We start from the raw sequence: 55164 nt of genomic DNA, 5'->3' as shown, positions 1-55164 counted from the left end.
GCAGGAAGGAAACAGTGCGGCCGGCGGATGAAAAGAAGAAGGAGATAAATGATAAGGAGAAGACATGTGGTTTTGGACGGCGAGGCCGCCGCCACGGCAAAGAGCGCCGCCGCGGCGGGATAGACGGCTTGTCCTTTCATGCTCCCCCTCCGCCGCCGGAAAGCAAGGCGAACACATCCGTTTTCAGCGGCACTTGCACAAGCCGGACGCCAGCTTGAGCAAACAGCTCCAAGGCGTACGGGTGGTTTTTGTAGTCTTGGGCGTAATAGACAGCGCGAATGCCGCTTTGAATGATCGCCTTGCAACAATGCAAGCACGGAAAATGGGTGACATACATCTCGGCCCCCTCGGTCGGGACGCCGAACTTGGCGCATTGCAAAATGGCATTCATTTCCGCATGGATCGTCCGTACACAATGGCCGTCAATAACGTAGCACCCTTCATCGGTGCAATGGGCGCCCCCGGCGATCGAGCCGTTGTACCCGCCGGCGATGATGCGCTTATCGCGCACAATCGTCGCCCCGACCGCCAGCCTTGTGCACGTGCTGCGCAGCGCCAACAGATGGCTTTGCGCCATAAAGTATTGATCCCATGTGATGCGTTCCATTCTACGTCCCTCCGCTCGTTTCCATACTTTTAGTCTACCCGCCGCCGCCTGCCCCCGTCAACGCCGAAAAACGTCCGCAGCAGCCCTGATCCGCCCATAAACGAGAAGCATTGCGCTCCCCCGCCTCGTTTACGGCACAAGCAAATACGGTTTCAATTTCTCCAGCGTTTTTTCGCCAATTCCGGTTACATTCAACAAATCTTCCACCCGCTGGAACGGCCCGTGTTCTTCGCGATAGGCGATGATCGCTTTTGCCTTCGCCGGTCCGATGCCGGGAAGCTGCATCAACTCCTCTTCCGTCGCCGTATTGACCGCCACTTGCGGCCCGTCCCGAGCTCCATCGCTTGGAGACTTGCCGACGGCATCTGACGCTGGTGCGGCCTCGTCTTTTGCCGGCACGTAAATCATCATCTCATCGCGCACTTTTGCCGCCAGATTGATTTTCGTTTCATCCGCCTCGTCCGTCAATCCGCCGGCTAGGGCGATAACATCGCGAACGCGGGCGTCCGCCGCCACTTCGTACACTCCTGGCTTCGCGACCGCCCCTTTCACATCCACCACAGCGGTTTTGGGCGCCTCGTCCTTTTTTTCTTCCGGCCGGGCGGCATCCGTTTCAGCCGCCGCCGGCAAGACGACTTGCTCCTTTTCATCCGTCGGATGACGAAACACCCATAACCCCGCCGCCGCGGCAAACAACAAGAGCACCCCCGCTTTCCCATAACGTTTTCCAAGCTCCTGCACATGCTCCCACATACGATCCCATCCTTTCCATCTCCAGTCATAAACCGAGCCTTTTTCTCATACATATCGAAAAAGAGAGTTCCGGTGAACCAAAACCGGGAGGGGGGACAATGCATGAACATCGGCGTTATCGGCACGGGGAATATGGGCACCATCTTAATCGAAGCGTTCCTCGACTCCGGCGCCGTGAAAGCGGATCAGCTCGTCATAACGAACCGTACGCTTGCGAAAGCGTTCGCGATACAACGCGCGCATCCCGGCATTGCAGTGGTTGCCGATGCGGCTGAAGTCATCAAACAATCCAGCCTCGTCTTTTTATGCGTCAAACCGCTCGACATCCACCCATTATTGCAGCAACTGGCCCCGCACTGGACAAACGAACACTACCTCGTATCGATCACAAGCCCGATCAGCGTCGAACAGCTTGAAGCAGCCGTCCCTTGCCAAATCGTGCGCGCCATTCCGAGCATTGCAAACCGGGCGCTCTCCGGCAGCATCCTTGTCACCTTCGGCTCGCGCTGCTCAGCCGCCTGCCGGCAAACGATCGATGATCTTCTCCGGCGCATCGCCTCGCCGGTGTACATCGACGAGGCCATCACCCGCGTCGCTTCCGACATCTCAAGCTGCGGTCCAGCGTTTTTCAGCTATTTGCTTCAGCGCTTCATCGACGCCGCAGCGGCCAAAACCGCCATCACGAAGGAACAGGCGACGATGCTGGCGACCGATATGATCATCGGCCTTGGGGAACTGCTCAAGCGGAATCTGTACACATTGCCAACGTTGCAGGAAAAAGTATGCGTCAAAGGCGGCATTACCGGGGAAGGAATCGCTGTGCTGGAACAACGAATGAACGGCGTCTTTGAAGAAGTGCTGGCGAAAACACATGAGAAGTTTAAAGAAGATGTGGAGAAGGTGAAGCAACAGTTTCCTTGATTGATTTTCATTTGACAAGCAGCAGCGAAAATCCTGCTTCGTTCGACAAAAAAATGGACCCCAGCTTGTACGGCTGGGGTTTTCATATTTACGGATTTTTCGTTGGATTCCATCGTCGTTCAACCTTTTAGCTGTTGCTTGTTTTTATCTATATTGTTTCGATCCTCATTCGGCTATTGAGCCGGGCACAAGATTTCTTCCAATTACGTTTGGTTGACATTACACTCGTTTCAATCCTCAGCCAGCTATTAAGCCGGATGCAAAACGATAGAGCATTTTCCCTGCATGATTTTATGTTTCAACCAAAATCTCCCTAAATCTTCCTCATCCACGTTTCTTTTTATGATTTATGATTTCTCGCTCTTCGCCCCTCACCGCTTCCGCGCGACGAAAAACAACCGCTCCGCCGTCTCGGTCGGGGGCGCATCGGTGAAATCGGCGGTCACTTCAAGCACCTCGAAGCCAGCGGATTCGAGCCATCGCTCATAGACGGCGCGCTCGAACGTACGCTGTTCGTGCCATTCGTCGAAACGTTCGTATAGATCGCCGCGGCGGACGAAAAAGGTTAATTCATGCCCGACGCTGTGCGGCCAATCAAGCGGATGGCACATCCATATGTAGCTGAGGTCGTCATCCTGGTCCGCAAACACGGCGTCGCGGAACAGGACGTCCATTTTGTAGACCGAATGGACATCAAACAAAAGCAGCCCGCCGCCGCCAAGGGCGCGGGAGACGGCGGCGAACGTCCGCTTCACATCCTCTTCATCCGTTAAATAGTTGAGAGCATCGCAAAACAGGAAGGCGCCATCCAGATCAGAAAACCCGTCGAGCTCCGCCATGTTTTGCTCGAAAAACGGCACCTCCACTCCCTCCGCTTCGGCTTTCGCCTGGGCGACGGCGAGCATATGTTCAGAGAGATCAACGCCGGATACTTGCCATCCGGCCTTGGCAAGGCGGATGGCAAGCTCTCCCGTCCCGCAGCCGATGTCAATGACCCGTCTCCCCGGCCGTTTGGTGTATTGGGCGAATGCCCGTTCAACAAACGATTGCCATGCGTCATACGGCGCCTCAGCCATGAGCGCATCATACCAGTCGGCGAAGCGGCCGTACGTCATGGCTGCAACACAGCCGCGACGTCTTCCGTCGGGGCGTCCCCCCAGAGCCGTTCGAGGTTGTAATACTCGCGCTCCTCTTTGGCAAAAACATGCACAACGATGTCGCCCAAGTCGACAAGCACCCATTTCGCCTCATGGAATCCTTCAACCCGCTTCACCACTAGGCCGTGTTCTTCCGCTTGGTCTTGAATTTCGCGGGCGATGGCCTGCACTTGTTTGTCCGAATTGCCATGGCAAATGACAAAATAATCGGCGACAAGCGAAATGCCTTTCATGTTCAAGACGACAATTTGTTCCGCCTTTTTATCATCCGCCGCGCGGACGACAAGCTGCAACGCCTCTTGTTCCGTCACCGTTTTGCTTCCCCCTTCACTTCACGCATGAGTGAATTGTACGCATGAATCGTATCTGGATAAATGAGCTGGCGCTTCTCAAGCAAAAACGCGATCGTATTTTTCACCGCCTGCAAAAGCGCCCGGTTGAGGTCTTCTTCCGCCAAGCGCCGTACGTCGTCGACGCCGGGGAAGCGGCGCCCTGGTTCAATATAGTCGGCCAAATAAATAATTTTTTCAAGCACCGTCATTCCCGCCCTCCCGGACGTATGGTAGCGAATGGCATCCAGCACCTCCGGATCGTCGATGCCGACTTCTGTCTGCACCAAATAGGCGCCAACGGGCGCATGCCATAGCTCACTGTTGTAAGCAAGCAAATCGTTGGGCATATTTTGCGCCAAAATGATTTGTTTCATTTCCTCGACCGGACGGAATTTGGCATAGTCGTGGAAAATCGCCGCCAGTTCCGCCTTTTTCGCGTCGGCGCCGTATTGCCTGGCGAGCTTAACAGCGGTCTCGACAACGCCAAGCGTATGCTCGTAGCGCTGCTCTGTCAGCTGTTGTTTCACGATCAGTAACGCCTGTTCTCGCTCCATATAGCCCCTTCTCCTCAATATAAAGTCTAACGCCTTCCGGCACAAGATAGCGAATCGTCTGCCCGTTCCGCACCCGCTCGCGGATGAGCGAGGAAGAAACGGCAAACTGCGGCGCCTCAACTTCGATGACCGGATACGGCGTTTCCATGGAAAACCCCGGCCGCTTGACGCCAACAAACGTCACCAACTCGATGAGCTCATCGATGCGGTGCCAATGGGGCAAATATTCGACCATATCGGCGCCGATGATGAAATAAAACTCGTCATTGGGATGCATCGCGACAAGCTGCCGGATCGTATCGTACGTATACGAAGGCCCTTCCCGCTCGAGTTCGATCGTCTCAATATGAAAGCGCGGATGGCCAGCCACTGCCAACTCGAGCATGCGCAGCCGGTCTTCGCTTTTGGTCACTTGTTCGTGCTGCTTATGGGGAGGAAGGCGGTTGGGCAGAAACCAAATTTCTGACAACTGAAGGGCGTCAAGCACTTCATTCGCCATGAGCAAATGACCGTAATGAGGCGGATCAAACGTGCCGCCGAAAATCCCGATTTTTCCCATCTTCTTTCCTCCCGCCGCCTGCCGTGGCTGCTCCCATTGTCAATCAGGCAGAACGATTTGTTTATGCTCCTTCGATTCTTTGTATAAGACGATCGTATTGCCGATCACTTGCACGACTTCCGCCCCCGTTCCAGCCGCGAGCTGCTCGGCGACGGTGCAGCGGTCTTCTTCACAGTTTTGCAAAACGCTCACTTTCAACAGCTCGCGCGCTTCGAGCGCCGCCGCAATTTGTTCGGTCATCGCTTCCGTCACGCCGCCTTTGCCGACTTGGAAAATCGGTTTCAAATGATGGGCTTGAGCGCGCAAAAACCGTTTTTGCTTTCCCGTTAGCATATGTTACCTCCTTAACGCTTCGATGACAAGCTGTTTCATCCGGTTGACATCCGGCCATTGGCCGGTCCACTTTTCGAACGCTAGCGCCCCTTGGTATACGAGCATGCCGACGCCGTTTTGCACACGGGCGCCGCGGGCTTTCGCTTCTTTCAGCCATTTTGTTTCCAGTGGATTGTAAATAATATCGGAAACGATCACCCCTGGGCGCAGCCGTTCAAGAGAAAGCGGCTGCACCTCGACACGCGGATGCATGCCGACAGAAGTGGTATTGATGATAATATCGTATTCGGCCAGCCGCGTTTCGGCCTCGGCGAGTGAAAAATACGCCGAGCGGCGCTCGTCCCCTTCGCGGACGAGCCGCTCCGCTTTTTCCACCGTCCGGTTGGCCATATCGATGCGCTCGGCTGCCGTCGACAGCAACGAAAAGTAAATGCCGCGCGCCCCGCCGCCAGCGCCGATCACCAAAATCCGCTTGCCGTCCAAGGTGATGTTCATTTCCTCTTCCAACGCTTGGACATAACCGAGCCCGTCTGTATTATAGCCGACGAGCCGGCCGTCGTTGTTGATGATCGTATTGACCGCCCCGATGCGGCGCGCATGTTCGTCCACTTCGTCCAAAAACGGAATGACCGCCAGTTTGTGCGGAATCGTCACGTTCACCCCGGCGATGCCGAGCGCCCGCACGCCAGCGATCGCCGCACCGACTTGCCCCGGTTCGACGGAAAACAAATGATAGCGCGCCGGAATGCCCAAACGGGCGAATGCATCATTATGCATGAGCGGCGACAGCGAGTGCTCGACGGGAAACCCAATCAACCCGTATACCTTTTCCACGTTTCTCCCCTCCCGCTTTCCATTAAATCAACGATTGACGGATAAATACGTCGACCCCTTTTGGAGCATGGACGACGAGCTGGGCACCCGGGTCGTTGCACGTCACCCAGCCGAGTCCGGAAAAAACGATGTCCGTCTTCCGCTCTTTGACAGACAGCGAGCGCGGCACAAGCGGCGGAAATTCAGCGGCATAGCGTTTGTTTGGCGGCGACAGCAAATCGCCAAGCTGATTGGCATAAAGGGAGTCGGCTTTTTCCAACTTCGTCCGATGAACCGTCAACTCATTGGCCATGTAGCAGACGAACGAGCGGCGCCCGCCTTTGATGTAATCGAGGCGGGCCAAGCCTCCGAAAAAGAGCGTCTGCCCTTCGTTGAGCTGATAAACGCGCGGATGGATTTCCCGCTTCGGCGTAATGATCTTCAAATCGCGCGCATCAACAAAGTGCGCCATTTGGTGATGGTTGATGATCCCCGGCGTATCATACAGCGTCGCTCCACCCTCAAGCGGAATTTCGATCATATCGAGTGTCGTCCCCGGGAAATATGACGTGGTAATCACATTCCCTTTGCCGGTCGCCTCTTCAATGATCCGATTGATGAACGTCGACTTGCCGACATTCGTGCAGCCGACGACGTAGACATCGCCGCCCTCACGGTAGCGATTGATCGCTTCCATCACCTTCGCCATGCCAATTCCTTTCGCTGCGCTGACAAGGCAGACGTCAACCGGACGCAGCCCGAGCTCTTCCGCCATGCGGCGCATCCAGCGCAGCAGCTTCGGGTATTTGACCGACCTCGGCAATAAATCCGCCTTGTTGCCGACAAGCAAAATCGGATTCTCGGCCGCAAACCGCGGCAAGCCAGGAATCCAGCTGCCGTTGAAATCGAAAATGTCGACGATGTTGACGACAAGCGCCTTCGATTCCCCGATGCGGTGCAGCATGTTTAAAAAATCGCTGTCATCAAGCGGCACGTCTTGCACTTCGTTGTAATGTTTCAAGCGGAAGCAGCGCTGGCAAATGATTTCTTCCTCGTCTTTTTCGAGCACGCTTTTCGGCGCATAGCCCGCCTTTTTCGGATCGTCAAACTGAATGGCCGCTCCGCAGCCGATGCAACGCAGTTGTGGCTCCACGATCATTCCTCCCAGTAAATCATCCCTTTTTTGCGCATCACCTTTAAAATTCTCCGCTCCATTTTTCGATTGAAACGCGTCCATAATCCGTCCGTCTGGGCGACCGGGACGACTAAAATCGTGTTCAGTCCGAGCCGGTTGCCCCCAAGCACATCAGTCAGCAACTGATCGCCGATGACGACGACTTCCTCTTTCTTAAGCTCCATCATCTTTAATGCCTGCAAAAACGCGCGTGTCAGCGGTTTGCGCGCTTCAAAGATGAACGGGATGCCAAGCGGCTCAGCAAACGACTGCACGCGTTGTTTATTATTATTCGATACGATGACGACCTTAATGCCCGCCTGCTTCATCGCATCAAACCATGCGGCCAGCTCCGGGGTGGCGCTCGGCCGATCCCATTCAACGAGCGTATTGTCCAGATCGGTGATGATCCCTTTGACCCCTTTTTGTTTCAGCTCATCCGGAGTAATGTCGATCACACGCTTGGCAAACTGGCTTGGCAAAAAGTAGTGAAGCATGCCGGACACCCGCCTTTCCATTTGCTTTTCCCATCATAGCGAATTTGATCGTTTGTTTCAAAACAAAGTTTGCCAATGATAAACAGAAAAAATTTTCGACAAATTTTGCATCTCTCCATCTTGTGGATAACTGTTGCCCACATTATACACAAGCTGGCCATCACACTTCCTACTCTTTATAAACATGTTTTCCACATGTTATCCACCGCTTCCTGTGGATAACAGAACGGTTGTTCTCTTTCACAAGTCATGGTACATTGTAAGTAACCTACCATTATATGTATGACATGTTTGGCATATTCCATCCAAAAAAGGAGGACGCCCCCGATGAAACATTTGTCCGACGAGCTGTTGATCGAGTCGTACTTCAAGGCGAAAGAACTCAACCTCAGCCCGGAATTCATCGAGTTGATTGAAAAAGAAATCCAGCGCCGTTCATTGACCCACAAAATTAAGCTGTCCTCATAAGCGAAGGCCTTCGGGCTTTTTTTGTTTCGGAAAGCCTTAGCGCTCATGCGCCTCGCACCAATAGCCGAGCCGCTCGCCGACTTTGATCGGCATGGGCGCAACAATGCGCGGGTCAGGGGCGAAACTTCCGCGTTCAAACAGCAAGACGACCGTTGAACCGAACGAAAAATACGCCATTTCCTCTCCTTTTACAAGCTGCTCACCCTCATGGGTCAATTCAATGCTGTTGACGAACATGGCGCCGATTTTCACGATCGCCAAGCGCTTGCCGCCGGCTGTGACCTCGGTGATGAGGCGGTAATTTTTCTCGAGCGGCCGACGCCCATATTTTAAGCCAAGACGGTTGACCGGATACGACTTGCGGCCGAGCGCCCACTGCTTTTCGATCACTCCAGATATTGGGCTGTGGATGCGGTGATAATGACTCGGGCTTAAATACAGAATAAAAAAGAACCCGTTCACATACGGTTGTGCCGCTTCAACGCTGCCGAGCATTTCTGCAATGGAATACGGCTTTCCCTTGACGATCATTTCGCAGTTTTCTCGAATCGTGCCCATGTCTTCAATGACGGCGTCGACCGGGCTGACGACCGTATGCTCATCAGCGTCGACCGGCCTCACCCCAGCCTTCAGCCGGCGGACGAACAGTTGCTGCAACGTCTTATAATTTTTTAAGCTTTTTTCCATTTCGTCTTGGTTAATATGATAAATTTTTGCATACGATGATATCAATAGCCCGCTGAGTCGCGATTTGGCAAACGAAGCGAGCAGCTTTGAAGAAAGCGAGTGATTGGTCAGCTCGATGAACAAACGATAAAGCCATTTTCGCAAGCACGTTCCCTCCAATAGCGCAACATCGCCATTCGTTACTACCTTCCATATTACCGCCAAAATGAGTATAATGGTAGTAGAATTTTCTTTTGGCGTTTTCTGTTGGAAAAGGAGTGGGGAAACTTGTTCTTATCGGACTATTTAGATTATACGTTAAAAAAGCTGAAAGCAAACGTGGCAAACATTTTGACGATGACAAACCTGTCGCTTGGCGGCTTTTCCGTCCTGGCTACGCTGAAAGGGCAGCTTCATATGAGCGTGCTGCTCGTTTTTTTAGCAGCGTTTGTCGATCGCTTTGACGGCGCTGTGGCGCGCAAGATGAACATTGAATCCGAACTTGGCAAGCAGCTCGATTCGATGAGCGACATCGTCTCCTTCGGCGTCGCTCCCGCCTTGCTGATGTACCAAGGCTTGTTCCATGAGTTCGGCGCGCCCGGCGCGGTATTCACCGTTTTGTACATCGCTTGCGGCGCCTTCCGCCTCGCTCGCTTCAACATCACAGAAAACAACGGCTACTTTGCGGGGCTGCCGATCACCGCCGCCGGGGTGCTGATGACGCTCGGCTATTTAGCCATCCCGTACTTCCCGCCGCAATCGTTTATGTTTTTGGCGCTCATTTTATCGTTTTTAATGGTCGGCACGTTTAAACTGAAAAAAATATGATGATCATCGGAGCTGCCCTTTCCGTCATCCTAATGGAGCGGGCGGCTTTTTGCGTCTCATGTCACACCTTTTTCCCTTTTCAACCTCCTATATTCAGTATATGATAAATATGGTTTCTTCATAAAAACGCCCAATGGCGTAGATCGTTCGTATGGAAAAAGCGGGGGGATTCATTTGGACAAAACATCGGTCATCGGCATCATCCTTGGTGTCATTGCCGTCGGGCTGGGCATGTACTTTAAGGGCGTTTCGCCTGCTGTATTGATCAATCCGGCCGCCATCCTCATCATTCTCGTCGGGACGGCGGCAGCGGTCGTCATCGCCTTTCCGACGCACGAAATTAAAAAAGTGCCAAAGCTTTTCAAAGTCATTTTCACGGAATCAACGACGCCGACGGTCGAACAACTGATTCCGCTGTTCGTCGATTGGGCGAATATCGCCCGCCGCGAAGGGCTGCTGGCGCTCGAGGCGAAATTGGACGACATTGACGACCCGTTTTTGCGCAACGGACTCAGCATGGCAATCGATGGGCAAACGCAAGAGTTCATCCGGGATGTCATGACAGAGGAAATCGTCGCCATGGAAGAGCGCCACGAAGCGAATGCCGCGATTTTTTCCCAAGCAGGCACGTACGCGCCGACGCTCGGGGTGCTTGGGGCCGTCATCGGCCTGATTGCCGCCCTTGGCAATATGGAAAACATCGCCGAGCTCGGCAAGGCGATCAGCGCCGCTTTTGTCGCCACGATGCTCGGCATTTTCACCGGCTATGTGCTTTGGCATCCGTTTGCCAACAAACTGCGGCGGAAATCGAAGGAAGAGGCGCGCGTGCGCTACATCATGATTGAAGGGGTGCTGTCCATTTTGGAAGGACAAGCCCCGCGCATGATCGAACAAAAACTCGCCTCATACTTGCCGGAAAACGAGCGGCGCCAAGCGCTGGTGCAAGGGGAAACGGCCAATGGCTAAGAAAAAAAAGAACAAGCATGACGACCATATGAGCGAGGCATGGCTGATTCCGTACGCGGATTTATTGACGCTATTGCTCGCCCTATTCATCGTCTTGTTTGCGAGCAGCCAAATCGACCAAAAGAAGTTTCAAGAAATTGCGCGCGCCTTTAGCACCGCCTTTGCCGGCGGAACGGGTGTTCTTGACTTTCAAAGCCCGATCGAGCCGATCACTCCACCGGCCCAAGACGAAGAAGGACGGCATCAAGCAAAGCAGCCTTCCCCAGCCGTAAACGGAAAGGAAAAAGAAGAATTAGGGCAAATCAAAGCGAAAATCGACAGCTACATCCACGACAACAAGCTGACGGGAAAACTGCAGACTTCCTTGACGGACGAAGGGCTCGCGATTACCATTTTGGATGATATTTTATTCGACTCCGGCAGCGCCGAAGTGCGCATGAAAGACCGGCGTCTTGCGGCGGAAATCTCCGCTTTGCTCGTCATGAACCCGCCGCGCAATATCATCATCAGCGGCCATACGGACAACGTGCCGATCCATAATGAGAAATTTGCTTCCAACTGGGAGCTGAGCGTCATGCGCGCCGTCAATTTCATGAAAGTGCTGCTTGAAAACAAGCAACTCGATCCGCGCTATTTCAGCGCCAAAGGGTATGGCGAATACAAGCCCATCGCCTCCAACGCCACCGCTGCCGGGCGGATGAAAAACCGGCGTGTCGAAATTTTAATTTTGCCGCGCACCGACGTCAATGATTCGTCCACATCCACTCAGTGACCGCCGCGCCTTCAGCGGGCGGTTTTCTTTAGCCGTCGCTTTGCCAAAACTCTCTTTTCCATGTCCAAACAGAAAAACCGGCGGTTCGCCGGTTTTTCCTCCTTCGTCCGCAAAGACCTTTATTCGAAAAAATCAAAGCTTGATCGTCCATTTAATGACTCCGGCTTTGGCAAGCGCCTCAACCAAAATGACAACGACCGGCCCGACGAACAACCCGATAAAGCCAAGCAGCTGAAACCCCAGATAGACGCTGACGAGCGCGGCGAGCGGGGAAATGCCCAAATTGGTGGAAAACACTTTCGGCTCAATGATCCGGCGCACGACGGTGATGACGACAAACAGCACGATGAGCCCGATGCCAAGCGTATTGTTGCCGTTCGCCATGCTGATGAGCCCCCACGGAACAAGCACGGAACCCGTTCCTAAAATCGGCAAAATATCAACGACGACGATGACCAGCGCCATCAACGCCGCATAGTCGACCCCCAACACGAAAAGGCCAGCCAGCGCGAGGAAAAACGTAATTAAACTAAGCAAAAACTGCGCTTTTAAAAAGCCGATCCCCGCTTTGCTCAGCTGGGCGACGACCATCCCAAGCCGCTGTTCGGTCCGTTCGGACAAATAGCGGCGCATGCCTTGCTTCAGCTGCGGCAAATCGAGGCAAATGAGAAACAGTGCGATCAAATACACTAAAAAATGAATCAAAAACGCCGGAATGGCGGCAATATAATGGACGAGCGACTGCGTCAAGTTGGTCGCAAACGACAAAAGCATTTGCTCGACGGTATTGACGCCGCGTTCAAGCGAATCGATGATTTCCTGCGGAATGGAGCTGGAATACGACTGCCACGTTTGAATGAGGCGGTCGAGCACTTTCGTCGCTTCGTTTAGCACATAAGGCAGTTTTTGCGAGAGCGCCATCACTTGTTGCACAAAAATCACGACTAGAAAGTAAAGGGAAAGCCCAAGAATGATGATGAACAATGAAAAAATCACCGTGACGGCGTGCGCGCGCTTCAGCTTATAGTTTTCTTGCAATCGGCGGATGGACGGCTCGAGCAAAAGCGCGGTCGCAAGTGCGAAAAGAAGAGGCACGCTGTATGGCACAAGCCATAGCCCCACAGCGAATAGCAACGCAATGATAATCCAACGTTTCACGTTCGTCCCTCATTTTTCATAAAAATTTAGCCAAAAGATGGTTCATGTATAAATATAGCCGACAGCATGCGGACGGGCAACTATTTCATGCGCTCGTTTTCATCTGCAGCGCGGCGTCGTCGTTGCCAAACGATGTAAATCGCCGCCACCGCCACCGCCGCTGCAATAGCCGGTCGGACGTATGGCGCCGCCATCTCGTCAATTTGCCGCCATCGTTGGCCAAGCTGCTCTCCCAACCAAATAAACAAGATGGACCATGGGATGATGGCCAACACCGTGTAAATCGTAAACGGCAACCACTTCATCCGCGCAATGCCGGCGGGGATCGAAATCGCATGGCGGACAACGGGGATAAACCGGGCGCTGAAAATGACGCCGGGGCCAAATTTCGCAAACCAGCGTTCCGCCACATCCAAATGTTTTTTCTGGATCAATACATATTTCCCATACTGATCTAGAAACGGCCGTCCGCCATAGTAGCCCATCCAATACAAAAACAACTGCGCCACCGTGCCGCCTATTGTCCCAGCTGCCACGGCCCCAGCAAATGAGACATCCCCCCGCGCTACCAAATAACCGGCATAAGCCAACACGATCTCGCTGGGGATCACTTCCACCATCAAGGCGAGAGCGATGCCGACATAGCCTAAACTGGTCAAAAAGGAAAACATCGATTGAATGACTTCGTGCACCGTTTTTCCTCCTTGTCTTTCGCTTCCTTGTCCATTTTTTCATTATACTATACGTTCCTTGCCAACAAAACGGGAAAAGCGGCTGATCATTCAGCCGCTTTCACGAGTGTCGATGATCATCTATATAGATGCAATTTAAAGCTTTAACATTTTTCGTCTTTGCCGGTCATTGCATCCGACTGTCGAGTGACCGAACAGCGCCGCTTCCAGACCCATGAATGGGTCTGTGAAGCGGCATTGTTCGGTCTTCCGTCACGCTAAGGCGTGACGGAGGCAAGCCACACGCTTGCCTTCGACAGTCGAAAATGGGCAAACCACTTTTCTGTCAAGGATATGTTAAACTTCTTTGTTGCATCTATATANGCAAGCCACACGCTTGCCTTCGACAGTCGAAAATGGGCAAACCACTTTTCTGTCAAGGATATGTTAAACTTCTTTGTTGCATCTATATACATAGTTATTATTGGTTAATCAACACATCTGAGCCACTTTTCTCTTAGGCGCTTTGCTGCTGCAGCTCAGCGATGTATTGTTTTCCTTGTTCTTCGTTATATTGCCCTTCCCATTTCGACATCACAACCGCCGCCAGCGAGTTGCCGATGACGTTGACCACTGTGCGCGCCATGTCCAAAAGGCGGTCGATGCCGGCGATAAACGCCAATCCTTCAACTGGAATGCCAACCGTGCCAAGCGTCGCCAATAAGACGACAAACGATACGCCTGGGACACCGGCAATCCCTTTGGACGTCACCATTAAAACGAGCACAAGCGAGATTTGCTGCGAAATCGGCATGTCGATGCCGTACAGTTGAGCGATAAAGACAGCCGCCAGCGCCTGATAGAGCGTTGACCCATCCAAGTTGAACGAATAGCCGGTCGGAACGACAAAGGATGTTACAGCCTTTGAACAACCGAATTTCTCCATTTTTTCCATAACCTTAGGCAACACGGTTTCCGAGCTCGACGTGCTATAGGCAAGCACTAATTCATCCTTTAAGATTTTTATAATATGGAAAATATTTGTACCTACCAATTTGGCCACAGCGCCAAGCACCACCAACACGAAGAACGCCATGACCGCATAAACGAGCACAACAAGCTTGCTGAGCGGAAGGAGCGAAGCGACGCCGAATTTCGACACCGTCACGCCGATCAAGGCGAAAACGCCAAACGGCGCAAACTTCATCACTTGGTTCGTCACATAAAACATCGCTTCCGCTGTGCCTTGGAAAAAGCGAAGCACCGGTTTCCCTTTTTCACCGATCGCGGCTACGCCCAACCCGAACATCACCGAGAAGAAGATGATCGGCAGCATATTCCCGGTCGACAGCGCTTCAAACACGTTTTTCGGCACGATGTTGACAAATGTTTCAACCATCGAATGGTGCTGCACTTCGTTCGTCGTATCGACATACGACTGGATATCCGTTTTCTCAAGCGACTTCATATTGACGCCGACGCCTGGTTGGAAAATGTTCGCTGCCAAGAGGCCGACGATAATGGCAATCGTCGTAATGATCTCAAAATAAAGGATCGTTTTGCCGCCCAACTTTCCGAGCTTTTTCACATCACCGACGTTGGCGACGCCGACAATCAAGCTCGAGACGACGATCGGGATGACGATCATCTTAATTAAACGGAGAAAAACATCTCCGATCGGCTGCAAATACGTCGCTACTTTAGGGCTTCCGTAAAAAATGGCCCCAACCATAATCCCGAGAATAAGGCCGATGAAAATTTGCCATGCCAAGCCGATCTTGCGCATGATGCTTTTTCGCCTCCTTTAGACAAATTTAGACAAAAGACGACAAAATTATTTTACTTTTAAAAATAAAATCTGTCAATATTTTTGATTGAAATCGCTTCATCAAAGGATATAAATGAAAGAATTCAGTTTTTTAAAATAATTTCTATTCTTCCACTACTGAAAAAGCGGGTCGCTGCACCAGCAACCCGCTTTTGTTATGACCGCCGTTTTTCTTTTTCCTGCCGATAAAACTCGTGAAACATTTTCATTAATGCCCGTTTTTCAATGCGCGAGACATAGCTTCTCGAGATGCCGAGCTCTTTGGCGATTTCACGCTGCGTTTTTTCCCGCTGCCGACCGAGGCCAAAGCGATTGATGATCACCTCTTTTTCCCGCTCATCAAGCACGCTGATATATTGTTTGACTTGTTCGAGCTCCATGTTCAAGTGGATTTCATCGACGATGTCTTCGCCTTCGGCTTTTAAAATATCAAGCAGGCTGATTTCGTTTCCTTCTTTGTCCTGGCCGATTGGCTCATGCAACGAGACGTCTTTGCGCGTTTTTTTTAATGAACGCAGGTGCATCAGAATTTCGTTTTTTATGTCATTAGTGTGCGGAAATAAATAGAAATCAAAACAAAACAATTTCAATATCATCTTTGTCAAGTACACGAATTTCTTTTATCACTTTGCGTACTATTGCCTGTTTCGTCTCAAAGCTTAATTCATCTTTATGCCGCGTGAAAAAGTCCATCGCTTCACGTAATATATGCTCGCTAGGTTTTTTATCTTGCAGTGCCCTTAATTGTTGTTCCAACTGAGTGTATTGCTCCGTTAAATCCTTTTCCCGCTGTTGTAGATGGCGGATTTCTTGTTTGATTTCCTCTAAGTCAATCTCATCATCGGACATTGCCACAAGACTTAATAATCTTTTACGCCCTTTCCTTGCCCGCTCAATTTCTTTTTCCAGCCTGTCGAGCTCTGCTTTTTCAAAGTTGCCATCTGTTCTCTCAGGCTGGAAATCGCTTAACCGATCGGGATTGTTGAATATGTCCATTAAATGAGACCATACAACTTTTTCAATTTCGTCCGCTCTAACAGTCATCCCGCAGCCCCTGTGCTTAGCGCCTGCTGTGTTCTTTATGTCCGTATACTCGCGATAATACTTCCCCCAATTCTTCGTATATCTCCCTGTCATCGTATTGCCGCACTGGGAGCAGCGCAATAAGCCGGACAGCAAGTATTTATGCTTGGTCGTTTTGGCATAACGGCGCCTGGACTGCTCTAACAGCATTTGCGCTCGCTTGAACTGTTCTTCCGTCACGATCGCAGGCACATCGACATAAATCCATTCCTCTTTTGGGCGCAGTGTCATGGGCACTTTCTGATCCTTGCGATATCGGTTTGCAATCATTCCTTCCGTATTCCACCGGTTTTGCGGCCTTTTCCCCATATACGTTTCATTCATCAGGATTTGCCGCACCACTTGACGATGCCAGACCGTTTTGCCTGTTTTCGTTTTCACTTTTTTCTCTGTTAGATAATGAGCAATCCCATTGATCCCTTTAAACCGATCCTGGCGGATAAAACTGTCAAAAATAAACCGGACAATTTCTGCTTCTTCTTCGTTTATCACAAGTTGGCCCGTTTGTTTATCATAATCGTAGCCATATATCTTATCATCTTTGACAATCTTACCTTCTTTGGCTTTTCTCAGCCTCCCAGCCATTGTACGCTCCCGGATCTTCGCTTTCTCAAACTCGGCAATGGCTCCCCTAAGTGAAAAAAACAGCTTGCCTTCGGGCGTATTTTCGTACTCTCCGTTCACAAAAATGAGTTCAACGTTATTTTTGCGCAGCTCATCGTCAAGGAGCAACTGATGCATAAGATTTCGCGCTAAGCGATCGGGATCGTAAACGATAACGGCCTCAATAAGCCCTTTCCTTACATCATCCCGCAGCTTTTCAAGCCCTGGGCGCTCTAAAAATTCCCCGGAGTAGCCTTCATCCGTATATATCAGCACTTGGTCTGTTCCTGCTTTTTTCTTGGCCTCATCAATCTGGTGGGCGATCGAATACCCCTTTTGAGCTGATTCCTCCGTCGATACTCTTGCGTAGATCGCCTTCATCTTTTTGGGCTAGCTCCTTTCTTACCATGTATATCTTTATTAAATAATGATAACAGTCCTTAATTGACTTGTCAGTATGCTCCCCATATATGATGCGTACACGCATGCGCATACCCCCTTGCTGAAGGATATGCGCTCATCGTTTGTACACATGACCCATAAAAAAACAGATAACATGTCCACGCATGCTATCTGCTGCCAGTTCTGATTTCATGTATATGCTCTTTTGTTGCTATTCTTTCGTTCATTATTGCTTTCATCAAATGCTTCGTCTCTCCTAAAAATTCGCCGATAAACAGTCCAGTTAGTAAGCACGTTGCAAACATGCCTTGCATGACATACGGGAACAAGTACGGGACAATGATATAGCTAAGCGCTATGCCGCATAAGGCCGTAGCCAGGCTTAGCCAAAAATCCGGTTGTTTAAATAGTTTCAGCATATGCATGCCGCCCTCCTTCTAATCGAGCAGCTATATTTTCAAACGCCTGCAAAATATCGCTGGCATCAATCTTCTCACGCCCGGCCTCCTGCTTAATAATCGTGGTGTACGAATATATGAATGACGCCAGCATTTCTTTCTGTTCATCTGAAAAATCTATATCACACAGCTTCTTAGTATCATCGACAACACGTCCAAGCAAGTCAATGATCGAATCGTAACAAGCAAGCTGTCTTTTTGCCTCAGACAAACTATAATTTCGTTTCAATGCCTTTTTGATTTCTTTACGCATTATCCCCATATGAATCAATAACATGCCTACTTCCGTATTCGTCAATTGCATCTTCATGATTTCTCTCCTTTTCTGATTTCGTCGATATATTCCCTCAACTTGCGATGTTCAGACTCTGTCAGCTCATTAGGACGCATCATAAAAAAGGAGTTTCGCCCAATCCTAATGCGCCTATCAGCAAACTGTTTCACTCGTTCCCAGTGCATACATACAGATGGAAGCAAAATATACCCCATTCGGTTGACAATGTCCTGCGCGATTTCAAGTTGCTTAAAGAAATAAAATTTTTGCGTGATTTTCGCGAATTTCACGACTGGAATAGACGGAAAATGATACAACAATGTACGCGGATCTTTTTCTTTATAGTGCTGCGGCACCAGTGAGTAGTTCACGGGCAGCCCTCCTTACGCTTTGGCGTGATTTCTCATGTATTTCCTCAAGCGTTTGGAAAAATTCGTTTCCTTCCCGCTCAGTGGAGGGGAGAGGGAAGCCCAGCACCATCGTGTCCGTATCATAGAGCCCTAGCTTAAATATCTTCTTCGCCTTCCACATCGGGAGAAATTGCCGATGCATAAACTCGCCCGTTTGATAATCCGTAAAGTGGATTGCAAAGCCGCGATCACCAATTTTTCTGACATTAATCAGAACCTCGACGATCTGCCGGATGCGACTGTCAACGTTGTTTATGCTTGGAGAACAATATATTTGCACACTTTTCATCTTTCTCGTGAACATCATGACTTCCGTTGCAATCGTCGCGCCGTATTTCGACCATTTGCGGTTTGAAAACGCCATTTGCGCTTCGTCCCAGCAACAAATGCTGCCTTGCGCTTCTGCTACCTTATACCAGTCTGTATAGTGTTCAAGAGGAATCGAATCTTTCAAGCCGTAGTTTGAAAAAAGTTGAATATCACCGCCACGCTCACGCACTTTTTCTCGCCAATGATGCGCCAAAAGCGACATCATCAACGTTTTCCCAGCTCCTAACGGCCCTTGTATGAAGAAATGATGTGCCATTACCGTTTTCCTCCCTTCTCAACGCCATTCGGCGCGACAATGACCGGCTTTGGTGGCTTCGGAATCAATGCTTCGATCGTATCAATGTAGTATTGTGGATCAGCAACAAGCACCTTGCCTTGCATGATAAAGTTGATAATTTCACGATACGGATCACTATTTCCGTGCAAGTATTCATTCCTCGAAAGACTTTCGAGCAACAAAATCGCTTTAATTTGCCATTCTTGCAGTTCCTGCGCTTTTGTCGTCATTTCTTCGAGAACTTGTTTGACGTCTGATATGTGCTGCACTTGCGGGAACAAATCATCAGATATAACGCTTTGTAGCTTTTCGGCATTGCTTTGCATTATGCTCCCCCTCCGCAGCTGGAAATGCCAATAATGATAAACGCAAAGAACACAAGCCCGAATAAAAGGATTTTTGTCATATCAAGTTGGCTTGGTGGCTCTGGCGGACGATATGACGTGATTTGCCGTAGCACCATACTTTTTTCTAGATCTGCCAATCGTTGTGTTTCCTGTACCGACCGCGACGGCGCGCGATAGAAAAAGTGTCGTCCCTCAGGTCCAGTCGTAATCTCACAGTCATGTATTGGCACTTTATATTTGCCTGTCACATACACTGCACCGTCGCGAATTTCGTCAATACGCTGTATATCACTCGTTTTTTGTTCGTCGTCAAACACAATCAATATGTCGTTTGTTTCTGGAAAAAACTCGTCCTTTTCCTTTTTCTTTAGCAATCCCATTTAAATTACCGCCCTTCTCTGTTGTTTCTTCAAGGTTTTTCTATTTGAAAACTGAACGATTTTCCACCCTAAAAAGGCAACAACACCAATTCCGGACGCCGCCCCAGCACCAAGCGTAAACATATAGATAAATGCATCTACCACCACTTTACACCCTCTTTCAAACTATAATAGAGACGCATGACTGATCGGAAAATCAGCAGCGATCCTAAGATCACAACGGATGCCAACGCTGACGACACGACAAGTTGCCAAGCTGTCGGCATGTCGCCAAACACGGCGAGATATTTGCCGACATTTAAACCTTGAGCGGTTATTTGCCCAACTGCGCGTAGCTTTTCTATACCCATATCTAAAAATGTGATTGGGGGATTAAAAATTTTATCAATGAAACTGTGTATGGCCTCTTTAATGTTCACTATCAATCTCCCCCTACTCTGATCGACGACAGCAGCTTGATCGCTGCCACAGCCGTAAACATCCACAAAATAAAAAGCAATATATAGGCGATTGGCTCCAACTTCAAAGGCTGCATAGCCGCAAAAATCTTGCCTAACATTTCAGAATAGCCGTTTCCACTTCCGCCGCGCGGAACATATACAAGGCTGGCAAGCGTCTTTGCAAAGCCGACAAACAGCGAAACAATCATTTTCGCCAGCTCGAAAAACAGCAAAAACAGCTTTACAGCTAGAACGCCGATTTTATACAAAAAGTACAGCAGCCCGTCAATCAACGCGTAAATGACTTCAAAAAACCCGGCGATTAAATCAATAAGCCCTTGAAACAGCTTTTTTAACAGCCGCCCTATCCACTTTATGACTGACCATATGACATCAAAGAGCTTACCAAACGCATCGCCGAGTATGCCTGCTAATACTAACGGCATAAAAATCATCGTTATCACCTGCGAATCAGACTATATAACAGCCCAATCAGTTTTTCACCGAACATTGCTACTGCGAAAATAAATAGGATGGGCGTAATATATGGCATGTATCGTTGAAACACGATATCAATGACCTCCTGTACGATATTGACATTCATGATTTCATACGCCCTCCTTTTACTAAAATCGTTTTTCGCAAAAAAGCAATAAATGGCCTCCAAAAAATGAATACAAACAACACTAAGATCAGCGGAGCCGCCCAGGAGAGAATGTTTGCAACAGTTTTCATGAAATCATCGAATGTTATAGGGAATTCAATTTTCTTCCCTACTGCTGGCACCTGTACAGCCTGTCCTTCTGTGCCAAATTCTCCGACCGGCACTAATTTTGCGTCATATCCTCCAAAGAAGTCCGCCTTCAGATCTTCTTTTTTAATCATTACTCGCTGTGATGCTGCATCAACTACTGTATAACTCTTTCCACCGATCAGCACTTTCACTGATCCTTTTGTAGGGCTTGTCCATGTGACGACATAGTCGCCGTTTTCATTTTGCGTTGTCGCCACGCCAGTTAAGACCGGAACAGGCTCGGACGGTGTTGTCGTTTCAATCGTTACCCCTTGCGACTCATTTCCCTCTGTATTGACCGATGTCACCTTATACGAATACGTCGTGTCTGGTGTGACGGTCAAGTCCGTCCAGTACGTTCCGTTTGTTTCAAACATCGGCGTATAGCCATCCGATGTCGTAGCGGCGGAAACAGCTGTCGCGCCAAAAAGTTGATCCCAGAACGATTGTTGTTCTATCTTTTTTCGATATATCTTCACATGCGAGAAAAACTCGCTATCTGGAAGTTTCCAGGATAACTTCACACGGTCGTATTTTGCGTCGGCTTGCAGGTCAGTGATATCTTCTATCGGTATTGTTGTCTTTGCGGTTGCTGTCTGTCCTGACGATGAATATCCTCCATTGTATTTCGAAACAATTTTTACTGTGTAGGATGTGTTTGGACTCAGATCAGTAAATGTATACGTCGTTGTGTTTTTATCCAAAGATGTGATGAGTTTTTCGTTTAAATAAAGATCATTGCCGATAAATCCTAAGCCGTCAGGATCATCTGGATTTATCCATTTTGCAAAAATCGAATAGGGAGAGGGAGATAAAATCAAGTTCGCAACATCGGGCGGCGGTGGAGTTTTTACCGATGTTGTTATCCCCTCTGATTCATTGTTACTCGTATCGAACGTCGTTATTCTAATATTATATGTGGTATTAGGTTTTAATTCGGTTAATCTATAAGATGTTGTGGTACTCCCCAAAGTTTTCACTAAAACCCCATTTACATACAATCTAGTTCCTGTGTAATCACTATCAGTAGGTTTATTAAAGGTAAGCAAAATCGTTGTAGTAGATGACGTTGTGACTAGATTTGTCACTTCATGTGGTGGTGTTTTGTCAATTGGCACCGTCATTTCAACCTCATAAACCAGCAGCGGAAAGTAATCTGCGTAAGATGTAGAATAGACTGTGACTTCTGTAGCCTTGTCCGGAATAGCAAAATCATACGCAATTAAACTAGTTGTATAAATTTTAATATTACCACTATCCCAAACTACTCCTTGAGAATTAGAAAACACAATTCTATATGATCCCAAATATTGGTTTACTGGATAGTTAGTAGTTCTGAGATGTATTTTCATTGAATTCGAACCAGAAGGAATTAGATATTTGATATATCCATTCCCCCCCAAATTAGTATATGAAGTCAGATTACTATCAACAGAATTTTGGGGGTTATATCCCGCTACAGGGCTGACAGAATTAATAACGACAGGAGAGACGTAACCGCTCGTTACAGCCGCAAAAGCAGAATTCAAAAAAGAAAATGAAATAAAAAATATACAAACTATAAAAGTTATTCTTACCCGCATTGTTTAATCACTACCTCCCCCCACTCCCATCCGGATCATCAGGGTGTTTTTTGTAGTATTTTGATCCTTGTATGCCGTCGTCTTGGCTTGGTATTGGCGCGTTTCCGCCATTGTCGCCTGGGCTTGGCGGTGTGTCGTTGTTTTGGTTTGGTATTGGCGCGTTGCCGGTGTCCGGTGTCCCGTCTTGGTCTTTTGGAATAGGCATTGGCTGATCATCCGGCTGTTGTGGATGTCCCGCGTCCCATCCCCCTGCGTCAGTGTTCCCCGGCTCCGGCATCTTGTCCGGCAATGGTGGCAATGTGTCCAGTGGATTCACGATGTCAAATCCGCCTGAGTCATCGTTCCGAAACAGAATTTCCGGAGCTTGATTTTCGATATTTTGTTTCGTGAATCCTGACGTATCAAGCCCCGAATCGGGCATGCTTGGCACTTTGTCCTCGATGCCGTGTGTGTCCACCCCTGGGAGATCTGGCGGCTCTGCCGGCGGCGTTGGTGCTGTTCCAAGCATGACCTCCATATCAGCAATCAACCGCGGCACAATCGTATCACGAAAAATGGCCGCGACTTGGTTCCAGTTCGGCGCTGGAGGGATGGCATCTCTAATTTCATTGAGCTTCCTCATATACTCACTCCATCCAGGACAATTGAATAGGTCGCAACCAATACAGTTGTTTCCTGCCGAATCAGCCCCCATAAAAACCACATGCCGCGATAAATCATTATCAGACCATGCCTCTAACGCATGAAATTCTCCTACTGATGCCCGAATCCTAAACCCTTTTGCTCCTGGAGGAAAGTTATATTCAGAAAATCCAGCTAAGGCTGATGATCCCAATAAATTACCCGTCTCATCAAACCATTGCAGTGCACCTTGTCCGGATCCTTGAATTTTTACCCTTGTCCAGTTGTCGTCATGATATATACTGTCTGCCCAAAGGATTGCATCGCCGCTTTGGGATCCAAAATATCCATAGATACATTCACCGTTTGAACATACCGCATCAGCTGCATACAATCGATCGGGCAAGATCATCGCATATGCAACTGCTATGGCTAAAATCACCAATGTCATTTTTTTAACCATATAATATATCCCACGCCCCCTATGTTAAAAAGGGGGATAGTGACATCCCCCTTTTTTGGCTCATTACTTAGCCGTGGCGCGTCCAAAAATAGACTTGATAAAAGAAATGATTTTCGGTGCGAACCCAAGCGCCAAGGCAAGCAACACAAACGGACCCACCCAAGAAATGAGGCTGTTGACACTGCCGATTAAATCTGAAACCGAAAACGGCAACGTCAGCCCAGAAAGATCAATAGCGGCACCTAAAGCAGGCATGAATGATTCCTCCTTGATTTAATAAGATTTATTTCACTAGCAATGCTAGTTGAAACCTAATACCGTCGTATTTCATAATCATCAGTCTCATCCTGTCTGTTGATCTCGTTTTCATTGGCAAAACTTTTTTTAATGACCGGGATCAACAGCGATATAGCACCGGCCGCTGCCATGATCATAATGGCAGGTGCCGCATAAAACAAAATCCATTTGACGTAATACCAAAACTCATCCAACCTCGCTGGCGTAAAAAACGTCTGAAACTGCGGCATCTTATCACGACCTCGATCTGATCGCCACGATCACGCCATGCAACAGCATCCCGACGGCGACAATGGCGACGACAAGCATGACGAAGGGAGCAACGGTTTTCAATAAAAATCCGAAAACACCCCAAAAAAACGACCAATCGAACACATTCCCGATACTGGACATTTTCTCCCTCCTTATCTCATCGTCTGATAAATCGCCGTCGCCACGAAACAGAATGTCAAAAAAATCGCCCAGGATGCTAACGCAGTGATGACATCGCCGTTACCAAATACAACCTTAAAGGCATAGGCAACCAGCGTTCCTGTGGTTACCATCGCTGTTTCGCCCCTTTCAGAGCTGACACCAAAAACATGGTGACGGGGTGCAACAACAAGCACGATCCGATGATGATGAGGTAGGCACCTAAGATATCTTTAGAAGTGGCAAAAATAAGGCTGTACATTATCCTACCTCCTCATAAATCGCTCTAGCACCATAAAAATCAACATAGCCGCCAATATAACGGAAATGACGACATCGCCAAGGGTGATCTCGTGAATGACCACAATATTTCCTTCTTTTGTTTCGATGACGGTATGTTCACGCATCTCAACATATCCGATGTTCGATGTTTGGTCATTCATTAATTTTTCACCCCCATCTTAAATGTACAAGCCCGTTTTGCTCTTTCATATCACCAAAAAATTTTGGTCATATCAATGCAGAAACCGGGCAAAGCTGTCTTCGCCCGGCCAACAAGACTTTCATAAAAATTCGTCTTTAATTTCCCAGTACAGATTAAAGATTAGAAATCTCGTCGTTCATTTTTATAGATATATAATATCTTTAAAACCTTACACGTTTACGATAAAGTTCCTACCCGTTTTTGTTTTCCCGGTTTCAAGCGTCGTAATCCAGTCACTTAAATCTTGTTCTGAACATCCAAGTTCTTTTAATTCTTGTGGAAATTCGCGAAATTTTCTTTTCCACCTCCGCATCTTCTTCAACGCCTGCCTAGCCTCCCCAAAAGCATATACTCGCCGTTCACGTCTCGTTGAATATTCCTGCCCTCTGTCATACACGCACAGATAAATATATCTCTTTCCATTTGATTTCACCTGGGACAAATACATTTTTCACACCTCCATCACCGGACTAGATAGTAGATGAATACTCCCATGATAATCAGAAACAAACCAGAGAAGACTACTGTATCCAATAAGTCTCTTACTTTACTATTCATCGATCCCACATTCCTTTTCTTCACATTGAGAATATATCCCGCAATGGCATTTTAGTTTTGGAATTACCTCGATGCTCCAAATTTCAAATCCGCACTGTTCGCAAAAAAAACGAAACATTCTTCATTTCCCCCTTTTTCCTTTAAGCCAATGATGAGTCAATTCTGACAATGCATCTAATAAACGCCGCTCAACAGTTTTACTGTTCCCTGCATCCTGTAGCTGCTCAATTCGTTTTCCCTTAACTTCCTCGATCGAGCGTAAGCATAATTTAAAAGCAGTCATATTGCTCCCCTTTCTTTATAGAGAATATATATTTGCTCGCCCATCTTGTCTTTTTATCCATTCTATGAAACCAACAGCTTCGGCCAATGCATGATGAAAAGGAACGCGATTAGCTAAAACTTTTATTCGATACGGACGGGGATCGCCGTGAATGTAGCTTCCTCGCCAAACGATAGCTTTATTTCCTTCCCTCTCAATAAACAAGTACGATCCTTTCCCATATCGGAACTCGTAAAGCTCTCCATAAGCATATATTAGAAAACCATATCGCCGAGCTTGTTCATTTTCTTCCAACCGTCTTTTGATTTCCTCCTTGTGCTGCTGGATTTGTTTTTTTAAATCCATTGGCAAGCTCCCGTCTTTATAAAGCAAGCTGATTTTGTTGTTTTTTACTTTTATTTCAATATTTAGATTTTCTAATCTGTAAAAAATGTTATACAACATATAACCCCTCCTTATCAGTTACTTAGTTACTTCAAGTTACTTAAAAAGGGGTATTTTCCGTAATTCACACCATAGAGAATATTCCCTAAAAACGGGTAACTCATGGTAACTAAGTAACTATATTTCTTCCTCAACTAAGTTACTAGTTACCTCAAGTTGCTTATTTTTCGGTATTTCCTCAAAAATACCGCCTATAGGCGATTTACCGGAATTTGAGTAACTGGAGGTAACTTTATAACTTTCAGCGGAAAGACCGATGCCGAAAAAGAATGTTTTGTTTCCGGTGGATTTCCGTTTTTCAAATCCGCGCAGCACCAATCTCGCAGAAAACTTTTGCTTTTTCAACGGGATTTCACTGTTTTCCTCGCACCAGCTGATATATTCCTTATACAACTCGTTCAGCTGGACTTTTGCTCCTGGATGGATCACACAACAATCATTCAAAAAATTGCTGAGCAGATCCATTTCCTCTTTATATTCATCCGTCGCGTTTTTCACTTCGTCCGGCTCGCCTAAACCTTCTTTTTGCCATTTCAAGCATCCTTCAACAGCCCAACGCAAAATGCCTGGAAGCTCATTCAGCAATTTTTCAGGTAGATGCTTGTCTACCTGTTCTTTTGGGATCGTATACGTGAATGGCACAAGACGAATACGTCGCCATATCCCTTCATCATCACCTTTGATGATTGGCTTATGATTTGTCGTGAAGAAAATCTTGAATTCAGGCACAAATTCGAAAAATTCCTTGCGTAGGAAACGGGCTGTGATCGGTTCACCTCCCGTCAGCTGCTTGATGAGCGATTCACTGAGGCGCTGGCCGTCTTCGCTCTCAACGGCTGATACAAAACGTGCTCCATGCAGTCGGGCAATATCGTTATTGATCCCTGAATCGTTCATTTTCGCGGTAAATGTATTAGAATTAGTTTGTTTAGCATAATCGCCTAATAGTGCCTTCACCGTGTTTATAAATGTCGATTTTCCGTTCCTCCCAGTTCCCCAAAGGAAGAACACAACTTGCTCACTTATATCGCCGGTCAATGCGTAACCAATCGCTTTTTGCAGGAAGTTGATAATATCAAGCTTCACATCGTCCCCGTCACGAAAAATTGACTCAAGAAAGGCGATCCATGTTGGGCATTTTGCGTTCGGATCGTATGGAATATGTGTGTTTTTCGTCATCATATATTTGCGATCATGTGGCAGCAGCTCACCTGTCCGTAAATCCACCACGCCATTTGCGCAATTCAGCAAAAATTTATCCTTGTTCAGCTCATCCTGACTGATCGGAAGCATTGCTTCTGCTCTTGCAATCGAGTTTAAAAACACCGAGCTTTTTTCACTCGCTTTTGCCCAGCGCAACAATTCATTGCGCGCGTCATTATTTTCCTCTTGCGCTGCTTCCACATACATTTCGCGAAACGTTCGAATTGCAATGCGTTCAATCTGCTTTTTCTTGTCCTCTACCCATGTTTTTCCATCCCAGATGAGCCATTCCTCAAATTCGACGCAATAGCGCAAGTTTTGACCGTTCCGCGCGACAAGTCGTTCGGCGTTGCCCATTTCCGTTAGGTTGAACTTTTTCCCTTCTTTTCGCGATGGAGAAGGCATCGGTAGCGGCGCAAAATAGTCCGTTCCACTTGGTTCATGTTTCAATGCACTATTTAATGTGTTTGCAAATTCACGCTGGTCTAATGGAGGAAGAAAAAAATAGCGATTTAGGAAGCTGGCTATTTCATGGACTTGCTCTTGTGTGTAGCCAAATTCAACGAGCCGGCAGCAATGGGCATATAGCGCGTTGTTCCGTCCCCCCTCGTGCATCGGAATCGGAAACGGGCGTTGCGCTTTATCAATCTTTTTTAATCGCTCAAAATAGATCGGCATCGGCGAAAGTTCCCCGTCTGCAATATGTACCCATTGGCGTCCGCCTGTATTTTCGCTTGGAAGAACGACTTGCCCGCGCCCGGAGAGACGATAGTCACCGACAAAGCCGCCAGCCATGAGCACTGTCGCGTCTTGTCCTTTGATTTTCCCTGTCGAACGAAAGAAAAATTGAAAACCTCGTATTGTGCGAATCGCATGAAATTTATATCCTTCCCGCAAAAGCCCCTTTAAAATTAGCTCCCCTTCTGTCTGTTCATCGATGTCAATTACGTCATAGCCATCGGGAATGACAAGCCCTGTCCAGCCTTTTTGCCGCAGCCAGGATCGAATCTCTCCTTCTGTCATGCCTGGTCGATTTAGATCTTGCCAGCCTTTCATGCACGGCCGTTTCGCAACACTGTATGCCTTTTGCGGATCAGATTCATTGTTCATCCGTGAATAGCCAACTAGCCGGATAATCTTGAGGGGCTTTTTCGCTGATGGAAAAAGCCTCTCAAGACTCATTTGAAAGTCAAGTGCTGCCTGCATACTGTGATCCTCACTTTTTCGGGAATGTATATTTCACTTGATCAGTCCAAACATCGTAAAACACTACCATGGTGTGTCCGTTTTCATCGCGTATCAGCTTTCCAGCTGGAAACACGGAAAAATCTTCGACTTGGATAGCGGTCATATCAAACGCCTCCTCGATCCACTGCATTACAATTGGAACATATTTTTGCATTGGATCGGCCTTTTGTTTTGTCAGCATTTCGGAGTCCCCCTTTTTGATTTTTCTTCGCTATGTTATATTTTTAATAGGCATATTTTTTAGAGCAGTGAGCGTTAGGGCGCTTGCTACTTTTTTTATGACGCTTTTTCATCAGCGCTCCGTCTTTCTTGCACTTTTTTATATTCATCGGGCAAAACTTGAGCCAAATATGCATACACATCTTTCTCCACTTGGCTGAACATTGGTCCCTTTATGATCGTTACTTTCATCCAAGTTTCCCCCTTACCACCCTTATAGCCCTATGTTTCGAGCTTTTTTCATCTCGATTTCTTGCAACTTATCCAGCACAGACTCAAACGATTTAATGACTTGACGTGCAGTTTTGTAATCTTTTGTCATGACTGCATCGAGCATATGATCAATGCATCCAATTGCTCTGTTAAAGTGTTCTTTTTCCTCAACAATCAGCGAAATTTTTACTCTCACTCTTTCACTCCTTTTCAATACAATGGATGTATAGGCATGAAATTATGCAGTCGCAATACACGAAACGTGACATTCATTTTCAAAAAAATATGTCCAGTCGAAGGAAAGAACGTTGGCGATTCGCTTTGCCACTTCCACGCTGGGATTTCTTTGACCATTTTCAATCATGGCATAAGTGCTTCTCGAGATCCCAGCTAATTCAGCGAGTTCTTTTTGAGTCATCTTTTTGCTTAGACGCATATTTTTAAGCCATTTCCTCATTAAGTTATCACCTCCTTCAAAGTCACAAAACGCGTATCGTTAACCAAAGTATATGTCACAATTCGTGTAATGTCAATATAAAAATACACTATTTGTGTAAATTATTTTTTTGTCACTTTTTGTGACTATAATTAAATCTAAGGAGGATGTTAACAATGGTCGATTTAGGGAATCGTTTACAGGAACTTAGAAGTAAATTGAATATGCGACAAGAAGATGTAGCAAAAAAGATTGGCGTAGGCCGTACTACCTATGCAATGTATGAACAGGGAAAAAGAGAACCTGACTATGAAACGCTTCTCAAGCTTGCCGATCTATTTGAGGTTTCAACAGATTATTTACTGACCGGAAAAACAGTTGAATCTAAAAAACCAACAAATCTCTTCTTTTTCGACACCGAAGGATTAACCGAAGAAGAAATCAATGAAATAAAAAAACATATTGAGTACGTAAAATGGAGAGCCCAACAGGAAAGGAAAAGTCATGAATAAACGAGATAGACAAACGCTGGCAAGATTAGGCGGATTCACTTTTTTGGTTTTCATTTTTCTTATCCGTTCAAAGTTTAACAATCCATATGTTTTCTTAGGACTTTTGATTTTTGGAACAGCCTTTGTTGTCACTCTAATTGAATCATTAATCCCTGTCAAATCTTCAGCAAGGAAAAGACAATCCCCGCAGAAAAAAATATCGGAGTCCAAGAAAGTCACTAAACCGGCAACTGGAAAATACGGCGTTCGTTCGGATCACGTTATTTTGCAAACACCACTTGAGCATTTATCAGGGCTGGAATTCGAGCAACTTGTGTATTTGTACTTAAAATCAACCGGCTGGCAGCCGATCAAAACACCTGAGGCAAAAGACGGGGGCGTCGATATCGTTGTCACTAATAAGGTAGACGGTCTTAAGATAGCGGTACAAGTGAAGCACTACTATCGTTCCAAAAGCCAGGTGACGGTTAAGGATATACGTGAACTTGACAGCGCCAAGAAGAACCACGGCTGTATCGGAACATGGTTCATTACATCTGGAACATTTACAAATGCCGCACTTGTGGAAGCCGACATGCGAAAAATGCAAACATCGGACATCACATATGTTGAAACCAAAATTTTGCCCTGGAGAGAACGTGCTAAAAAGCATCAAAAAAGCCACTCCTAGAGAGAGTGGCTTTCGGAATTAAAATAAACACTTCATCTTTCTCCTATCCCCGTAACTTCTCTTCTCTCCCACTTTCCCTCGATTATACCATATTCTTCTTGCAAATAAGAACATACGTTTCTATAATTAAAGATAAATGATATAACAGGATATAACAGAGGTTGAGGGAAAAATGAACTATTTATATAAGCCTGGAGATCTGGAAATGCATATATCAACCGTTTATCAACAGCACGGCATCTTGTATCCGTATCAGCTCGATGAACAATATTTAGCGGATGTCTTTGACATTTCTATCGTGTACGCATCAAGATCATTCGGCTATTGGGATGATTGCCGCATTATTGGGCTGCATAAAGACTTGCGCTTTGATTCTGCTAAACGTCGTGAAGTGTTTTTCCACGAGCTTGGGCACTTATTGTTGCACGTGGGGGATCAGCTGAACATGTCCAAGTCATTTCGAGATTACCAAGAAATCCAGGCGAACCGGTTTATGCTATTCGCGGCAATTCCTTATCACATGCTTACATACATTGACTTATCAGCCAAACGAGATTTTATATTATGCGAGATGCAGGACGTGTTTAAAATGCCAGTTGATGTATGCGCATCTCGTTTAGATTACATTGACAACAAAATATTGCAGATCTGCGCGGAAAATTCGTTATATTACAAATTGTAATTTATTTCCGCACACTAAAGACATTAGAATTTCGTTCTCGATACATCGAGCCGCATACGTTGCCAGCTTCGTTCCTTTGCCCGGCGAATAGCTTTCAATCGCCTTGATCAAGCCGATCGTGCCAATGGAGATTAAATCCTCGACCTCTTCTCCCGTATTTTCAAACTTTTTCACAATGTGGGCAACAAGGCGCAAGTTGTGTTCGATGAGCCGGTTGCGGGCTTGCTCGTCGCCTTTTGCCATCAGCGCCAAATACTTTTCCTCTTCTTGAGCGCTTAACGGCTGGGGAAACGCATTGTTTTTAATATACGAGACAAGAAACGTCAGCTCTTTCAACAGAAACGTAAACGCCGTGAAAATGCCGGACATGCTCTCACCCCCGCCTGCTGTCATCGGCGGAAACCGCCTATCGTTATGTATATGCAGGGGCGATGTTGTCCGTGTCTTTACGACAAAAATAGACCGGCCCGAAATGAGCCGGCAATGACCTGACCAATCAAAAACGATTGATGCCAACGTTCTGCTGATGCGGTCCGCCTGCTTATCCCCCTCCCGATGCAGAAGAACCGCCGTGCTTACGCTCTTGCCTCAACGCTGACTTCCGCGGCGACAACAAGCGCAATCGACGCGGTAATGATGATCGACATGACAATGGCGAACATCCCCGTTCCCTCCTTGACCTTCTCTTCTAGATTTTATTTTACCAAAGAAGACAAGGAGCGCTTCCGCCACATTTTGAACAATTCGTGAAATTCGACCGTCAACAACAGCACGCGGAGCACCGATATCCCCCCTTTAGCCTGAGTCAAGTCGAGTCTCCCGTCTGTTTCATCCACATCACAAGCCATACTGGTACAATTGACATGAATCTTCTCCCCTTTCATCTCCATTGTTTTAAAACAACCGTTGATGAGCGGAACATTTGCGGTCAAGCAACTCCTCCTCAGCTGCACGCGCGAACCGCTCCTCTTCGATGTTCCGTTGCCGCGGCTTTCTCCGCTCAATCGTGATCGTGATAAAAAACAAATGGATCGTCATACCCCCTCACCTCCTTTCCATGCAAAAAAACCGCAGAAGGAAGGCGTTTCTGCGGCTAAGCGTACAAAAAGGCCGCAGAAAGCGAGACTACTCCCCTTCTGCGGCCTGATCGCTGTTTTTCGTCATCGGTGCACGTTCATTCCCGGTCGGCGGAAGGTCGAATAGCCGTTTGATAGAATGGATGCGTTACTGTTGTCCACATCATCATTGTCATTGTCTTCGACCTCCCTTTGGAAATGATGCTACGTAGGCAATTATATCCAAAATTATTTCCATTGTAAACCGTTTTTTTGCAAAATAGGCAAAAAGCTTGCTTTCCCTTGAACGCCAGCATGGTGGCTAAACAAAAACCCGCCTTTCGGCCAAAAGGCAGGTTTACGGTTCGAACCGCTTTTCTTCTTCCTCAAGACGGCGGGCATAGCGGGCGGCTTGGCGCAAACAGGAAAGCGACGCGGTAAAACAGACGGCGACTGCCAATAGGGCGAACGGCTTTTTCGCTGTCTCAACCGCTCCTGGGATGATCGTTCCGAAATAGAGAAACGCTCCAAACGCGAACAAGACGAGGCTGTATGTTTTAAAGTCGCCCGCCTTGGCCCGCAGCTCGTTTCGTTGCTGCTCGTTCAAGCCCGATCCCTCCTCTCCCCTTTCACTGTATCATACATGGACAGAAGGGGGGAGCGGCAATTTCAGCCAAGCGCCTTCGCCAAATCGTCAAGCAGATCGTTGACATCTTCAAGCCCGACCGACAAACGGATCAGGCCATCGGTAATGCTGAGCTGTTCGCGCCGTTCCTTCGGGATCGAGGCGTGCGTCATTTTCCCTGGCAACGAAATTAAACTTTCGACCGCCCCTAAGCTTTCGGCAAGCGTAAAGTAGCGCACGCGCGACAGCACTTTCTCGGCGCGCTCCAAGCTGCCGACATCAAACGAAATCATGCCGCCAAATCCGCGCATTTGCTTTTTCGCCAACTCGTGGTTCGGATGATCCGGAAGACCTGGATAATGGACGCGCTTGACCGCCTTGTGTTCAGCCAAAAAAACAGCGATTTGGCGCGCATTTTCTTCATGTTCCTCCATCCGCACGGCGAGCGTTTTCATCCCGCGCATCAATAGCCATGAATCTTGCGGCCCGAGCACGCCGCCGGTTGAATTTTGCACGTAATGGAGCCGCTCGGCAAGCTCCGGCGTGCGGACAACCGCCAACCCAGCGACGACGTCGCTATGGCCGCCTAAATATTTCGTCGCGCTATGGATGACGATATCGGCGCCAAGCTCAAGCGGCGTCTGAAAGTACGGAGTGGAAAACGTGTTATCGACGATCAATAGCAGCCCATGCGCACGGGCAATGGCGGCGGCGGCTTGCAAGTCAGTGATTTTCAACAGCGGGTTCGTCGGCGTTTCAATATAGATGGCTTTCGTATTCGGCCGGATGTGCGCCTCGATGTTGGCGACATCGCTCGTATCGACGAACGTCGCCTCAAGCCCGAACCGATTCAGCACGTTCGTCATGACGCGATACGTGCCGCCGTACACATCGTCAGTGAGCACTAGATGGTCGCCGCTTTGAAACAACATCATGACGGCCGTAATTGCCGCCATACCGGAAGCGAACGCAAAGCCGGCTTCGCCGCCCTCGAGATCAGCGATCAGCTTCTCAAGCGCCGCGCGCGTCGGGTTGCCGGTGCGCGAGTATTCAAACCCTTTATGCTTTCCAACTTCTTCTTGCTTATACGTACTCACTTGATAAATCGGGACCGACACCGCTCCAGTATGCGGATCCCCCGGAATGCCGCCATGAATGAGCATTGTTTTCCGCCTCATCGTTACCTCCCACCTTCATAAATGTGTTTGCTTAAATAGCGTTCGCTCCCGTCCGGAAAAATGACGACGATATTCGTCCCTGGCTTTGCCTTCTCTGCTTCCATCAAGGCGGCATGAAACGCGGCGCCGGACGAACTGCCGACCAAAAGCCCCTCCTGTCTCGCGAGTTCGCTGACGCGCCGGAACGCGTCATCGTCCGCGATCGTGTAGATGGCATCAAAATAATCCGGATCCATAAACGGCGGCAAAAACTCCATGCCGATCCCTTCCGTCCGATGCGGACCCGGCTTGCCGCCGCCTAAAATCGAGCCTTCCGGTTCCACGATGACCGTTTTAATGGCCGGGTTTTTTTCTTTTAAAAACGTCGCTGTCCCCATAAACGTGCCGCCGGAGCCGGCGCCGGCGACAAAAATGTCGATCTGTCCGTCCAAATCGTCCCACAGCTCCGGACCGAGCGTCTTGTAATACGTCCTTGGATTGGCCGGGTTTTGGAACTGCTGGGGGCAATAGGCGCCTGGAATCGTGCGGGCGAGCTCCTCCGCTTTGCGGATTGCTCCTTCCATTCCCTCTTCAGTCGGTGTATGAACGATTTGCGCCCCGAGCGCCTTCATCAGCTGTTGTTTTTCGATGCTGAATTTTTCCGGCACACAAAAAATGATGTTCACGTTTTTGCCGATCGCCGCCAGCGCCAGACCGATGCCGGTGTTGCCGGCCGTCGGCTCGATGATCGTGCCCCCCTCTTTCAGTTTTCCTGATGCAAACGCCTCGCGCAACAGCTCTTGTCCGAGCCGGTCTTTAATGCTTCCGCCAGGATTGAAGTATTCAAGCTTGGCGAACAGCCGAACGCCTTCCGGGAGGGGGAAGCGCGTAATTTCGACAACCGGCGTATGGCCGATCAACTCATGGATGCTTTTTGCTACGCGCATACAAGTCACTCCGTTTCTTCACGCTCAGTTTAGCAGCAAAACGGCGGTGTTCTGTTGTCTATATATATAGATGCAATTTAAAGCTTTAACATTTTTCGTTTTTGCCGATCATTTCATCCGACTGTCGAGTGACCGAACAACACCGCTTAAAGACCCATTCATGGGTCTTTAAGCGAGTCGTTGTTCGGTCTTTCGTCACGCCTTAGCGTGACGGAGGCAAGCCATAGGCTTGCCTTCGACAGTCGAGAAAATAGACAAGCTGCTTTTTCGCTGCATCTTAATAGCGCTTCTGTTTCATAACGGAAAGCATCGACAAGACAAGTTCAGCCGAATGTTTCGCCGCCGTCTCCAAAAACTGTTCAAACGACACGTCCGACTCCTCACCAGCAATATCAGACAACGCCCGGATGATGACAAACGGCGTTCCAAATTGCACGCACACTTGGGCGATCGCCGCCGCTTCCATTTCGACGGCGCACAATTCCGGAAACTGACCGCGCACAAATTCGACTCGCTTTGGATCGTTCATAAACGAATCGCCGGTGGCGATCAAGCCGGTCACTGCCTGCAGGCCATCAAGCCGCGCCGCCGCCTGCTTGGCCGCCTCAACAAGCGCCTCATCCGCCCGGTAGCGCGCCGGCAGGCCAGGCACTTGCCCGTAAGCGTAGCCGAACGCGGTCACATCGACGTCATGATGGACGACTTCCTTGGAAATGACAAGATCTCCGACACGAAGCGAAGGCAAAAATCCGCCGGCCGAACCGGTATTGATCACGAAATCAGGGCGAAAGCGGTCAAGCAGAAGCGTCGTTCCCATGGCGGCGTTCACTTTGCCGATCCCGGATTTCAACAACACCGCCTCCACGCCGTCAAGGCGCCCTTTGGAAAATTCGCACCCGGCGATGACCGTTTCCTCGCGCCCTTCCATGCGCGAACGTAAAATCGCCACTTCCTCTTCCATGGCTCCAATAATGGCTGCTTTCATCGTTCTCCCTCTTTCTATGTCGTTTGTTTCACCGCCTCCATCACCCAGACGAACGCGTTTTGTTGCGCAAAGGAGGCGGAAAAGCCATGCTTGGAAAACAGTGATGCCAATACGTCAAGCGTCGTATAATATTCGCGTTCCAAATCGTCGGCCAAATCGTGGAAGCCGCGCGCTCGGGCTTCCTCAATCGCCTGGCGGAACGCCTCTTTGTCGCGAAACGCCGTATCGGCAAACACTATTTTACCACCCGGATGGAGCAATTGACTATATTTGGCCAGCGCTTCGTCTTTTTCCGCATCCGTCAAATGATGAAACGCATACGTGCTGGCGATCGTGTCGATCGGCTCCGGCGGTGTCGGAAATTGCAAAAAATCGCCGTCCAGAATGACCGCTCGCCCGCTGAGCTTTTCCGCCGCTTTTTTCCTCATCGGCGCCGATGGCTCGATCCCGTACACCTGCTTGCCGCGCTCAAGCAGCTTTTTCGTCAAGTTGCCTGTGCCGACGCCAAACTCGAGCACGACTTGGCCGGCTTTGTCGGCGACCGTGCTTAAAATGCGGTCATAACCGGCAAACACGTCTCGATATTGCTCATCGTATCCTTCGACCGATCGGTCATACGATTCCGCCCATTGCTCAAACAAGTCAAGAAACTCTCTGCCCATATGGTCACACCCCAAAAAAAGTTTATAATTCCTATAAATATAGTATGTTTTTTCGTATTGCCTGCTCTTACTGTAGCATATGTTTTTCCCTTGTTCAACGATCATGTTCGTTCGTATTGTTCCCCCTTGTACTCCAGTGGATGAGGGCGGGAAAATTTGCTACACTGACAATGGAAAGGAGGAAGAACGATGCCGAACATTTCTCTTGATTTGATCGAGGACAAAATCGAATTTTTTGAAGCGGACGACTTGCGGACGCTCGAGAAAAAAATCAACGAACAAATTGAACATAACAAGGCGCTCTTGCTTTCCGTCCATCATGTATCCCATCAAATGCACGTCATGGAAAACGGAAAGCGGTGGTACAGCGCAGTCGTTCATTTCAAAGCGAAAAAATAACAGGCGCCCTTCGTTTTTGGGCGCCTGTGTATTTTTCCGCCGCTAATGAACCGCCATTGTTTCACTGATGCCGCCAAAGTTTCGAATATCTCCGCTTCCCCTCATCATGCCGCTTATGGCTTTTGCTTCAACTTTTGCACTTTCGTCGGCTTCCAGCCTTCGTTCGTCACCCATTCAATGTACACTTTGTAATGGGCGGTTTGATCTTTCGTCGAAATCGTCGCGACTGCTTTGTTCGGCCCGTTGTTGCCGATGAACCAAACGATCATCTCCTCCGGGGCGATGCCGGTCGCATAGCTGACGGCATCGAGCATTTCCTTCCAGTCGACCGAATCTTTCTTAAACACCGTTTCATGCGGCTCCGTTTGCGTCGTACCGATCGGCTGCCATGCCGGGTTGACGATTTCTTTTTCAACGTTGGACCCCGGCGGGCCCGGCGTTTCTGTCATGCCCGCTTCGCTCGTTTCATCGGTGGAAGCAGCATCTTCTTCCTCGGCGGGCGTTTCGGCTTCCGCCGGCGCCGCCGCTTCGCCTGTTTCCACTTCCACCCGCTTCGCATTGGCCGCTTCTGTTTTGGCTTCGCGATCAACCGCCTTCTCGCTCGGTTGATCGCCAAACAGCAAGTTCCCGCCGACAATCAAAATGAGCAGCACGACAACGGCAATGGCTCCATTGAGCCAACGGTTGATTCTCCGCCGCTTGGCGCGGGCGGCAAAGCGTGTCCCCATTTGCGCCACCGTCTCCTCTCCCTTCTTTGGATGATGTTCGTGCTGGAAACATGGATTCCCCTTACATTTGGTTCGTCACTTCACTTCATTTTTGGCGTGGTCATAAGCATAAAGCGCCTCGACTGCGGCGGCGAACACATCATTCGTCGAGGCCCGCCCGCTCGGGCAGTCGAGCTCAACGACAGCGAGGGCGTATTTCGGGCGGTCGGCTGGAAAATAGCCAGCAAACCATTTATTAATGAATTCAGCACCGCCGTCCATTTTTCCTGTCTCCGCCGTCCCGGATTTGCCGGCGACCGGATACGGCAGCGAACGGAAGCGGCGGCCGGTGCCATCCTCTTTGGTGACAACGCTGCGCAAAAGCCGCTGCAGCTCTTCGGCCGTCTGCGGCGCGATCGGCGCCATGTCTGAAGCCGGTTGAGGCGGAAACGAAAAGAGGGTCGCACCGTTTTTATACAGCACTTTGTCAACGGCCCGCACCTGAAGCGCTTCGCCGCCGCGGGCGATGGTCGCCATCATGTTGGCGACGCCAAGCGGCGAGACGCGTACATTTTTTTGCCCGATCGCCGTTTGCGCCACCGCAAGCGGCACCCTCTTGTCGCGCGGATCATGCCAAATCGTTCCTTTCTGCTCCTCCGGGAACTGACGGAAATGCTCTTCATGGTACACCGCCCCTTCCCAGCCGGCCGTCGGATACAGCCCAAGCTTTCTCGCATACGTTTCAAACGCATCGGGATCGTGCTCGATCAACTGCTTGCCGAGCGTGGCGAAAGCATTGTTGCAACTGACGGCAAAGCTGTCCGCTAAATCAAGCATGCCGTAATCATGCTCCTCATCGCGGGTTTTGCCGTCAATTTTTCGGCTGCAGTCAAACGTTGTCTCAAGCGAGGCGAGCCCCTCATCAAGCGCCGCGGCCGCAATGACTGTTTTAAAAATCGAGCCAGGGATTTGCGGCAACACTATTTGGTTTTCCGCCCCGCGGTTTTTGTACGGATCACGCGGGTCCATGTTTGGGCGGCTGACCATGGCGAGCACACTGTTTGTGTCAATATCCAGCAAAACGAGACCGCCTTTTTTCAACCCGTATCGGTCAACGATCTGCTCCATCTCTTGCTGCAAGTCACGGTCAAGCGTCGTTTGCACGGTGACGGGATAAAACGGGTTGCCCGTATCGCTGTATTTGACATCGAGCCCAAACAGCGGCCGCCCTTCGGCGTCAAGGTGATAAAGCAGCTTCGTTTCGCCGTCGGCGAGCAAAAACTCATCAAACGCCTTCTCAAGTCCTTGAATGCCCACTTCGGTCTTTGGCGGCAGCGGCCGTTTTGGATAACGCTTCTTGATGAGCTCCTGATCTGGGCGGGTGAAGCCAAGCAAATGCGGAGCGTACACCACCTCAAGAGAGTATTGTTTATTGACAGCTAAGACGCCCGGAATGCGCAAATCGTTAATTTGCTTCATTTGCTGGGCGCTCAAGGCGAGCGGCTCTCCATCCTTCTCTAAGACGAACGGACCGTCCGCCTGCTCAAGCTGGCGGCGGATCTCTTCTTTAGAGACGCCGGTGATGCGGGCGACTTGTTCCATCGGCCATTTCATCGTCGTTAAAAACGGGAATAAGACAAGCGACGGCACGTATCGCTTCGTGAGCGGCGCGCCATTTCGGTCGACGAACGAGCCGCGCCCGTCGTCAATGATCAGTTCTTGTGTCCGCTGGGCGACGCTTTCGGCAATTAAATTATGATTGGCGAACGACTCGGCGTCAATCAGCTGGATCTGCGCCAATCGCCCGACAAGCAACAACAAGCCCAGTTGAATGAGGGCGAGCATGGCAAGCGTTCGTTTTTTCCACATAAAGAAAACACCTCATCATCAGTGTTGACGAGGTGTTTCCGTTTGAAACGTCAAGCGGCGGCAATTTTCTTCGCTTCGCTTCGCACACCGCCGCTTGTTCAGGTCGGCCGCCTCCTGCTTCTTATTTCACAGCCACGATTTTCACAAGCATTTCCCCGCCCGGCGTTTGCACCGTCACCTCATCGCCGACGCGGCGGCCGAGAAGCGATTTCGCAATCGGCGAGTCGTTGGAAATTTTCCCTTCAAACGGATCGGCTTCAGCGCTGCCGACGATCGTATACGTCTCTTCCTCGCCGTCTGGAAGTTCAATGAACGTGACCGACTTGCCGAGCGAGACGACGTCCGGGTTTTCTTTGTCTTCTTCAATGATGACGGCGTTGCGGATCATGTTTTCAAGCATTTGGATGCGCGATTCGACAAACGCCTGCTCATCTTTGGCAGCATCGTACTCCGAGTTTTCCGACAAATCCCCGAACCCGCGCGCAATCTTAATGCGCTCCACCACTTCTTTCCGCTTGACCGTTTTTAAGTACTCAAGCTCTTGTTCCAGTTTCTCTTTTCCCTCTTTCGTCATCGGATACTGCTTTTCGTTCGCCATTCATCTCACTCCTCTATATATTCTGCATTATGTAAAACGTACGAACAGCAAAAACGGCTGTTCGTACGCTTACTTGTTATATAATATATTGTTTTGTCTCTGTTATGTTATTACAAAACCGCTTTTTGTTCAAGAACTGTGCGAATTTTTGCCACCATTAAATCGATGGCGACGACGTTCTGTCCGCCTTCCGGAATGATCACATCCGCGTAGCGCTTCGTCGGTTCGACAAACTGGTTGTGCATCGGCCGGACGACGGACAAATATTGCTCGATGACCGAATCGAACGTGCGGCCGCGCTCTTTAATATCGCGGATGAGACGGCGGATGATGCGGATGTCCGGGTCGGTGTCGACATATACTTTAATGTCCATTAAATTGCGGAGTCGCTCATCCTCCAAGACAAGAATGCCCTCCACGATGATGACATCCTTTGGCTCCACGCGAATGACGTCGCTTGAGCGAGTGTGCAGCGTATAATCGTACACCGGCTTGTCAATCGGCTCATAGCGAAGCAGCTTATGAATATGCTCAATCAACAAATCGTTGTCAAACGCCAGCGGATGGTCATAGTTCGTCTTCAGCCGCTCTTCAAACGGAAGATGGCTTTGATCTTTATAGTAAAAGTCTTGCTCCAAAACAAGGATCGAGCGGTCGCCGAAATGGTCGTAAATCGCGCGGGCGACGCTCGTCTTCCCCGAGCCGGAGCCGCCGGCGACGCCGATGACAACGGGCTTCTTCCCCATCTTAATTCTCCTTTCTCATCATGTTGTACGGGAAGAGAGGGCGCTTGACCTTAAACTTCACGATTTGCAGCGGATGGCGCGCCGCATCAAGCTCGTTGCCGTCTTCGTCCCAAATTTTCTCAATCACTTGGGTGAAGTTTTCAATTTCCGGACCGAAAAATTCGACTTCATCGCCCGGGCGGAAATGGTTGCGCTGCTGGACGGTGGCGATGCCCGTCTCCGGGTCATAGCCAAGCACCAAACCGGCGAATTCATGCGTCGTTTTCCGGCTGTGCGTCCCGTACATATGGTTCGTATAATCCGGGAAGCCGTCAAAGAACGACGGCGCCGTCTCGCGGTTGGCGCATTTCTCCAGCTCCCGCACCCACTCTTCGCGGATCGTGAAATGGTCTGGGTCAGCGCAGTAGGCATCAATGACTTTCCGGTAGACACTGACAACCGTCGCCACGTAATGGATCGATTTCATCCGCCCTTCAATTTTCAAGCTATCCACACCCAATTCGATCATCACCGGAATGGCGCGGATTAAGTTCAAATCTTTCGCGCTCATCGCAAACGGGGCGTCCCCTTTTTCAAACAACGGAATTTCCCGGCCGTCCGAGAGCTGATACAAATCGTAATCCCAGCGGCACGACTGGCAGCATCCGCCGCGGTTTGAGTCGCGCGCCGTCATATGGTTGCTCAATACACAGCGGCCGGAGTAGGCGGAACACATCGCCCCATGGATGAACGCCTCGATTTCAATATCGACTTTCTCTTTGATCTGCCGGATTTCTTCTGCGCCCACTTCACGAGCGAGCACAACCCGCTCGAGCCCTTCCTCTTTCCAAAATTGGACCGCTTTCCAGTTGGTAAGCGATTGCTGCGTGCTTAAATGCACTTCAAGCTTCGGCGCCACCCGGCGCGCCGTTTCGATGATGAGCGGGTCGGCGACGATGATGCCGCAAACACCGGCATCTTCAAGCGCCCGCAAATAGTCATCAAGGCCAGGGATGTTTTCGTTATGGGCGTAAATATTGGCCGTTACGTATACTTTGGCTCCGTATCGATTGGCAAATTCGACCCCTTCGCGAATTTCCTCGATCGTAAAGTTGTCGGCGTTGGCGCGCAAGCTGTACTCTTGGCCTCCGATAAAGACGGCGTCTGCACCGTAATGGACGGCGATTTTCAGTTTTTCCAAGTTGCCGGCCGGGGCGAGCAGCTCTGGCTTTTTCACAATGACGCGCTTGCCGTCAATGATTTCGGAGATGCGATCATTTTTTAAAAGCATGCTGCTTCCCTCCTTTTCTCAATAAATGGTCTCTTTGAAGAAAAATCCGGTGTCGATGCGGCGATGCGGCGGCTGAAGCGCTTCAACGGCCGCAAGCAGCTCCTCTTTTTCCCGTTCGTACCGCTCGCGGTCATCCGCGCATAAATCGATGGCGCGGCGGTACAGCTTCGTCACTTCGGTAATGTAGCGCGGCTCGTGCAAAATCCCGTCAATTTTAAAGCTGTCGATGCCGGCCTCGACCATGTCGCCGAGCTCATCGATCATGCAAACATCGTTCGGGCTCATAATATGCGTGCCGTTTTCGTCTTCAAAAATCGGATATTTGTTGTCGCGCTCTTTGTCGTAAAGAAACATCCCTTTTTCGTACTTCTTCCGTTCAACTTCCATCACTTTCCCTTGATATTCAAAATAGCTGCCGATCAGCGAGCGCTTCGATTGGTACATGCACATCGCGCCGTGCACTTGCACCTCGATTTCCACTTCGGCATGGGCTTTGATTTCCAAAATGGCGTCCATGTTCAACTCGCGGGCCAAGACGGCGCGCTTCGCCCCTTTCCGGCCCCAATAGTTGCACGCATACCAGTTCGTCGCTGTCGTCTCCGTGCTCCAGTGGAGCTTCATGTGCGGCGCCGTTTCTCGGACAGTCAAGAGCACCGCGGGATCGCCGAAGACGATGGCATCGGCGCCGACATCAGCCAAAAACGCGACGTAGTCGCCAAGCTCGTCCACTTTATCGTTATGGAAAATGGCGTTCATCGCCACATACACGTTCATGCCGCGCCGGTGGGCGGCTTTGACGGCGGCAGCGACATCATGGCGGGAAAATTCGCCGGCAAGCCGCAAACCGTAGCGCTGCTCGCCAATGATGACCGCGTCCGCTCCGGCTTCAGCCAGCTCGTCGATATGGGCAACGCTCGTCGGCGTCACGAGCAATTCGGGTTTTTTCACTGTTCTTCACCTCGTTTTTTCGATATGGCGAGCCCATCGCCGACCGGAATGATGACCGTATCATAACCGCTTCGACTCATGAGCCACTCATTGTAGCGGCGAATTTTTCGGGCGATGTTCCAAAGCCGTCGATTGTCCGCCGGCGCTTCGGCGGCGACGAGCCCCTTAAACAAGACGTTGTCGCTGATGATGAGGCCGCCTGCAGCCACAAACGGCTCATAGAGCGTAAAAAAGCGCTCATATTGCCCTTTGGCGGCATCAATAAACAGCACATCAAACGGCGCGGCGGCCGCCACACCGGCCTCGACCGCGAGCGCATCGCCCAACACCGCCTCGATTTGCCGCTTGGTGTTCGTCTTTTCGATGTAAAAACGGGCGCGCTCATACCGCTCCCGGTCTTTTTCGATCGTCACAATGCGCGCATCCGGCAGCGCCTTTGCCATCCGGATCGCCGAATAGCCGATCGCCGTGCCGATTTCCAAAATGCGGCGCGGCCTGATCAGCTTCAAGATGAATAACAGCACTTCGACGCTCACCGGATCCATGATCGGTATGCGGTGTCGATAGGCGTACTGCTCCATCTCCTCAATGTCCTCATCCGGCGCCGGACGCAGCTTTTGCAAGTACGAAACAATGTCATTGGAAAGCAAGAGGAATTCCTCCCTGCCGTCAGCAAACTGAAAAGCGCTCGCCAAAGTTGAACTATATAGATGCAACGAAGAAGTTTAATATATCCTTGACGGAAAAGCGGTTTGCCCATTTTCGACTGTCGGAGGCAAGCCTGTGGCTTGCCTCCGTCACGCCTTGGCGTGACGGAAGACCGAACAACCGGCCTGCTTCACAGACCCATATATGGGTCTGGAAGCGGCGTTGTTCGGTCGCCCGACAGTCGATCAAATACTCGGGAAAAACTACAAATGGTAAAGCTTCAAATTGCATCTATATACAACCCGGCATTTGCGCTTTGTCGTCATGAAAAATAAGAGCCGCAAAGGACTCTTATCGTTGGTCTGTTCAACTATACTACCATAAAACAGCGGAAAAGCGAAGCCGTTTCACCCCACCGGCCATTACCTTCCGTTTTGACCTATTGTTTTCCAATATGCTTCGCCTTTTCCCGGTTATGCTCGGCCAACGTTTTCGTAAAAATGACCTCGCCGCCCGGTGTCGCCAAAAAGTATAAATAGTCGGTCGCCGCCGGTTCAAGCGCCGCTTCGATCGACATTACGCCGGCGTTGGCGATCGGCCCCGGCGGCAGCCCTTTATGAATGTACGTGTTGTACGGCGAATTGACCTGCAAATCTTTATACAACACACGCTCTTTATGTTCGCCAAGGGCGTACAAAACGGTCGGGTCGGTTTGAAGCGGCATGCCGCGGTGCAGCCGATTGTAAAACACGCTGGCGATTTTTTGGCGGTCAGCTTTTTCCGTCGCCTCTTCCTCAATGAGCGACGACATCGTCAACAGCTGATGCGGCGACATGTTCTTTTCTTTCATCGCTGCCTTATATGTGTCAAGCACAGCTGCCGTTTTCGCCACCATCGCCTCAATGATCTCTGAGAGCGGCGGCTTTTCGTCAGCAAACACATACGTCGCCGGGAACAAGTAGCCTTCCAGCGGATAGCGGATGCCTTTCCGAAAAATATCATCAGTCAACAAATCCGGGTGCATTTTCATCAGCCGTTCGATATACGCGCGATCGTTAAGCAATTTCATAATTTGTTCTTGTTTGTACCCTGTTTTCGCAGCAATGAGGTCAGCGATTTGCACCAATTGCGACCCTTCCGGAACGGTCAGCTTCAATCCGATTTTTAGCGATTTCCCCGTTTTTAACAGCTCAATGATGCGCGCCATTGGCATCGCCCGCGTCAACTCATACTCCCCAGCCTGGAAGCCGGATTCATTTTTCCAGCGGACATATAAGCGAAACACGGCCGCGCTTTTAATGAGCCGCTTTTGTTCGAGCTGCTCGGCAATCGCCGCCGCCGATGAACCGATCGGAATCGAGACATGGACCGGGGTGCGGTCATTCGGGTCGACGGGCTTAAGCGCTGAACGGATGTATAAGAAACTGCTGGCGCCGGCAATGACAAACGCCGCCAGCAGAACAGCACAGACAATCAAGACGATTTTCCGCACAAGCCGCGCCTCTGGCGCCCTAAAATCGTTCTGTTTCATCTTTGTCCTCCTTTCACCCGGCCATATTATACTACAAAGTTCCGCATTTTTCGCCCTTGACGGTCAAAAAATGCAAAGCCAGGGGAGGAAACGCGCCGGTCAATCGAAGCCCTTCGCAACATTTGTCGGACAAACAAGAAGATGTCTGAACCATTGCATGGAACACAACTTATCGTTTCTCAGCGCATAATACGGCAATAAGAAAAGGGGCCCCGATCCTTTTGGCCCCCTCTGCTGTCCGTTATTCGTCGTCTTCCTCTTCCTGTTCAGCGCAAAACGTATTCCATACTTCTTCGATCATGTCCCACTCTTCTTCCGTCTCGATTGGGAGCAGTTCGCCTTCTTTGTTCTCATCCCCAGGGATGAAGGCGGAAACGTGCACTTCCGTCTCGCCGTTCTCATCTTCCGCCTCGACGCCGACCGGATAGTAAAACACATACGATTTGCCGAAATCATCTGATTCAAACGTAAACAAAATTTCGCACAGCTGCTCGTTGCCATGTTCGTCGACAACGGTAATATGACGGTCTCCGTGTTCCATGTTTTCTCCTCCAATTTATCGTTTACTGTCCAAATATGACTGCAAAATGACGGCCGCCGCCATTTTGTCGATCACTTTCCGCCGCTTTTTCCGGCTGACGTCGGCAGCGATCAACATCCGTTCGGCGGCCATCGTCGACAGCCGTTCATCCCAAAGCACAACGGGCAAAGAAAACTCCTCTCGCAATTTGGCGGCGAACCGCTCGCTTGCCTCAGCGCGCGGCCCGAGCGTGCCGTTCATGTTTTTCGGCCACCCGACGACAATCGTATCGACGCCGTACTCATCGATGATGGCGCGCAGCCGCTTTAAGCCGTAGTCGCCGCGCTCCGTATCAATGGCGATCGTCTCCAATCCTTGCGCTGTAAGGCCGAGTTCGTCGCTAACGGCAACGCCGAGCGTTTTCGTTCCCAAATCTAATCCTAGCGTCCGCATCAGGTTAATCCTTTCGTTGCCCCTGTAAATAGAATTTCACCAATTCCTCGATTAATTCGTCGCGTTCAATTTTGCGGATGAGCGCACGCGCATCTTTATGGCGCGGAATGTAAGCTGGGTCGCCGGACAACAAGTAGCCGACAATTTGATTGATCGGATTGTAGCCTTTTTCCTGCAAGGCGCCATACACCGTCAACAACACTTCGCGAACGTTCGTCTCGGCCGGCTCCTCGGAAAAATGAAACTGCATCGTTTGGTCAAACGAGCTCACCGTTTCCACCTCGCTCCTTATTCAGGCACCCCGTCCTTTTACATCCATTGTACACGATCCGCGCCAATTAGGAAACGGATTTCACCCATGTTTCGACATAACCGAGCGCTTCGCCGACCTTGCTTGGGTCCTTGCCGCCAGCTTGCGCCAAATCCGGGCGCCCGCCGCCGCCCCCACCGCAACGCGACGCTACTTCTTTCACCAGCTTGCCGGCATGGAATCCTTTTTTCACCAAATCGTCCGTTACTGCGGCAATCAGTTGCACTTTTCCGCCCTGGACGGACGCCAACACGATGACCGCCGTGCCGAGCTTTTGTTTCAAATCATCAGCCATGGCCCGCAGTTGATTCATGTCATTGGCCTGCACTTTTGCCGCCAACACCGGCACGCCGTTTACATCTTTCACTTGACGGGTGAGGTGCTCAGCTTCCATATGGGCGAGGCGGGCAGCAAGCGATTCATTTTCGCGCTCGAGCTCTTTCAGCTCGGCAAACAGTCCGTCAAGACGCGCATTTAATTCTTTCGGGCTTGTTTTCAGTTTTTGCGCCGCCTCTTGCAAAATAGCAAGCTGTTCGCTCATAAAGCGGTATGCCGCTTCCCCGGTCACCGCTTCAATCCGGCGCGTGCCGGCGCCGATGCCGGACTCGGAGACGATTTTAAACAACCCGATGGCTGATGTGTTGGGCACATGGCAGCCGCCGCACAGCTCGAGGCTGTAGTCGCCGACTTTGACGACGCGGACGATGTCGCCGTATTTTTCGCCAAACAGCGCCATCGCGCCCATCGCTTTCGCTTCCTCGAGCGGTTTATAAAAAATGTCAACTGGGAGGCTTTTCCAAATTTGTTCGTTGACGATGGCTTCGATGCGCTCGAGCTCCTCTGGCTTCACTTGCCCAAAATGGGTGAAGTCAAAACGAAGCCGGTCCGGGGCGACAAGCGACCCCGCTTGGTTGACATGGCGGCCGAGCACGTCTTTTAGCGCTTGATGGAGCAAATGGGTCGCCGTATGGTTTTTTACGATGCGCATCCGCTTTGCTTCATCGACGCGCGCCGTATAGCGGGATCCTTTTTTCACCGTTCCGCGTTCGACGATGATCGCATGAAGATGTTGGCCGTTCGGCGCTTTTTGCACATCTTTGACGACCGCTGTTCCTGTTTCGCTTTCAAACACGCCTTGGTCAGCGATTTGTCCGCCGCTTTCGGCGTAAAATGGCGTCACATCGACGATGATTTGCGCCTCTTCGCCGGCTTTCACTTCCTCGACAAGCCGCCCGTCTTTGACGATGGCGATGACCGTCGATGCGGCAACAAGCTCATCGTAGCCGACAAACCGGCTTTCATCTTTAATGTCACCGAGCACTCCGCCTTGGACTTGCATCGAATCGACATCTTGCCGGGCCGCGCGCGCCCGTTCGCGTTGCCGCTCCATCTCGCGCTCAAATCCGGCATGGTCGACCGTCATGCCCGCTTCAGCGGCGTACTCTTCCGTCAGCTCGATCGGAAAGCCGTACGTATCATACAGGCGGAACGCTTCCTCGCCCGGAATGACGTCGCTTCCTTGCTCTTTCGCCTTTTCGATCACCTCCGCCAATATGGCGAGCCCTTCATGGAGCGTTTCATGGAACCGTTCTTCTTCCGTCCGGATGACGCGGGCGATGAAATCGGCTTTTTCTTTCACCTCCGGATAGTAGTCGTGCATAATCTCGCCGACGACCGGGACGAGTTCGTACATAAACGGACGGTCAATGCCGATATGTTTCGCATAGCGCACCGCGCGGCGGAGCAGGCGGCGCAGCACATAACCGCGGCCCTCATTTGACGGCAGCGCCCCGTCGCCGATCGCGAACGTCACGGCTCGAATATGGTCGGCGATCACCTTAAAGGCGACGTCTTTGTCCGGATCTTCGCCATACCGCTCGCCGGCGATCTGCTCGGTCGCGCGGATGATCGGCAGGAACAAGTCGGTTTCAAAGTTCGTCGGCACGTCTTGCAAAATCGAGCACATCCGCTCCAAGCCCATGCCGGTGTCGATGTTTTTCTTCGGCAGCGGCGTGTACGTGCCGTCCGGGTTATGGTTAAACTGCGAAAAGACAAGGTTCCATACTTCTAAATAGCGGTCATTTTCCCCGCCTGGGTACAGCTCCGGATCGTTCGGGTCGTTGCCGAACGCTTCGCCGCGGTCGTAAAAGATTTCCGTGTTCGGACCGCTCGGGCCTTCGCCGATGTCCCAGAAGTTGCCTTCAAGGCGAATGATCCGCTCTTCCGGCAAGCCGATTTCGTTGCGCCAAATGTTGTACGCTTCCTCGTCTTCCGGATGGACGGTGACGGACAACCGTTCCGGATCAAAACCGATCCATTTGTCGCTCGTCAAAAACTCCCATGCCCAATGGATCGCTTCCCGCTTGAAGTAATCGCCGATCGAAAAGTTGCCGAGCATTTCAAAAAACGTATGGTGGCGCGCCGTTTTCCCGACGTTTTCGATGTCGTTGGTGCGGATCGATTTTTGCGCGTTGCAAATGCGCGGGTTTTCCGGAACGATGCGCCCGTCAAAGTATTTTTTCAACGTCGCGACGCCGCTGTTGATCCACAACAGCGACGGGTCGTCGACCGGAATGAGCGATGCGCTCGGCTCAACCGCATGGCCTTTTTCTTGGAAAAACTCTAAAAACATGCGCCGCACTTGGGCGGATGTCAGCTTTTTCATGATGATCCTCCCCTTTCGCCTTTTATATAAAAAAACTCCCATCCCCTGCAGGGACGAGAGTTATGCTCGCGGTACCACCCTGTTTATGGGCAAAAAACGCCCATCACCTCTTTGGCCGTAACGCAGCCTTGCGTCAGGTTTTGCCTGCGCTCCGGATTAGCCTTCTGTTGCCCTTCATCTGGAATTTCTTTCAGCCGCGGAAATTCCTCTCTGTGCGCGAGCTCGCGCGTTAAGATGGACTGCAACATACTCGATCCGTCATCGCGTTATGTATTCGCTTTTTTCATTGAAAGATTATAGACAAGCAGAGAGCATTTGTCAATGCGAAGCATAATGCTCTTTCCAATGGGCGATGGCCACTTTCAGCACCGCCGCCGTCGGAACGGCGAGAATGAGGCCGAGCACGCCGGCGAGCTCGCCGCCGGCAAAGAGGGCGAGCATAATGACAAGCGGATGCATATGCACGCTTTTGCCGACGATCAACGGCGACAAGATGTTCCCTTCTAAAAACTGCAAGGTAAAAATGATGACAAGCACGATCACGACCATTTTCAGCGAGACGGTGGCAGCCAAAATGACCGCTGGAACGGCGCCGATCAGCGGGCCAAAATACGGGATGATGTTCGTCACGCCAATGACAAAGCCGAGCAACAGCGGATAATCCATGCCGGCAAGCCACAAGCCGAGCGCCGCTGCCAGACCGATCGCCGCACAGACGAACAGCTGGCCGCGAATGTAGCCGCCGAGCGATTCATCGACATCCTTCAAAAACGTCATCCCCGGCCCACGCCACCGCTTCGGTGTCATGTACCAAATCGCTTTTTTCAACACATCGATGTCTTTTAACATATAGAAGACGATAAACGGAATGATCAACAGCGTCGCCGCCGAACCGATGAACGATTTGGCGGCGTTGATCGCCATCGCGACGGCGGCCGCCGCTGCCTGCTCGATCTCGGCAAACATCGCTTCGATGCGCGTGTGCACCTCAAGCGGCCAATTCGACGTCTCGTCGTGGATGTGGCGCACCCATTGGCGGTATGTATTCATCAAAGACGGCAGCTGTTCATCCAGTTCACGCAACTGGGCGATGAATAGCGGCACGCCGCGGTACAAGCCGTAGCCGACCAAACCGAAAAACAACAAATAAATCAACAAAATGGCAAGGGCGCGCGGCATTCCTTTGCGATGGATGGATTCCACAAGCGGGTAGAGCAAATACGTAATAAACGACGCCAGCAAAAACGGCGTCAACACCGTTGCGATAAAATCAATGACCGGCCGCCAAACGTCTTTCATCCGAACGATCAAATAGATGATTGCCGTCATGAGCAGCCATTTTCCGATGCGAAAGAACGACAGCCATTGTTGCTCGCCCATCGCCACACCTCCTACCGTTTAGTGTAGGAGATGCGGCGGGAAATATGCCTTCACCGCTTTTAGCACTATTTGACAGCCACAAGGCGACGCCCCCGCGCAAAGGCGAGGGCGAGCGCCGTCAGCGGATCGCTTGCATCAAGCGGCGGCGCATCCTCCGCATCGTGCGACCGTTCATCCAATCGTTTCGTTGGGCGAGCTGATAAGCGGCGACGCCTAATCCGACTGCTAACAGCGACGTCATCATCCGGTTCATGCGTGTCCCCCCCTAAAATTGGATCGTGCGTTCGTGGTCGTCAAACAAGTCGTCAAGAGAACTCAACGTTCCGTCTTCTTCCACTTGATGGGCGTGGATCATCCCTTTCGAGACGGACAGCTCAATAAAGCAATCCCAGCAGTAGTACTGGTTGACGCCGATTTTCCCTAAATTTTTTCGTTTGCAATTCGGGCAAATGAGCATGGACAGCCACTCTCCTTACATCGTTGTTTCCACGGTGACCACGCCTTCTCTGGCGGTGAACGGAGCGAGCTCCATTCGTTTCTTTCCTTCGGTCAAATCGGAAAAAAATCCCTCGCTGATCTCGTATCCGTCAATTTTGCCCAATTGCCCGTCAAAATATACGTCATCCAACAGTCCGATCGTTGTTCCGTCCGCGGCGACAACCATGCTGCCGGCGAGGCCGCGTTCGCCGTAAAGAGAGTGGCCGCTGTCAGGAGAAGGAAACGGCTGGAAGCTATCGGCATCACAGATGATGACTCGGTCGTTTTCGAACGACTGCACGGCTGAAAGCGGCAAATAGCGGCGGCGGCCGAACAAACCGCCCTGTTCCGCGACAAGCCCTTTGACCGCGCCGTGGCTGGTAAACCAAATGTCAGCGATCGTTCCGACCATTTTTCCCGTCGTTTGTTCATAAATGGGAAGGCCCTTGATGTCGGAAAACGTCCGCATCGTTCTCCCACCTTTCCAGCCACCTTTAGCTTGGCTCATCGCCCATAAAGTCATACGGCGTAACGTTTTCCATCCCCATGTTCGCCTCTTCAAACGGCAGTTCGACCTCGACAAACGGCGCCGCCGCCCCCGCCAGCTTCTCAGCGAGCGCCGTCTGGCGCGCTCCGTCGCTTTGTTTTGCGACGCCGAATCGAAACGCTTCCTCTTCCCCGCATAAAACGAGAAACTGCTTGCTTCTTGTCACCGCAGTATACAACAAATTCCGTTTCAACATCCGGTAATAGCTTTTGACGACGGGCAAAATGACGATTGGAAACTCGCTTCCTTGCGCCTTATGAACCGAACAGCAGTACGCATGGGTGATTTGTCCTAAATCTTGCCGTGTGTACGTCACTTCAATGCCATCAAACGAGACGACGAGCAAGTCTTGCTTTTCGATATTTTCTTTGGCGTAAAAAATGGCAACGATTTCGCCGATGTCGCCGTTAAACACATTGTCTTCCGGTTGATTGACGAGCTGCAGCACCTTATCGCCGACGCGGTAGACGACCTCACCGACCGACAGCTCCCGCTTCCCCTCAGCCGGCGGGTTGAACAGCTCTTGAAGCGCTTTGTTCAATTGGTCAATGCCCGCTGGACCACGGTACATCGGGGCGAGCACTTGAATATCTTTGACGGAAAACCCTTTTTTGCGCGCGTTGTCCGCGATTTGCCGCACGACATCGACGACCTGGCCCGCACGGCAGCGGATGAATGAACGGTCTGCCTTCGGAGCGGTCAAATCGTCCGGCACGACGCCGCGCTTCATCTCATGAGCAAGCTCGATGATCGATGATCCTTCCGCCTGGCGATACACCTCGGTCAACCGAGCGAATGGAATGACGCCTGAAGAGAGCAAGTCTTTCAGCACTTGCCCTGGCCCGACGGATGGCAATTGATCCTCATCGCCGACAAAAATGACTTGCATGCCGTTTGGCACGGCTTTTAACAGCTGGTTGGCGAGCCACGTGTCGACCATCGACATCTCATCGATGACAAGCAGCTTGCCGGAAATCGGTTCGTTCTCGTCGCGGCTGAACCCTTCCGCCCCATTCCAGCCGAGCAAGCGGTGGATCGTCGCCGCCGGCAGCCCGGTCGCCTCGCTCATCCGCTTCGCCGCTCGGCCGGTCGGTGCGGCCAGCAGCACCGGAAACGGCTCGCCTTGTTTGTAGTCAGCCGGGTCAAGAGACAGGCCGTTTAGGGCGGCAAACAGCTCGACGATGCCTTTGATGACCGTCGTTTTCCCCGTTCCCGGACCGCCGGTCAAAATAAACAGCGGCGAAGAAAGCGCTTGTTGGATCGCTTCCCTTTGCTGGGGGGCATATTGCATGCCAAGCCGTTCCTCAAGCGCCCCAAGCGCCAGCAAAAACTCCGACTCGGCAAACGCCGACGGCGGCGTCTGCCCGAGCAGCCGCTTAATGTTGGAGACGATCCCTTTCTCGGCGAAGTAAAGGGAAGGGAGATAATAACGCCCTTGCTCGGCGATCAGCTTCCCTTCTTCGCTTAACATCAGAAGCGTTTGGCTGATCGCTCGTCCATCCACCGCACCGCTCAGCCTTCCGTCAAGCAGCTCCCCGATGCGCTCCATCAGCTCTTCCTCGCGCAAATAAACGTGCCCTTCCTGCAAGCACGCCTGTTCAAGAACAAACAACGAGGCGGCGCGCAGCCGGGCCGGATGGCTGCCGGAAATGCCGAGCTGGCGCCCGATTTCATCAGCGCGGCCAAAGCCGATCCCTTCGATATCCTCAACGAGCTGGTACGGGTTCTCGTGGATGATATCAACCGCTTCTTCGCCATACGCTTGGTAAATTTTCATGGCCAGCTGCGGGCCAAAACCGAGCTGGGCGAGGGCGATCATCGTTTGCTCAAGCCCTTCGTGGGCGCGAAGCGCATCGTACAGCTGCTTCGCCTTTTTTTTCGTCAGCTTCGGCACACGCTCTAGCGCCCTGGGGTCGCGCAAAATCGCGGCGATCGCGTTTTCGCCGAGCGTCTCGACAATCGCCGCAGCCGTTTTTTTGCCGATTCCTTTAAACAAACCGCTCGATAAATAATGAATGACTCCTTCTTTCGTGTTCGGAAGCTGTTTGCGGAACTGACTAGCCGCATATTGGCGGCCAAAACGCGGATGTTGGCGGAATTGTCCGTAAAAGATGTAGACGTCCCCTTCGTTTAAACGCGGAAAATAGCCGGTGACGACGACTTCCTCCTCAACGGGCGCTTCGTTCGTTTCCTCAACGCGCACGCGGACGACCGTGTACAATGTTTCCTCATTATGAAAAATGACCGCCAAGCACACTCCTTTAATGAACGTGCGTCCGTCAAGGGCGAGGATTTGTTGCTCTTGCAACAGCCATCCCCCTGCCTTTTTACGGCGCAAGCCGCTTTTCCATCAGTTTCTTTCCGTATCCGGCAAGCACGTGATCGGGCTTGGCTTCCAAGGCAGCAGCAAACATATTGCGGGCGGCATCGAGCTCATCTTTGTACGCATAAATGACGCCTAAATTGTAGTACGCATCAGCGTGGCGCGGATCGAGTTCCAACGTTTTTTCGAAATAACGCTTCGCCTCATCGACATAATCGAGCGTGGCGAGGCAAAGGCCAAGCTGAAACAGCGCTTCGGCATCCGTCTCGTTCAGCTCAGCCGCGCGCTGCAAATACGGCAGCGCCAGCCGCGGCATCTCGAGCCGCCATAAGGACATGCCGAGCATAAAATGCGTATCGGCATCGTCAAGACCAAGCCCTAGCGCGCGCTCAAACATATCTTTCGCTTTCGCGAACTGCTCACGCTTATAATGCACTGTACCCATGCCGTAATACGCGGCCGCCGCCTTCTTGTCAATTTTCAACGCCTGTCGGAAACAGTCAAGCGCCTTCTCTTCTTCACCGGCAGCAACGAGAACCGTGCCAATGTTAATGTACCCGGCTGGATCGTCCGGATGCTGTTCGACCGCAGCGGAAAAACAGCGGATGGCTTCCTCATACTTCCCCTCGCGCATATACGCCAAGCCTTGTTCGTTGAAATTGGCCACCGCCCATCCCCTCCCTGATTCAACGTGATTTTCAAGCAACGGCCTCCAGCCTAATAGCCTGATTGAAGATCGTGCGCACCGGCACATCCGTCAACCAACATACCAAAGCTTTTCGCCGTTGCGGAACACCTCATCGATCGTACCGCCGCCGAGGCATTCCTCGCCGTTGTAAAAAACAACCGCCTGCCCCGGCGTCACCGCCCGCGCCGGCGCATCAAACACGACTTCCGCCCCGCCGTCCGCAAGCGGGTGGACCGTCACGCCGACATCAGGCTGACGATAGCGAAATTTCGCCGTGCAACGGAACGGCGCTTCCGGCTTGCGGTCAGACACCCAGTTGACATCGACCGCCTTTAGCGAGGTGGAATACAAATATTCGTTTTCAAACCCTTGGGCGACATACAGCACATTTTCGCGCACATCTTTGCCGACGACAAACCACGGTTCGCCGCTGCCGCCGATGCCATTTTCGGCCCATTTTTCGATGCCGGCGC

General features: G+C 50.5%; 72 protein-coding genes, 2 pseudogenes and 1 other annotated feature (1 of these 75 only partly in view). Of the genes and pseudogenes, 9 read left to right on the top strand and 65 right to left on the bottom strand.

Annotated features, from left to right (window positions below; translation table 11 throughout):
• The 3 genes from T260_RS122035 to T260_RS122045 all read right to left on the bottom strand — a co-directional run.
• Positions 1-140 carry the start of a DNA internalization-related competence protein ComEC/Rec2 gene (locus T260_RS122035; RefSeq protein ID WP_023634645.1) on the bottom strand. It extends 2110 nt beyond the left edge of the window, so 140 of the gene's 2250 nt are visible here — the first part of the coding sequence; its start codon is at positions 138-140; the stop codon falls past the left edge of the window.
• Positions 137-607, bottom strand: coding sequence for a ComE operon protein 2 (locus T260_RS122040; RefSeq protein WP_011231995.1), 471 nt, complete (start codon positions 605-607; stop codon positions 137-139). The genes T260_RS122035 and T260_RS122040 overlap by 4 nt, the downstream gene beginning before the upstream one ends.
• A gap of 129 nt (positions 608-736) precedes the next feature.
• Positions 737-1360 carry a helix-hairpin-helix domain-containing protein gene (locus tag T260_RS122045; protein WP_014196384.1) on the bottom strand — a complete coding sequence of 208 codons (624 nt, stop codon included), beginning with the start codon at positions 1358-1360 and terminating at the stop codon, positions 737-739.
• Between the two features lie 102 nt (positions 1361-1462).
• Between T260_RS122045 and comER the strand changes: the two genes are divergently transcribed.
• Positions 1463-2281 carry a late competence protein ComER gene (comER, locus tag T260_RS122050; protein WP_011231997.1) on the top strand — a complete coding sequence of 273 codons (819 nt, stop codon included), beginning with the start codon at positions 1463-1465 and terminating at the stop codon, positions 2279-2281.
• Positions 2282-2652: 371 nt separating this feature from the next.
• On the opposite strand, the gene T260_RS122055 is transcribed toward comER, so the two are convergent.
• The 8 genes from T260_RS122055 to T260_RS122090 are packed head-to-tail and all read right to left on the bottom strand — an operon-like array spanning position 2653 to position 7700.
• Positions 2653-3396 (bottom strand): class I SAM-dependent DNA methyltransferase, encoded by a 744-nt coding sequence (locus T260_RS122055; protein ID WP_011231998.1) that lies wholly within the window; start codon positions 3394-3396, stop codon positions 2653-2655.
• Positions 3393-3749, bottom strand: a complete 357-nt coding sequence (gene rsfS, locus T260_RS122060; RefSeq protein WP_011231999.1) for a ribosome silencing factor — start codon at positions 3747-3749, stop codon at positions 3393-3395. The genes T260_RS122055 and rsfS overlap by 4 nt, the downstream gene beginning before the upstream one ends.
• Complete coding sequence (gene yqeK / locus T260_RS122065) at positions 3746-4324, bottom strand: bis(5'-nucleosyl)-tetraphosphatase (symmetrical) YqeK (protein WP_011232000.1); 579 nt, start codon at positions 4322-4324, stop codon at positions 3746-3748. Before yqeK ends, rsfS begins: the two co-directional genes overlap by 4 nt.
• A complete protein-coding gene (locus T260_RS122070) occupies positions 4233-4883 on the bottom strand; it encodes a nicotinate-nucleotide adenylyltransferase (protein WP_011232001.1) in 651 nt (216 codons plus the stop codon). Before T260_RS122070 ends, yqeK begins: the two co-directional genes overlap by 92 nt.
• Positions 4884-4922: 39 nt before the next feature.
• Positions 4923-5216: a ribosome assembly RNA-binding protein YhbY gene (yhbY, locus tag T260_RS122075; RefSeq protein WP_014196388.1), complete on the bottom strand. Its 294-nt coding sequence runs from the start codon at positions 5214-5216 to the stop codon at positions 4923-4925.
• A 3-nt stretch (positions 5217-5219) separates the two neighbouring features.
• On the bottom strand, positions 5220-6050 hold the full coding sequence (gene aroE, locus T260_RS122080; RefSeq protein ID WP_011232003.1) for a shikimate dehydrogenase: 831 nt from the start codon (positions 6048-6050) through the stop codon (positions 5220-5222).
• Between the two features lie 22 nt (positions 6051-6072).
• Complete coding sequence (gene yqeH / locus T260_RS122085; protein ID WP_011232004.1) at positions 6073-7182, bottom strand: ribosome biogenesis GTPase YqeH; 1110 nt, start codon at positions 7180-7182, stop codon at positions 6073-6075.
• A gap of 2 nt (positions 7183-7184) precedes the next feature.
• Entirely contained in the window at positions 7185-7700 is a 516-nt protein-coding gene (locus T260_RS122090) for a YqeG family HAD IIIA-type phosphatase (RefSeq protein ID WP_011232005.1), read from the bottom strand.
• Positions 7701-8027: 327 nt separating this feature from the next.
• Here T260_RS122090 and T260_RS122095 point away from each other — a divergent pair, with 327 nt between their 5' ends.
• Complete coding sequence (locus tag T260_RS122095) at positions 8028-8168, top strand: sporulation histidine kinase inhibitor Sda (RefSeq protein WP_008879941.1); 141 nt, start codon at positions 8028-8030, stop codon at positions 8166-8168.
• A 36-nt stretch (positions 8169-8204) separates the two neighbouring features.
• On the opposite strand, the gene T260_RS122100 is transcribed toward T260_RS122095, so the two are convergent.
• Entirely contained in the window at positions 8205-8999 is a 795-nt protein-coding gene (locus tag T260_RS122100) for a phosphatidylserine decarboxylase (protein ID WP_011232006.1), read from the bottom strand.
• Between the two features lie 123 nt (positions 9000-9122).
• Between T260_RS122100 and pssA the strand changes: the two genes are divergently transcribed.
• The 3 genes from pssA to motB all read left to right on the top strand — a co-directional run bounded on the left by pssA (position 9123) and on the right by motB (position 11400).
• On the top strand, positions 9123-9662 hold the full coding sequence (gene pssA / locus T260_RS122105; RefSeq protein WP_014196390.1) for a CDP-diacylglycerol--serine O-phosphatidyltransferase: 540 nt from the start codon (positions 9123-9125) through the stop codon (positions 9660-9662).
• A gap of 174 nt (positions 9663-9836) precedes the next feature.
• Positions 9837-10628 (top strand): flagellar motor stator protein MotA, encoded by a 792-nt coding sequence (gene motA / locus T260_RS122110; RefSeq protein ID WP_011232008.1) that lies wholly within the window; start codon positions 9837-9839, stop codon positions 10626-10628.
• Complete coding sequence (motB, locus tag T260_RS122115) at positions 10621-11400, top strand: flagellar motor protein MotB (RefSeq protein WP_013524187.1); 780 nt, start codon at positions 10621-10623, stop codon at positions 11398-11400. The genes motA and motB overlap by 8 nt, the downstream gene beginning before the upstream one ends.
• 132 nt (positions 11401-11532) lie before the next feature.
• Here the strand turns inward: motB and ytvI are convergent, their stop codons facing one another.
• The 27 genes and pseudogenes from ytvI to T260_RS122225 form a co-directional block, all read right to left on the bottom strand.
• On the bottom strand, positions 11533-12558 hold the full coding sequence (gene ytvI / locus T260_RS122120) for a sporulation integral membrane protein YtvI (protein ID WP_011232010.1): 1026 nt from the start codon (positions 12556-12558) through the stop codon (positions 11533-11535).
• An 80-nt stretch (positions 12559-12638) separates the two neighbouring features.
• Positions 12639-13250, bottom strand: a complete 612-nt coding sequence (gene uptA, locus T260_RS122125; RefSeq protein WP_011232011.1) for an undecaprenyl phosphate transporter UptA — start codon at positions 13248-13250, stop codon at positions 12639-12641.
• Positions 13251-13746: 496 nt separating this feature from the next.
• Positions 13747-15015, bottom strand: a complete 1269-nt coding sequence (locus T260_RS122130) for a cation:dicarboxylate symporter family transporter (protein WP_011232012.1) — start codon at positions 15013-15015, stop codon at positions 13747-13749.
• A 197-nt stretch (positions 15016-15212) separates the two neighbouring features.
• Positions 15213-15599, bottom strand: a pseudogene (locus tag T260_RS122135) (sigma-70 family RNA polymerase sigma factor); the annotation flags it as partial.
• 28 nt (positions 15600-15627) lie between these two features.
• Positions 15628-17124: a recombinase family protein gene (locus tag T260_RS122140; RefSeq protein WP_023634643.1), complete on the bottom strand. Its 1497-nt coding sequence runs from the start codon at positions 17122-17124 to the stop codon at positions 15628-15630.
• Positions 17125-17312: 188 nt separating this feature from the next.
• The gene (locus tag T260_RS122145; RefSeq protein WP_128738883.1) at positions 17313-17570 is read right to left on the bottom strand and encodes a hypothetical protein; all 258 of its coding nucleotides are present in this window, start codon (positions 17568-17570) and stop codon (positions 17313-17315) included.
• The gene (locus T260_RS122150; RefSeq protein WP_023634641.1) at positions 17548-17913 is read right to left on the bottom strand and encodes a hypothetical protein; all 366 of its coding nucleotides are present in this window, start codon (positions 17911-17913) and stop codon (positions 17548-17550) included. Before T260_RS122150 ends, T260_RS122145 begins: the two co-directional genes overlap by 23 nt.
• Positions 17910-18248 (bottom strand): hypothetical protein, encoded by a 339-nt coding sequence (locus T260_RS122155; RefSeq protein ID WP_023634640.1) that lies wholly within the window; start codon positions 18246-18248, stop codon positions 17910-17912. The genes T260_RS122150 and T260_RS122155 overlap by 4 nt, the downstream gene beginning before the upstream one ends.
• Positions 18217-18873, bottom strand: coding sequence for an ATPase (locus T260_RS122160; RefSeq protein WP_023634639.1), 657 nt, complete (start codon positions 18871-18873; stop codon positions 18217-18219). The genes T260_RS122155 and T260_RS122160 overlap by 32 nt, the downstream gene beginning before the upstream one ends.
• On the bottom strand, positions 18873-19220 hold the full coding sequence (locus T260_RS122165; protein WP_023634638.1) for a hypothetical protein: 348 nt from the start codon (positions 19218-19220) through the stop codon (positions 18873-18875). The genes T260_RS122160 and T260_RS122165 overlap by 1 nt, the downstream gene beginning before the upstream one ends.
• Entirely contained in the window at positions 19220-19621 is a 402-nt protein-coding gene (locus T260_RS122170) for a hypothetical protein (RefSeq protein WP_023634637.1), read from the bottom strand. Before T260_RS122170 ends, T260_RS122165 begins: the two co-directional genes overlap by 1 nt.
• The gene (locus tag T260_RS1000000139875) at positions 19622-19768 is read right to left on the bottom strand and encodes a hypothetical protein (RefSeq protein WP_023634636.1); all 147 of its coding nucleotides are present in this window, start codon (positions 19766-19768) and stop codon (positions 19622-19624) included.
• Positions 19759-20040: a hypothetical protein gene (locus tag T260_RS122175; protein ID WP_023634635.1), complete on the bottom strand. Its 282-nt coding sequence runs from the start codon at positions 20038-20040 to the stop codon at positions 19759-19761. The genes T260_RS1000000139875 and T260_RS122175 overlap by 10 nt, the downstream gene beginning before the upstream one ends.
• A 2-nt stretch (positions 20041-20042) precedes the next feature.
• Positions 20043-20516 carry a hypothetical protein gene (locus tag T260_RS122180; protein WP_023634634.1) on the bottom strand — a complete coding sequence of 158 codons (474 nt, stop codon included), beginning with the start codon at positions 20514-20516 and terminating at the stop codon, positions 20043-20045.
• A gap of 145 nt (positions 20517-20661) precedes the next feature.
• Entirely contained in the window at positions 20662-22437 is a 1776-nt protein-coding gene (locus tag T260_RS122185) for a fibronectin type III domain-containing protein (RefSeq protein ID WP_128738882.1), read from the bottom strand.
• A 10-nt stretch (positions 22438-22447) separates the two neighbouring features.
• Positions 22448-23521, bottom strand: coding sequence for a hypothetical protein (locus T260_RS1000000140090; RefSeq protein WP_023634631.1), 1074 nt, complete (start codon positions 23519-23521; stop codon positions 22448-22450).
• Positions 23522-23584: 63 nt separating this feature from the next.
• Positions 23585-23776: a hypothetical protein gene (locus T260_RS122190; protein ID WP_023634630.1), complete on the bottom strand. Its 192-nt coding sequence runs from the start codon at positions 23774-23776 to the stop codon at positions 23585-23587.
• 56 nt (positions 23777-23832) lie between these two features.
• Positions 23833-24048, bottom strand: coding sequence for a hypothetical protein (locus T260_RS122195; RefSeq protein WP_023634629.1), 216 nt, complete (start codon positions 24046-24048; stop codon positions 23833-23835).
• A 4-nt stretch (positions 24049-24052) separates the two neighbouring features.
• Positions 24053-24211, bottom strand: a complete 159-nt coding sequence (locus T260_RS122200) for a hypothetical protein (RefSeq protein WP_023634628.1) — start codon at positions 24209-24211, stop codon at positions 24053-24055.
• Positions 24212-24356: 145 nt separating this feature from the next.
• Positions 24357-24491, bottom strand: a complete 135-nt coding sequence (locus T260_RS1000000140585; RefSeq protein WP_023634626.1) for a hypothetical protein — start codon at positions 24489-24491, stop codon at positions 24357-24359.
• Positions 24492-24495: 4 nt separating this feature from the next.
• Positions 24496-24672 (bottom strand): hypothetical protein, encoded by a 177-nt coding sequence (locus T260_RS1000000139870; RefSeq protein ID WP_023634625.1) that lies wholly within the window; start codon positions 24670-24672, stop codon positions 24496-24498.
• Positions 24673-25569: 897 nt separating this feature from the next.
• Positions 25570-25998 (bottom strand): hypothetical protein, encoded by a 429-nt coding sequence (locus tag T260_RS122210; protein WP_023634621.1) that lies wholly within the window; start codon positions 25996-25998, stop codon positions 25570-25572.
• A gap of 117 nt (positions 25999-26115) precedes the next feature.
• Positions 26116-28407, bottom strand: a complete 2292-nt coding sequence (locus T260_RS122215) for a phage/plasmid primase, P4 family (RefSeq protein ID WP_023634620.1) — start codon at positions 28405-28407, stop codon at positions 26116-26118.
• A 10-nt stretch (positions 28408-28417) separates the two neighbouring features.
• The gene (locus tag T260_RS122220) at positions 28418-28630 is read right to left on the bottom strand and encodes a hypothetical protein (RefSeq protein ID WP_023634619.1); all 213 of its coding nucleotides are present in this window, start codon (positions 28628-28630) and stop codon (positions 28418-28420) included.
• Between the two features lie 95 nt (positions 28631-28725).
• A complete protein-coding gene (locus tag T260_RS1000000140580) occupies positions 28726-28860 on the bottom strand; it encodes a hypothetical protein (protein WP_023634618.1) in 135 nt (44 codons plus the stop codon).
• Between the two features lie 22 nt (positions 28861-28882).
• Positions 28883-29077 (bottom strand): hypothetical protein, encoded by a 195-nt coding sequence (locus T260_RS00885; protein WP_023634617.1) that lies wholly within the window; start codon positions 29075-29077, stop codon positions 28883-28885.
• A 42-nt stretch (positions 29078-29119) separates the two neighbouring features.
• Positions 29120-29338 carry a helix-turn-helix transcriptional regulator gene (locus T260_RS122225; RefSeq protein WP_023634616.1) on the bottom strand — a complete coding sequence of 73 codons (219 nt, stop codon included), beginning with the start codon at positions 29336-29338 and terminating at the stop codon, positions 29120-29122.
• Between the two features lie 155 nt (positions 29339-29493).
• Here T260_RS122225 and T260_RS122230 point away from each other — a divergent pair, with 155 nt between their 5' ends.
• The 3 genes from T260_RS122230 to T260_RS122235 all read left to right on the top strand — a co-directional run bounded on the left by T260_RS122230 (position 29494) and on the right by T260_RS122235 (position 31181).
• Complete coding sequence (locus T260_RS122230) at positions 29494-29829, top strand: helix-turn-helix domain-containing protein (protein WP_023634615.1); 336 nt, start codon at positions 29494-29496, stop codon at positions 29827-29829.
• Positions 29822-30499, top strand: coding sequence for a restriction endonuclease (locus tag T260_RS0121255; protein WP_033027607.1), 678 nt, complete (start codon positions 29822-29824; stop codon positions 30497-30499). Before T260_RS122230 ends, T260_RS0121255 begins: the two co-directional genes overlap by 8 nt.
• A gap of 172 nt (positions 30500-30671) precedes the next feature.
• Positions 30672-31181 (top strand): ImmA/IrrE family metallo-endopeptidase, encoded by a 510-nt coding sequence (locus T260_RS122235; protein WP_023634614.1) that lies wholly within the window; start codon positions 30672-30674, stop codon positions 31179-31181.
• A 15-nt stretch (positions 31182-31196) separates the two neighbouring features.
• Here T260_RS122235 and T260_RS122240 read toward each other — a convergent pair.
• From T260_RS122240 to T260_RS122265, 7 genes and pseudogenes are all read right to left on the bottom strand, one after another.
• Positions 31197-31550, bottom strand: a pseudogene (locus T260_RS122240) (sigma-70 family RNA polymerase sigma factor); the annotation flags it as partial.
• 525 nt (positions 31551-32075) lie between these two features.
• Complete coding sequence (locus T260_RS1000000139260; RefSeq protein WP_011232016.1) at positions 32076-32219, bottom strand: YrzI family small protein; 144 nt, start codon at positions 32217-32219, stop codon at positions 32076-32078.
• 375 nt (positions 32220-32594) lie between these two features.
• A complete protein-coding gene (locus tag T260_RS122245; protein WP_011232017.1) occupies positions 32595-32843 on the bottom strand; it encodes a YrhC family protein in 249 nt (82 codons plus the stop codon).
• 62 nt (positions 32844-32905) lie between these two features.
• A complete protein-coding gene (locus T260_RS122250; RefSeq protein WP_023634612.1) occupies positions 32906-34039 on the bottom strand; it encodes a bifunctional cystathionine gamma-lyase/homocysteine desulfhydrase in 1134 nt (377 codons plus the stop codon).
• A gap of 2 nt (positions 34040-34041) precedes the next feature.
• The gene (locus T260_RS122255; protein WP_011232019.1) at positions 34042-34965 is read right to left on the bottom strand and encodes a PLP-dependent cysteine synthase family protein; all 924 of its coding nucleotides are present in this window, start codon (positions 34963-34965) and stop codon (positions 34042-34044) included.
• Positions 34966-35242: 277 nt separating this feature from the next.
• Positions 35243-35950, bottom strand: coding sequence for a 5'-methylthioadenosine/S-adenosylhomocysteine nucleosidase (gene mtnN, locus T260_RS122260; protein WP_013524195.1), 708 nt, complete (start codon positions 35948-35950; stop codon positions 35243-35245).
• A gap of 14 nt (positions 35951-35964) precedes the next feature.
• Positions 35965-36612: a class I SAM-dependent methyltransferase gene (locus tag T260_RS122265; protein ID WP_011232021.1), complete on the bottom strand. Its 648-nt coding sequence runs from the start codon at positions 36610-36612 to the stop codon at positions 35965-35967.
• Between the two features lie 189 nt (positions 36613-36801).
• Between T260_RS122265 and T260_RS122270 the strand changes: the two genes are divergently transcribed.
• On the top strand, positions 36802-37011 hold the full coding sequence (locus T260_RS122270) for a YrzA family protein (protein ID WP_011232022.1): 210 nt from the start codon (positions 36802-36804) through the stop codon (positions 37009-37011).
• Positions 37012-37124: 113 nt separating this feature from the next.
• On the opposite strand, the gene T260_RS122275 is transcribed toward T260_RS122270, so the two are convergent.
• The 19 genes from T260_RS122275 to T260_RS0121240 form a co-directional block, all read right to left on the bottom strand.
• The gene (locus tag T260_RS122275; RefSeq protein WP_014196395.1) at positions 37125-37748 is read right to left on the bottom strand and encodes a YrrS family protein; all 624 of its coding nucleotides are present in this window, start codon (positions 37746-37748) and stop codon (positions 37125-37127) included.
• Positions 37749-37814: 66 nt separating this feature from the next.
• Positions 37815-39587: a peptidoglycan D,D-transpeptidase FtsI family protein gene (locus T260_RS122280; protein WP_023634610.1), complete on the bottom strand. Its 1773-nt coding sequence runs from the start codon at positions 39585-39587 to the stop codon at positions 37815-37817.
• Positions 39588-39708: 121 nt separating this feature from the next.
• On the bottom strand, positions 39709-40185 hold the full coding sequence (gene greA, locus T260_RS122285) for a transcription elongation factor GreA (protein ID WP_011232025.1): 477 nt from the start codon (positions 40183-40185) through the stop codon (positions 39709-39711).
• A gap of 110 nt (positions 40186-40295) precedes the next feature.
• Positions 40296-40931, bottom strand: coding sequence for a uridine kinase (udk, locus tag T260_RS122290; protein ID WP_011232026.1), 636 nt, complete (start codon positions 40929-40931; stop codon positions 40296-40298).
• A gap of 1 nt (position 40932) precedes the next feature.
• On the bottom strand, positions 40933-42201 hold the full coding sequence (locus T260_RS122295; protein WP_011232027.1) for a peptidase U32 family protein: 1269 nt from the start codon (positions 42199-42201) through the stop codon (positions 40933-40935).
• A gap of 18 nt (positions 42202-42219) precedes the next feature.
• The gene (locus tag T260_RS122300) at positions 42220-43149 is read right to left on the bottom strand and encodes a peptidase U32 family protein (protein WP_011232028.1); all 930 of its coding nucleotides are present in this window, start codon (positions 43147-43149) and stop codon (positions 42220-42222) included.
• The gene (locus T260_RS122305; protein WP_014196397.1) at positions 43146-43799 is read right to left on the bottom strand and encodes an O-methyltransferase; all 654 of its coding nucleotides are present in this window, start codon (positions 43797-43799) and stop codon (positions 43146-43148) included. The genes T260_RS122300 and T260_RS122305 overlap by 4 nt, the downstream gene beginning before the upstream one ends.
• Positions 43800-44236: 437 nt before the next feature.
• On the bottom strand, positions 44237-45328 hold the full coding sequence (gene mltG / locus T260_RS122310) for an endolytic transglycosylase MltG (RefSeq protein ID WP_011232030.1): 1092 nt from the start codon (positions 45326-45328) through the stop codon (positions 44237-44239).
• Positions 45329-45569: 241 nt separating this feature from the next.
• Positions 45570-45869: a DUF1292 domain-containing protein gene (locus tag T260_RS122315; RefSeq protein WP_011232031.1), complete on the bottom strand. Its 300-nt coding sequence runs from the start codon at positions 45867-45869 to the stop codon at positions 45570-45572.
• A 15-nt stretch (positions 45870-45884) separates the two neighbouring features.
• Complete coding sequence (ruvX, locus tag T260_RS122320; protein WP_011232032.1) at positions 45885-46301, bottom strand: Holliday junction resolvase RuvX; 417 nt, start codon at positions 46299-46301, stop codon at positions 45885-45887.
• Positions 46302-46305: 4 nt separating this feature from the next.
• Positions 46306-46572 carry an IreB family regulatory phosphoprotein gene (locus T260_RS122325; RefSeq protein WP_011232033.1) on the bottom strand — a complete coding sequence of 89 codons (267 nt, stop codon included), beginning with the start codon at positions 46570-46572 and terminating at the stop codon, positions 46306-46308.
• 67 nt (positions 46573-46639) lie between these two features.
• A complete protein-coding gene (gene alaS, locus T260_RS122330; protein WP_023634609.1) occupies positions 46640-49276 on the bottom strand; it encodes an alanine--tRNA ligase in 2637 nt (878 codons plus the stop codon).
• A 46-nt stretch (positions 49277-49322) separates the two neighbouring features.
• Positions 49323-49547 (bottom strand) — a binding site (T-box leader).
• 47 nt (positions 49548-49594) lie between these two features.
• Positions 49595-50656 carry an AI-2E family transporter gene (locus T260_RS122335; protein ID WP_021321998.1) on the bottom strand — a complete coding sequence of 354 codons (1062 nt, stop codon included), beginning with the start codon at positions 50654-50656 and terminating at the stop codon, positions 49595-49597.
• A gap of 118 nt (positions 50657-50774) precedes the next feature.
• Positions 50775-50909, bottom strand: a complete 135-nt coding sequence (locus tag T260_RS1000000139245) for a YrzQ family protein (RefSeq protein WP_013144658.1) — start codon at positions 50907-50909, stop codon at positions 50775-50777.
• A 12-nt stretch (positions 50910-50921) separates the two neighbouring features.
• Positions 50922-51113 carry a YrzR-like zinc ribbon domain gene (locus T260_RS122340; RefSeq protein ID WP_008881018.1) on the bottom strand — a complete coding sequence of 64 codons (192 nt, stop codon included), beginning with the start codon at positions 51111-51113 and terminating at the stop codon, positions 50922-50924.
• 15 nt (positions 51114-51128) lie between these two features.
• Positions 51129-51602 carry a PRC-barrel domain-containing protein gene (locus tag T260_RS122345; RefSeq protein WP_011232037.1) on the bottom strand — a complete coding sequence of 158 codons (474 nt, stop codon included), beginning with the start codon at positions 51600-51602 and terminating at the stop codon, positions 51129-51131.
• Positions 51603-51627: 25 nt separating this feature from the next.
• Complete coding sequence (gene recD2 / locus T260_RS122350) at positions 51628-53988, bottom strand: SF1B family DNA helicase RecD2 (RefSeq protein WP_011232038.1); 2361 nt, start codon at positions 53986-53988, stop codon at positions 51628-51630.
• A 19-nt stretch (positions 53989-54007) separates the two neighbouring features.
• Complete coding sequence (locus tag T260_RS122355) at positions 54008-54670, bottom strand: tetratricopeptide repeat protein (RefSeq protein WP_011232039.1); 663 nt, start codon at positions 54668-54670, stop codon at positions 54008-54010.
• A 90-nt stretch (positions 54671-54760) separates the two neighbouring features.
• A partial coding sequence (locus T260_RS0121240; RefSeq protein WP_031213330.1) for an aminomethyltransferase beta-barrel domain-containing protein occupies positions 54761-55164 on the bottom strand: 404 nt, incomplete at its 5' end.

This window comes from Geobacillus thermopakistaniensis (genome assembly GCF_000498995.1).
Taxonomy (GTDB): domain Bacteria; phylum Bacillota; class Bacilli; order Bacillales; family Anoxybacillaceae; genus Geobacillus; species Geobacillus thermoleovorans.
Note: the sequence above shows the minus strand (reverse complement) of the source record. Positions and strands in the feature narration are given on the sequence as shown.

What these genes read in the sequence shown, in the direction of transcription:
- T260_RS122045 (WP_014196384.1), bottom strand. Translation starts at nt 1,360, where the DNA reads ATGTGGGAGCATGTGCAGGAGCTTGGAAAACGTTATGGGAAAGCGGGG.
- T260_RS122270 (WP_011232022.1), top strand. Translation starts at nt 36,802, where the DNA reads ATGCCGAACATTTCTCTTGATTTGATCGAGGACAAAATCGAATTTTTT.
- mtnN (WP_013524195.1), bottom strand. Translation starts at nt 35,950, where the DNA reads ATGAAAGCAGCCATTATTGGAGCCATGGAAGAGGAAGTGGCGATTTTA.
- alaS (WP_023634609.1), bottom strand. Translation starts at nt 49,276, where the DNA reads ATGAAAAAGCTGACATCCGCCCAAGTGCGGCGCATGTTTTTAGAGTTT.
- T260_RS122145 (WP_128738883.1), bottom strand. Translation starts at nt 17,570, where the DNA reads ATGCATATGCTGAAACTATTTAAACAACCGGATTTTTGGCTAAGCCTG.
- T260_RS0121255 (WP_033027607.1), top strand. Translation starts at nt 29,822, where the DNA reads ATGAATAAACGAGATAGACAAACGCTGGCAAGATTAGGCGGATTCACT.
- T260_RS122040 (WP_011231995.1), bottom strand. Translation starts at nt 607, where the DNA reads ATGGAACGCATCACATGGGATCAATACTTTATGGCGCAAAGCCATCTG.
- T260_RS122140 (WP_023634643.1), bottom strand. Translation starts at nt 17,124, where the DNA reads ATGAAGGCGATCTACGCAAGAGTATCGACGGAGGAATCAGCTCAAAAG.
- T260_RS122150 (WP_023634641.1), bottom strand. Translation starts at nt 17,913, where the DNA reads ATGAAGATGCAATTGACGAATACGGAAGTAGGCATGTTATTGATTCAT.
- T260_RS1000000140585 (WP_023634626.1), bottom strand. Translation starts at nt 24,491, where the DNA reads ATGTACAGCCTTATTTTTGCCACTTCTAAAGATATCTTAGGTGCCTAC.
- ruvX (WP_011232032.1), bottom strand. Translation starts at nt 46,301, where the DNA reads ATGCGGACGCTAGGATTAGATTTGGGAACGAAAACGCTCGGCGTTGCC.
- T260_RS122055 (WP_011231998.1), bottom strand. Translation starts at nt 3,396, where the DNA reads ATGACGTACGGCCGCTTCGCCGACTGGTATGATGCGCTCATGGCTGAG.
- T260_RS122165 (WP_023634638.1), bottom strand. Translation starts at nt 19,220, where the DNA reads ATGCAAAGCAATGCCGAAAAGCTACAAAGCGTTATATCTGATGATTTG.
- comER (WP_011231997.1), top strand. Translation starts at nt 1,463, where the DNA reads ATGAACATCGGCGTTATCGGCACGGGGAATATGGGCACCATCTTAATC.
- T260_RS122190 (WP_023634630.1), bottom strand. Translation starts at nt 23,776, where the DNA reads ATGCCTGCTTTAGGTGCCGCTATTGATCTTTCTGGGCTGACGTTGCCG.
- T260_RS122195 (WP_023634629.1), bottom strand. Translation starts at nt 24,048, where the DNA reads ATGCCGCAGTTTCAGACGTTTTTTACGCCAGCGAGGTTGGATGAGTTT.
- udk (WP_011232026.1), bottom strand. Translation starts at nt 40,931, where the DNA reads ATGGGGAAGAAGCCCGTTGTCATCGGCGTCGCCGGCGGCTCCGGCTCG.
- T260_RS122210 (WP_023634621.1), bottom strand. Translation starts at nt 25,998, where the DNA reads ATGTTGTATAACATTTTTTACAGATTAGAAAATCTAAATATTGAAATA.
- T260_RS122315 (WP_011232031.1), bottom strand. Translation starts at nt 45,869, where the DNA reads ATGGAACACGGAGACCGTCATATTACCGTTGTCGACGAACATGGCAAC.
- T260_RS122070 (WP_011232001.1), bottom strand. Translation starts at nt 4,883, where the DNA reads ATGGGAAAAATCGGGATTTTCGGCGGCACGTTTGATCCGCCTCATTAC.
- T260_RS122280 (WP_023634610.1), bottom strand. Translation starts at nt 39,587, where the DNA reads ATGTGGAAAAAACGAACGCTTGCCATGCTCGCCCTCATTCAACTGGGC.
- T260_RS122215 (WP_023634620.1), bottom strand. Translation starts at nt 28,407, where the DNA reads ATGCAGGCAGCACTTGACTTTCAAATGAGTCTTGAGAGGCTTTTTCCA.
- T260_RS122090 (WP_011232005.1), bottom strand. Translation starts at nt 7,700, where the DNA reads ATGCTTCACTACTTTTTGCCAAGCCAGTTTGCCAAGCGTGTGATCGAC.
- T260_RS122345 (WP_011232037.1), bottom strand. Translation starts at nt 51,602, where the DNA reads ATGCGGACGTTTTCCGACATCAAGGGCCTTCCCATTTATGAACAAACG.
- T260_RS1000000140090 (WP_023634631.1), bottom strand. Translation starts at nt 23,521, where the DNA reads ATGGTTAAAAAAATGACATTGGTGATTTTAGCCATAGCAGTTGCATAT.
- T260_RS122255 (WP_011232019.1), bottom strand. Translation starts at nt 34,965, where the DNA reads ATGCGCGTAGCAAAAAGCATCCATGAGTTGATCGGCCATACGCCGGTT.
- yqeK (WP_011232000.1), bottom strand. Translation starts at nt 4,324, where the DNA reads ATGGAGCGAGAACAGGCGTTACTGATCGTGAAACAACAGCTGACAGAG.
- T260_RS1000000140580 (WP_023634618.1), bottom strand. Translation starts at nt 28,860, where the DNA reads ATGAAAGTAACGATCATAAAGGGACCAATGTTCAGCCAAGTGGAGAAA.
- T260_RS122230 (WP_023634615.1), top strand. Translation starts at nt 29,494, where the DNA reads ATGGTCGATTTAGGGAATCGTTTACAGGAACTTAGAAGTAAATTGAAT.
- T260_RS122235 (WP_023634614.1), top strand. Translation starts at nt 30,672, where the DNA reads ATGAACTATTTATATAAGCCTGGAGATCTGGAAATGCATATATCAACC.
- T260_RS122160 (WP_023634639.1), bottom strand. Translation starts at nt 18,873, where the DNA reads ATGGCACATCATTTCTTCATACAAGGGCCGTTAGGAGCTGGGAAAACG.
- yhbY (WP_014196388.1), bottom strand. Translation starts at nt 5,216, where the DNA reads ATGCTAACGGGAAAGCAAAAACGGTTTTTGCGCGCTCAAGCCCATCAT.
- greA (WP_011232025.1), bottom strand. Translation starts at nt 40,185, where the DNA reads ATGGCGAACGAAAAGCAGTATCCGATGACGAAAGAGGGAAAAGAGAAA.
- T260_RS122220 (WP_023634619.1), bottom strand. Translation starts at nt 28,630, where the DNA reads ATGCTGACAAAACAAAAGGCCGATCCAATGCAAAAATATGTTCCAATT.
- motB (WP_013524187.1), top strand. Translation starts at nt 10,621, where the DNA reads ATGGCTAAGAAAAAAAAGAACAAGCATGACGACCATATGAGCGAGGCA.
- T260_RS122295 (WP_011232027.1), bottom strand. Translation starts at nt 42,201, where the DNA reads ATGCTTTTAAAAAATGATCGCATCTCCGAAATCATTGACGGCAAGCGC.
- T260_RS122340 (WP_008881018.1), bottom strand. Translation starts at nt 51,113, where the DNA reads ATGCTCATTTGCCCGAATTGCAAACGAAAAAATTTAGGGAAAATCGGC.
- T260_RS122180 (WP_023634634.1), bottom strand. Translation starts at nt 20,516, where the DNA reads ATGATTTTTATGCCGTTAGTATTAGCAGGCATACTCGGCGATGCGTTT.
- T260_RS1000000139245 (WP_013144658.1), bottom strand. Translation starts at nt 50,909, where the DNA reads ATGAACCGGATGATGACGTCGCTGTTAGCAGTCGGATTAGGCGTCGCC.
- T260_RS122185 (WP_128738882.1), bottom strand. Translation starts at nt 22,437, where the DNA reads ATGCGGGTAAGAATAACTTTTATAGTTTGTATATTTTTTATTTCATTT.
- T260_RS1000000139260 (WP_011232016.1), bottom strand. Translation starts at nt 32,219, where the DNA reads ATGACGATCCATTTGTTTTTTATCACGATCACGATTGAGCGGAGAAAG.
- T260_RS122200 (WP_023634628.1), bottom strand. Translation starts at nt 24,211, where the DNA reads ATGTCCAGTATCGGGAATGTGTTCGATTGGTCGTTTTTTTGGGGTGTT.
- T260_RS1000000139870 (WP_023634625.1), bottom strand. Translation starts at nt 24,672, where the DNA reads ATGAATGACCAAACATCGAACATCGGATATGTTGAGATGCGTGAACAT.
- mltG (WP_011232030.1), bottom strand. Translation starts at nt 45,328, where the DNA reads ATGAAACAGAACGATTTTAGGGCGCCAGAGGCGCGGCTTGTGCGGAAA.
- T260_RS122250 (WP_023634612.1), bottom strand. Translation starts at nt 34,039, where the DNA reads ATGAGGCGGAAAACAATGCTCATTCATGGCGGCATTCCGGGGGATCCG.
- T260_RS122170 (WP_023634637.1), bottom strand. Translation starts at nt 19,621, where the DNA reads ATGGGATTGCTAAAGAAAAAGGAAAAGGACGAGTTTTTTCCAGAAACA.
- T260_RS122335 (WP_021321998.1), bottom strand. Translation starts at nt 50,656, where the DNA reads ATGGGCGAGCAACAATGGCTGTCGTTCTTTCGCATCGGAAAATGGCTG.
- T260_RS122225 (WP_023634616.1), bottom strand. Translation starts at nt 29,338, where the DNA reads ATGAGGAAATGGCTTAAAAATATGCGTCTAAGCAAAAAGATGACTCAA.
- T260_RS122095 (WP_008879941.1), top strand. Translation starts at nt 8,028, where the DNA reads ATGAAACATTTGTCCGACGAGCTGTTGATCGAGTCGTACTTCAAGGCG.
- T260_RS122265 (WP_011232021.1), bottom strand. Translation starts at nt 36,612, where the DNA reads ATGGGCAGAGAGTTTCTTGACTTGTTTGAGCAATGGGCGGAATCGTAT.
- T260_RS122130 (WP_011232012.1), bottom strand. Translation starts at nt 15,015, where the DNA reads ATGCGCAAGATCGGCTTGGCATGGCAAATTTTCATCGGCCTTATTCTC.